Source organism: Streptomyces boluensis, from assembly GCF_009908195.1.
Lineage (GTDB): Bacteria > Actinomycetota > Actinomycetes > Streptomycetales > Streptomycetaceae > Streptomyces > Streptomyces boluensis.
Genome location: NZ_JAAAHS010000002.1, coordinates 1 through 56,668 on the forward strand (window position 1 = coordinate 1; position 56,668 = coordinate 56,668).

The window sequence follows — 56,668 nt, forward strand, 5'->3', positions numbered from 1 at the left end:
GCGCCGACCGCTGCCGCGCGGGCCAGCAACACCGCGGTCAGCGCGGCCAGTTCGTCCGCGTCGAGGTGCCCCCTCTCCACCCGTATCAGCTGCGCGTCCGGTGCGGCATTGCTCTGCTGGTCGGCGTCCATGTGAATCCTTCCCTGGCTGCGGTCGGTCACTGCGGCGGGTTGCCGTGCTTGCGGCGGGGCAGGTCGGCGTCCTTGGCGCGGAGCATGGCCAGGGAGCGGATCAGCGTCGACCGGGTGTCACGCGGGTCGATGACGTCGTCGACGAGGCCGCGTTCGGCGGCGTAGTACGGGTGGACCAGTTCGGTGCGGTACTCCTCGATCTTCTGCCGGCGCATCGCCTCCGGGTCGTCGGCGGCGGCGATCTCCCGGCGGAACACCACGTTGGCGGCGCCCTCGGCGCCCATCACGGCGATCTCGTTGCCGGGCCAGGCCAGCGCGATGTCGGCGCCGATGGAGCGGGAGTCCATCACGATGTAGGCGCCGCCGTACGCCTTGCGCAGCACCACCGAGATACGCGGCACCGTGGCGTTGCAGTACGCGTAAAGGAGCTTCGCGCCGCGCCGGATGATGCCCTCGTGCTCCTGGTCGACGCCCGGCAGGAAGCCCGGCACGTCGACGAGGGTGACCAGCGGAATGTTGAACGAGTCGCAGAACTGCACGAACCGCGCCCCCTTCTCACTCGCCTTGATGTCCAGGACGCCCGCCGTGGCGCTCGGCTGGTTGGCGACGACACCGACGGTCTGGCCGTCCAGGCGGGCCAGGGCGCAGACGATGTTGGGCGCCCAGGCGGCGTGCACCTCCATGAAGTCGCCGTCGTCGACGAGTTCACCGACCACGGCCCGGATGTCGTAACTGCGGTTGGCGTCCGCCGGGACCAGGTCGAGCAGCGTGTCGCCGGGCCGGTCGGCCGGGTCGTCGCTCATCGCGGCGGGCGCCAGCTCGCGGTTGTTCTGCGGCAGCATCGACAGCAGGTAGCGGACCTCGGCGATGCAGGTCTCCTCGTCGTCGTACGCGAAGTGCGCGACGCCGGAGGTCTCCGCGTGCACGTCGGCGCCGCCGAGCCCGTTCTGCGTGATCTCCTCGCCCGTCACCGCCTTCACCACGTCAGGACCGGTGATGAACATCTGCGAGGTCTCGCGGACCATGAACACGAAGTCCGTCAGGGCGGGCGAGTACGCCGCGCCACCCGCGCACGGGCCGAGCATCACCGAGATCTGCGGGATGACGCCGGACGCCTTCGTGTTGCGCTGGAAGATGCCGCCGTACCCCGCGAGCGCGCTGACGCCCTCCTGGATACGGGCGCCCGCGCCGTCGTTCAGGGAGACCAGCGGCGCACCCGCCGCGATGGCCATGTCCATGATCTTGTGGATCTTCGTCGCGTGCGCCTCACCCAGCGCGCCGCCGAATACGCGGAAGTCGTGCGCGTACACGAAGACCGTGCGGCCCTCGACGGTGCCCCAGCCGGTGATGACACCGTCGCCGTGCGGGCGTTTCTTCTCCAGGCCGAAGCCCGTCGCCCGGTGCCGGCGCAGCGGCTCGACCTCGCTGAAACTGCCTTTGTCCAGGAGGAGTTCGATGCGCTGATGGGCGGTCAGCTTGCCCTTGGCGTGCTGGCGTTCGGTGGCCTTCGGGTCGGGCCCGTTGCGGGCCAGCTCCTTCAGTGCGGACAGCGCGTCGAGGCGGTCGGTGGTGGCTCCGGCCCGGGATTCTGCGGTGAGCATGGCTTTGCGCACTCCTTCAGCAGCGGTCGGTGAGGTGGTTCGCGGATCACACGCCGGAGGCCGCGCCCAAAGCCGTGCCGTCGGCCGCGGGCAACGAGGTGCACAGCCGTTCCTTGACGGTGGCGATCAGCTCGTCGGCGTCCTCGGCGTACAGGGACTTGAGGGGCAGCCTGCGGGTGGTGCCGCACTGCTCGGTGTGGGACGGCACCGCCACGGCGGCGACGTGCCCGGGGTGGCCCGGCACGTTCCGTACGGTCCAGCCGGGCGGGCCCTCGGGCGCGCCGGGGCCGCGGTCCTCGCCCAGGTAGTCGGCGCCCAGATCACGGGTGAGGCCGGTGCCGATGCCCTTGAGGTAGGCCTCCTTGCGGGTCCACAACCGCCCGAAGGCGGCGGGACGTTCGTGCGGCGGCAGCCGGCCCAGCTCCGCCTGCTCCCTCGGGTGCAGGGCGGGCAGCGACATCTGCGTGGTCTCCGGCGACGGCAGCCGCTCCACGTCGACGCCCACGGTCGCGGCCGAGATCCCGATGATGGCGAGGCCGTGGCTGTGCGACAGGGAGAAGTTCAACGGCACCGGCGAGCCGGTGATGACGGGCCGGCCGTGCGGCCCGCCGCAGGAGCTGCACGGCGCCCGGGACAGCAGCAGCTCACCGGGCGCGACCCCCGTGTACGCGGCCAGGAGGCGGCGCAGCGCGATGTGCGCCGTCACGTACCGCAACCGGTCGAGGGGCCGTACGAAGGCGGCGGCGCGGGTCAGTTCGTCCTCGTCGAGCTCGGCCGTGGGCAGGGTCGTCGGGCCGTCGTCCCGGTCGGGGCCGTGCAGCGCCCACAGGTGCAGTCCGCCCTTCTCGACGGCGGCGGCGGGCGGGCGCGGGGCGGTTCTGGCACCGATCAGCGTGCCGGTGCTTGCTTCGGTCATCCGAGCAGGTGCGGCGACGGGCCGGGCCGGGCGGTACGGGACGGCTCTTTTCCGAGCAGCGCGGTACGGGGCGGCTCCTCGAGCAGGGCGGTACGGGTCGGCTCCTCCAGGCGGGCGGCGAGCGCCGTGGCCAGCTCGGTGACCGTGTCATGGGTGAGCAGCAGATCCACCGGTACGTCGACCCGCAGGGCGAGTCGCAGGGTGCGGGTGAGCCGTAGTGCCGTGAGCGAGTTGAGGCCCTGCGCGCGCAGCGAGCGCTCCGCGCTGACCCGGTGCGCCGGGGGCACGTCGAGGGCGCCGGTGAGGACCCGGCAGAGGTAGCCACTGATCAGACGGGCGCGTTCGTCGACGGCTTTGCCGCGCAACGCCGCGGGCGGCAAAGGGAGTTGAAGGGTGTCAGGCGCGGTGGACCCGGCCATGGTGATCTCCTTTCCGCGGGATACCTCCCAGTGTCGTGAGGTACCTGGAAACAGGTGATAACCGCCGACTCATGGACGGGTCGCCCGCGTACCGGGGGTGCTAACCGCCGGCTCATGGGCGGATCGCGCGCGCGCGGAGGTGGATTACCGGCCGGTGCCAGAAGCGGCCGGACCTGCAACGACCGGGCCGCAGAAGGGAGTTCCGTGGGGACGGGGGTGCCGTCGGTGCCGGGCCGGCGAGCAAGGAGAGGTGGCTGCCGGGCGGGCGAGGAGAGGGAAAGGATGAGGAGAGGAGAGAGAAGTGCCGGGCCGGGCGGGGAGTTCGATGCCGTACCGGGACGGGAAGTGCGTGCCCAGCGTCGTACGGGGCGGGTCCGGGCCGGTGTCGTCGTGGGGTTCCCGCCCGCTCCCCGTCGGGGGTGCTCGTCCGGGTGACGGGCACGGGGTGCGGATCGGCCGCTGTGCCGGGTGCGTTACCGGCGCTGCTCGCGGCAGACGGGACTGATGTCGTGCGGTGCTAGCGGTCGGGCCCGGTCAGGCGGCGGCCGCTGCGACCACCTTCCCGGCCTGTTCGGCGGCCCGGAAGCCGGACTCGATCGCGCCCTCGATGAACGCGCCGTTCCAGCCGCTCGCGACGTCCGCGCCGGCGAACAGCATCCGGCCGTGCGGCTGCTGGATGCCGGGCAGCTGACGAAGGAGCTGTCCCGGGCGGCGCAGGCCCCAACCGCCGCGGGAGTACGGGTCGTTGCCCCACTCCTGGGAGCGGTGGGCGACGACGGTCGCGCCGGGTATGTACTCACGGACCGCGTTCTGCACGGCCGTCTTGCTCGACGCGTCGAGGGACGGTCCCGCGAAGCCGACCATGAGGCGGCCGCCGCCGGGCAGTTCCTTCTGCGGTATCAGCATCACCAGCGGCGACGTCTCGGTGCCCTGGCCGTAGACCGCGTCGACGGTGCCGCTGAGGTGGATCCACACCTTGGTGCCCAGGCCGACGCCCACGCCCTCGGACGCCGCGTCGGTGTGCACCTTGGGCAGGCCCGGGTTGAACTGGATCGTCTTCCACATGTTGACCGGTACGGCGACGACGACCGCCTTGGCGGTGTGCACCTCGCCGCTCTTGGTCTTCACCTCGACGCCGCTGCCGGTCTCGGTGACCGATGCGACCGGCGAGCTGAGCTTCACGGTGGCGCCCGACTCGTCGAGCATCGCCTTGAGCAGGGCCGTCATGCCGGTGGTCGGCCGGTAGCCCATCTGGTTGTGCCACGCCTCGGTGGTCCAGCCGCCCAGCGCCCACCACTGGGCGAGCGCCGTCATGGCGCCGCGGGTGTTGTCGCCGCCGACGTACGCCGACGTGTATCCGGCGAGCCACTTCTTGTCCAGCGCGGTCAGCTCCAGCTGGGCGATCCGGTCGGCGAACGACAGCGGGTCGACCTTCTCCAGCAGGTCCTTGCGGAACAGCGGGTCGTTCGGCCGCTCGAAGTACTGCTCCGAGCCGGCGAAGAACTTCTTGAGCAGCTCGTTCATACGGGTGTTGGCCTCGGTGGGCGTCAGCGCCACGAAGCCGTTGTCGGCCGGCATGACGGAGCTGGTGTTGGCCAGCTCCGGCACGCTCTGCAGGCCGTAGCGCTGCATCTCCTTGGTGACGAGCGGCTGGTCGGGGCTGACCCAGCCGCCGCCGAGGTCGATCTGCTCGCCGGCGAACGTGTCGGTCCAGATGCGGCCGCCGATCCGGTCGCGGGCTTCGAGGACGGTCACGCTCAGGCCCTTGGCGCGCAGTTCACGCGCCGCGGTGCCACCGGCGTATCCGGCACCGATGACGATGACGTCCGACGCCGCCTTCCCGCTGGGAGCGGCCTGGCTCACATACGCGCCGACGCCGATCGCACCGGCGAGCGCGGACGCGCCGGACGCCTTGAGGATGAAGCGGCGTCCGAACCGCGGGGCCGCGTGCCGCCGCGTGCTGGACGTGCTGGAAGGGTGAGAAGTCATCCGAGCACCTTTTCCGTTGAGGACTGAAAATCACCGCCGAAAACAGAACCGCCGATCTGTTTTCGGCCAACGGAAAGTTAGTCGACTTGTTCGAACACCCGTCGCCCCAAAGGTAATTGGAGGGTCTGCCTCCGCCCTTTCCTCAGGAACGCCCACATGCTTCCGGGCCGGTGCCTGTCGAACGGCACCGGCCCGGAAGCGGAGTTGAGCTGTGTGTTTGTGGCGGAGGGATCAGGCGGGCTGCTCCTCCCGGGCGGGTCCGCCGGACTCGACGGCCACCGCTTCAGATGTTTCGTCGGAGGATTCCTCGGACGCCGGGGCCGCCGCCGCGTTGGTCGGGGCCACATGCCGGAGCATCGTGAGCGCGAGGACCGTCAGCGCGGTGACCAGGATTCCGCCGATGAGGGCGACGGTATTGAGCCCGGACGTGAACGCCTCCCGGGCGGGCGTGATGATCTGGCCGGCCAGCTCGCTCGGCAGCGACTCGGTCGCGTCGAGGGCACGGGCGAGGGTGTCGCGGCTGGCGTCGGCGACCGCGGCCGGGGTGTCGGCGGGGATGTCGTCGGCGACGCCGTTGCGGTACACGGTGGTGCCGAGGCTGCCGAGGGCGGCGATGCCGACGGCGAGACCGAAGTCGCTGCTGGTCTGCTGCAGCGCGGAGGCGGCACCGGCCTTCTCCGGGGGCGCCGAGCCGACGATGAGGGACACGCTCAGGCCCATCACCGGGCCGATGCCGGTGTAGATGAAGGCGAAGCCGATGACGACCTGGAGCACTCCGCCGTCGCCGGTGTGGGCCTGGGTGAGGGTGAAGTAGCCGATGGCGGAGAGGATCAGGCCGATGGCGGTGACGTTGCCGGGCCGGATGCGGCGGGCCGCGATCGGGGCCAGCATCGACGAGGCGATCAGCAGCCCGGCGGCGGGCAGCAGCCACAGACCGGCCTCAAGCGGCGACAGGCCGCCGACCATCTGCAGGTACTGGGTGACGAAGAGGTAGATGCCGCCCATGGCGACGGCGGCGAACAGCATCACGCCGAGGGCCACGCTGAAGGCACGGCTGCGGAACAGGCTCAGGTCCAGCATCGGGTCGTCCAGGCGCAGTTGACGGCGGCCGAAGACGACGGCGAACACCACACCGACGGCGAGGGCGACCAGCGAGGCGGCTTCCGGGCCGTGCTTGGCGATCTCCTTGACGCCGTAGATGGCGGGCAGGATCGCGGCCAGGGACAGCACGACGCTCGCCAGGTCGATCCGGCCGGCCTTCTCGTCCTTGTACTCGGGCAGCAGGATCGGACCGGTGATCAGCAGCAGCGCCATGACGGGCACGGCGAGCAGGAACACCGAACCCCACCAGAACGCCTCCAGCATGGCCCCGCCGACGACCGGGCCGAGCGCGATGCCGACCGAGAAGCTGGCGGCCCAGATGCCGATGGCGGTGCCGCGCTGCTTCGGGTCCTGGAACATGTTGCTGATCAGGGCGAGCGTGGACGGCATCAGGGTGGCGCCGGCGATGCCGAGCAGGGCGCGGGCGGCGATCAGCATCTCGGGGCTGTTCGCGTACGCGGCGACCACGGAGGCGACGCCGAACGCGAGTCCGCCGATGAGCAGCAGCTTGCGGCGGCCGATGCGGTCACCGAGGGTGCCGGCCGTGACCAGGAACCCGGCGATCATGAAGGCGTAGATGTCGATGATCCACAGCATCTGGGTGCTGCTGGGCGCCAGTGCCTGGCCGAGGTGCGGCACCGCGAGGTGCAGCAGCGTCACGTCCAGGGACAGCAGGATGCTGGGCAGGGCCAGCATGGCGAGCCCCGCCCACTCCCGCCGGCCGGCGCGCGCGTTGCCCGCCGCTCTGATCGAAGTCATTGGTCTGGCCTTTCGATGAGTCGTCCATGGGGCTGCCGCCCCGCTCGTACGCGGGGCGGGGCGGCAGTAACTGCTGTGCGGGGGAAGGGGGTTGCGGCGTCGCGGGTCAGTGGGCGCCGGTGAGGCCCTGCGCGAAGCCACCGTCGACGGGGAACTCGACGTTGGTGGTGAAGGTGGCGTCGGCGGCCAGGAACAGCGCGGCCGCGGCGACCTCCTCGACGGTGCCCATGCGCTTCAGCGGCGAGGTGTCGGCGCCCTGCTTCTCGAAGTCGCGGCGCTCCTCCTCGGTCATGCCGGCGACACCCATGGTGGGGGTCTTGATGTAGCCGGGGGCCACCGAGTTGACACGGATCTTGCGGGGCAGGAGCTCGGCCGCGAGCACGTGGGAGATCGCGCGCACCGCTTCCTTGGAGCCCGAGTAGGCGCTCAGGCCCGGGAAGATGAGGTCGTTGGCGACCGTGGTGAAGACGATCGCGCCGTTGTCGTTGAGCAGCGGCGAGAGGCTCTGCACCGTGAAGAAGGCGCCCTTGGTGTTGATGGCGAAGTGCCGGTCCCAGGACTCCTCGGTGGTCTCCTCGAGGGTCTGCACCTCGGCGATGCCGTGATTGACGAAGAGGTAGTCGACCCGGCCGAGCTTCTCCTGCGCGGTGTCGGCGAGGCCGCGGATGTCGGCCATGCTCGCCGCGTCGGAGCGCACCACATGGGCCTTGTCCGACTTCAGCTCGGTGCGGGCCTCCTCGATCTTCTTCTCGTTGCGGCCGGTGTAGAGGACCTCGGCGCCGCCGTCCAGGAGCGCCTTGACGATGGCCAGACCCATGCCGTGCGTACCGCCGGTGACAACGGCCTTCTTGCCTGCGAACTTGCTCATGACGAAACTCCTAGAGACAGCGTGCGAGGTACGTGGTGCGCCGGTTTCGCTCCGGCTCCTGCGCCGGTTTCGCTCCGGCCCCTGAAGAGTGCGCCCGGCCCCTTGCAGTCCTCTGTCGGTCCGCTTGCACGGCCTTGCGGCGCACTGACACACCAGGCAGTGACCGGTGTGGCCGTACCGTGAGCCCATGCGTTTCGGGGTACTGGGTCCGCTGGCCGTGTGGTCGGCGGAGGGTGAACTTGTCGCGGTGCCGGAGTCGAAGGTCCGCTCGCTGCTCGCGGCTCTGCTGACCTCTCCTGGGCAGGCGGTGTCGGCGGACCGTCTGGTGGACGAGTTGTGGGGCGGCGCGCCGCCCGGCAACCCCTCGGGCGCGCTGCAGACGCTGGTGTCGCGGCTGCGCCGGGTGCTCGCCCGCGCGGGCGGCCAGGACCTGGTGGTACGCCGGGCGCTCGGCTATGTCCTCGACGTACGGGACGAGGCGGTGGACGCCGGCCGGTTCGGGGCGCTCACCGCGCGGGCGCGGGGCATAGGGGACGCGCGGGAGCGGGCCGCGACGCTCGCGGACGCGCTGGCGCTGTGGCGCGGCCCCGCCTTCGCGGACTTCGCGGACGAGCCGTTCGCGCACGCGGCCGTCGCGCGCCTGGAGGAGCAGCGGCTGCTCGCCCTGGAGGAACAGGCCGAGGCGCGCCTGGAGTTGGGCGATCACAGCCCGCTGGCCGGGGAGCTGCGCGAGTGGACGGAGCGGCACCCGCTGCGGGAGCGGCTCCGCGCCGCCCGGATGCGGGCGCTGTACGGCGCGGGCCGGGCCAGTGAGGCCCTGGACAGCTTCCAGGAGCTGCGCCGCCGCCTGGACGAGGAGCTGGGCCTCGAACCGGCGCCCGAACTGGTCGCGCTGCAGCAGGAGATCCTCCAGCAGGACCCGGGCCTTCGGTCCGCCCCGGCGCAGCCCGTGGCCGCCGCGCGGCCGCGCACCAACCTGCCGACCCCGGTGACCGGTCTGATCGGCCGGGCGGACTCGGTGGACGAGGTGCGGGCCCTGGTGGAGGCGGGCCGCCTGGTGACGTTGACGGGGCCCGGTGGCGTCGGCAAGACCCGGCTCGCGGTGGAGGTGGCGACGCGGCTCTCCGAGTCGTACGAGGACGGGGTGTGGCTGGTGGAGCTGGCCGCGCAGGCCGTCGCCGCCGGGTCCGGGGGCGACGAGCTGGCCGAGGTGGTCGCCGCGACGCTCGGGGTGCGGGACGACACCGGTCCCGGACCGCTGCCGGGCGGCCGGCCGCGCACGCTGCTCGACCGGCTGACCGACGCGCTGCGCGGCCGCCGGCTGCTGCTCGTCCTGGACAACTGCGAGCACGTCATCGAGGCCGCGGCCCAGCTGGCGCAGGCCGTGCTGCGGGACGCGCCGGGCGTACGCATCCTCGCCACCAGCCAGGAACCCCTCGACCTCGCGGGTGAGCGGCTCTGGCCGGTGCCGCCGCTCGACCTGCCGGGCAGCGCGGCCGGTGCGGGCGAGCTGCGGCGGTCCAGCGCGGTGCAGCTGTTCCTCGACCGGGCGGCGGCGACCTCCCCGGACTTCGCGCTGACCGACGACAACGCACGGGCGGTGGCGTCGATCTGCCGTCGCCTGGACGGAATTCCGCTCGCCCTCGAACTGGCCTCGACCCGGGTGCGGGTCCTTGGTGTGGCCGAGCTGGCCGAGCGGCTCGGCGACCGGTTCCGGCTGCTCACCGGCGGGCACCGGGGCGCACCGGCGCGGCAGCAGACGCTGCGCGCGATGATCGACTGGAGCTGGGAACTGCTCACGTCGGCCGAGCAGTTGGTGCTGCGGCGGCTCGCGGTGCACGCGGACGGCTGCACCCTGCCCGCCGCCGAGGCGGTGTGCGCGGGCGACGGGGTGAAGCCCGCGGAGGTCCTGGACCTGCTGACGCGGCTTGTGGACCGCTCGCTCGTGCTCGTGTCGCACGAGGGCGACGGCCCCCGGTACCGGCTCCTGGAGTCGGTGGCGGCGTACTGCCAGGAGCGGCTGCGGGACAGCGAGTTCGACCGGGTGCGGCGCGCCCACGCCCGGCACTACGCGGACTTCGCGGAGCGCGCGGACTCGTTCCTGCGCGGCTCCGATCAGGAGCAGTGGCTGCGCCGGCTCGACGCGGAGACCGCCAATGTGCGCGGCGCCCTCGACAGTGCCGCCGCTGACGGCGACGGGGTGCTGATGCGGCGGCTCGTGCACGCGATGGTCTGGTACTGGTACTTGCGCGGCCGCCTGACCGAGGCCACCCGCTGGCTGGGCGTGGCCGTCGGCCTGCCGGGCCGCCCGGCACCGGACGACGCAGCCGCAGAGGACACGGCCGAGGATCTGTCGGGGACCGCCGCGTGGCGGACCGGGATGAGTCTGCTGACCGGCTCCCCGGAGGGCGACGCCCGGCACGGCCGGGACATCCTCGCGTCGTACGAGGACATCCGCGACCCGCACGAGCGGACCAGGGCGGGCTGGTTCCTCGGCCACGCCGTCACCCGGTTCGGGGACCGTGCGGTGGGCGAGGAGCTGATGGACCGGGTGCTCGCCGCTTCCCGTGCCCTGGACGACCGTTGGGGCATCGCGGCGGGCCTCAGCACCCGCGGCATGCAGACCTATGTGTGCGGCGACCTGACGGCGTCCCGGCAGCAGGGCCAGGAGAGCCTCGCGCTGTTCCGGCAGACCGGGGACCGGTGGGGGCAGTTGCAGGCGATGGGGGTGCTCGGCCGGCTGGCGGAGATCGAGGGCGATTACGCGGAGGCCGCGCGGCTGCACCAGGACGGGCTGCGCATCGCCGAGGACCTGGGGCTGTGGACGGACGCGTCGATGCGCTGGTCCGAGCTGGGCCGGATCGCGCTGCTGAACGGGGAGCACGCGCGGGCCGACGAGTTCCACGAACGCGGCCGCAAGTTGGCCGTGGAGCAGGGCGACAAGCCGGCCGAGGAGTTCGCCGAGCTCGGCCTCGCGCTCAGCGCCAGGCGGCAGGGCCGGCTCGACGTGGCGCAGCCGCTGCTGCGCCGCTGGCTGGAGTGGAACCGGCAGTTCGACGCGGAGTACGGGTCGGCGCTGATCCTCGCCGAGCTGGGCTTCGTCGCCGAACTGCGCGGGGACGCGGACGGGGCGCTCGCCCTGCACCGGGAGGGCCTGGCCGCGGCCCGGGACACCGGTGATCCGCGGGCGGTGGCGCTGGCCCTCGAGGGCATCGCGGGCGCGCGGGCGCTCGCCGGGCACTGCGCACACGCGGCCCGGCTGCTCGGCACGGCGACGGCGGCACGCGAGTCGGTGGGCGCGCCGCTGCCGCGCGGTGAGCGGGGCGATGTGGACCGGGTGAGCGCGGTGGCCCTGCGGGCGCTGGGCGAGGGGGAGTTCGCGGCGGAGTTCGCCTCCGGCGAGCGGGCGGATCCTCAGGCCGAGGCGAAGCTGCAGCTTGATACGGCCTGAGCTGCGCCGTCTTTCTTCCCCACCCCGCCCCTTCCCGAAAGTCCTCGCCGGACGGGCCTCCTCAATCGCCGGAGGGGCTATCTATTAGCCCCTCCGGCGATTGAGGAGCGGGGGTCCGGGGGCGGAGCCCCAGGATGGGAACGGTCAGGCCGCGGCCGGGATGATGCCCTGGGCGAGGCCGCCGTCGACGACGACCTCGGTGCCCGTCGTGAAGGTCGCTTCGAAGGCCAGGAACAGGGCCGCCGCAGCGATCTCCTCGATGGTGCCGTGCCGCTTCATCGGGCTGATCTCGTTCATCTCCTTCTCGTGGACGTCCTTGTCCGCGTCACTCATCGCCGGGTAGCCCATGGACGGCGTCTTGATCGGCCCCGGGCTCAGCGCGTTGACGCGGATGCCGTGCGGCATCAGCTCGGCGGCGAAGCCCTTGGCGAAGGTCCTGAGCGCGGCCTTGGCCCCGCCGTAGACCGTGATGCCGGGGTAGCCCATGTTGTCGGCGATGGACGTCGTGAAGAGCACGGCGCCGCCCTTGTTGATGAGCGGGGCCAGGCGCTGCACGGTGAAGAAGGCGCCCTTGGTGTTGATGTCGAAGATGCGGTCGTAGCCCTCCTCGGTGACCTGGTCGAACGGCACGAGTTCGGCGATGCCGACGTTGATGAACAGGAAGTCGATCCGGCCCAGCTTCTCCTCGACGACCCCGCCGAGCGCCCGCACGTCGTCCAGGTTCGCCGCGTCGGAGCGCACCACATGGGCTGCCTCGCCCGCGAGTTCGGCGCGAGCCGCCTCGATGTTGGCCTCGTTGCGGCCGGTGAGGACGACCTCGGCGCCCTCGGCGAGCAGCGCCTTGGCGACACCCAGGCCCATGCCGTGCGTGCCGCCCTGGATGACGGCCTTCTTCCCTGCGTACTTGCTCATGGCTGCTACTCCATACGTAGATACGAGGTGGACACGAGACGGCTCGGGCCGCTCAGACCCGCTCGAGCACGACGACCGGGATGACGCGTCGGGTTCGGGCCTCGTAGGTGTGGTAGACGGGGGCGAGGTCGGTCATCAGCTTCCACAGCCGGGACCGCTCCTCCCCTTCGGCGGTGCGGGCGCGCACCGGGAACTTCTCGGCGAGCACCTGGATCTCCACCTCGGGGTTCGCCACCACGTTCAAGTACCACTTGGGATGCGTGTGGGTGATGGCGGAGCCGGAGGCGACCAGGATGTACCGGTCCTCGTCCGCCCCGAAGAACAGGCCCGTGCGGTAGAGCTTTCCGCTCTTGCGTCCCCGGTAGGTGAGCACCAGGTTGGTGGCGCCGCCTTCCATGTAGCCGCTCTGGCCGTTCGTGGCGAGATAGCGGCGGACGTGTTCCGTCACGGACGGGTCGGGGCTGTCGGCCGGCTCCTCTTGAGCATCCCAAGCTGACATGTGCTGTGCTCCTTGCTCGATTTCTAGAAGGTGATCCCCGCCCGGTCCGCGGCACCGGAGGACCGCAGCACACGGAGCAGGAGACCGGGTTCCAAGAGCGATTCGCTGGAGTCCACGAGGCCGAAGACGCGCATGAACGCGTCCGCCACCTCGGGGTCGTGAATCGCGGCTTCCTGCACCAGGGCCATATAGGCCAGGAACAGTCGGGTCAGCGGGGGGCGTTCACCCTCGACACCGGGGAAGGCCAGGTCGCCGCCGACCATCAGGTCCCACGGCCCGTCCACGGCCTCGCGCGCCAGGTCCTTCAGGTACGCGAGCGGCTGGAGCGGCCCGTCGGCGGTGACGTGCCGGCGCAGGGTGAGGGCGGCGAGCGCCGCGACCGTCATGCCCTGCGCGTAGGCCGGGTTGAAGCTGCACACGCCGTCGCCGGTGACGAGCAGCCCGTCGGGGAAACGGTCGAGGTGTTCGTAGCGCCGGCGCTGGTTGGCGGGGAAGCGGTACGCGACCGGCGGGCCCTGCGGGTCGAGGTCCTGAACAGCCTTGTATATGTCGGGTACTTGGAGGGAGCGCAGGAACGCGTCGAAGCCCTCGGGGTCGGCGGGCGGATGGTCGCCGAGTATGCCGTACGCGGTGACGATGACCTGGTCGTCCTCCTGCCGTGCGGCGATCGCGCCGCGCGGGGCGGACGGTGAGGACACCACGCCGATGGAGATCTCGTTCTCCGCGTACGGGTTGTCGTGCTCGCGCAGGGTGTAGAGGCGGGAGGCGTAGCCGAGGCCGATCTTGCGGCGCTCCTCCTCGACCTTCGCGTAGCCGAGTTCCTCCAGCCACACCGGGGTGCGCGAGCCTCGGCCGGTGGCGTCGACGACGAGGTCGGCGGCGAGCACCTCGACCGCGCTGCCCTCGGCCTGCCGGGACACCCGGGCGCCGATGACGCGGCTGCGGTCCGCGGAGGCCTCCAGGCCCACGACGTCGTACTGCTCGAGGAACGACACCTCGGGCAGCGCCGACACCCGTTCGCGGACCTGCCGTTCGAGGAAGGGGCGGGTCACGGTCAGGGAGGTGAGTCCGGTGTGGACGTTCGCGATGCGGTGGCCGTTCAGGAACCAGCGGATGTCGCCGGCCATGTCGCCGACGATGCCTCCGGCGTCGACCACTTCCTGGGTGAAGCCGGGGAACAGCTCCTCGATGATCTGCTGGCCGCGCGCCTGCAGTCCGTGCACCTGGCGGCCCTGCGGCACGCCGCGGCGCGGTTCGTCCACCCCGGTCAGCGCGTCCCGGTCGACCACCAGGACCTCCGCGTACGCGTCCGCGAGGACCCGGGCCGCGAAAAGGCCCGCCATGCTGCCGCCGAGCACGACGGCCCGGCCTTTCTTCTCCGCTGGCTTTGCCTGCTGCATTGCTGCAACTCCCTTGAATCCTTGGGGAGAATCGTCACGAGCTGTCTTCTCGGCCAAGGTAGCGGGGCGCGACCATTTCCGACTCACTGCGCTCATAAAGCATTGCAGACTGCGTTCATCGGCCAGTAATCAGCGTCTCACCTGGGGCGATCGGCGTGAAAAGATTACCGAGCCATGACCGTCCGTCAATATGGGCTCCAGTAAGTTGGCCGCCGACTCGTACCCTTCTCAATTCTCTTTCCTTCTGCCATGGAGAGGCTCCCATGACCGCTGTTCGGGAATTTGACGCGATAGTCGTCGGCGCCGGGTTTGCCGGGGTCACCGCAGCCCGCGAACTCAGGGCCAGGGGCCTGCGTCCCGTGGTGATCGAGGCCCGCCACCGCATCGGCGGCCGTACGTGGACGGACACGTTCGACGGCCTGCCCATCGAGTACGGCGGCGGCTGGATCTCCCCCTTCGCGAAACTCGCGATGGCGGAACTCGACCGCTACGACATCCCGTTGCTCGAAGGCGTCCTGCCGATGCCGGAATGGGCCGTGTTCCCCGTCGAGGACGGCTCCCTCGAGTCGTTCGACGGAAATGTGGCGCTCGGCCGCCTCGGCGAATTGCTCACCACCATCTTCGAGGGCTCCGAGAAGCTCCTCCCCCGGCCGCACGAGCCGCTGTTCGCGGGCGAGCGCATCCGCGCCGTCGCCGGCCAGTCGCTGCGCGAGCGCCTCGACTCGCTGCACCTCGACACCCGCGACGACATGTGGATCAGCACCCTCGTCGGCGGTTTCGCGGGCGGCAGCAGCAAGGACGGCGCGTACGAGGCGCTCGCCCAGTGGTGGCAGGTGGCCGGCGGCAAGCTCGCCGACTGGATCACCATCGAGGGCCAGGCGCCCGCGTCCGGCATGTCGGCCCTCGTCCAGGAGATCCTCAACGACGCCGAGGCGGACCTGCATCTGAACTCGCCCGTCACCCGCGTCGACGACGACGGCTCGCTCGTCCGCGTCACCACCGCGTCCGGCCGCGAGTTCGCCGCCCCCGTCGCGGTGCTCGCCGTCCCCGCCAACGTGTGGCGGACCATCGACTTCCGGCCCGGCCTGCCGCCCGTGCACGCCGAGACCGCCGAGCGCGGCATCGGCGTACCGCACACCAGCCGGCTGTGGCTGCGGGTGCGCGGCGACTTCGGCCCGGTACATGTGCGTGACGTGGAGAACGGGCTGCTCACGCCGATGTTCACGCACGCCGTCCTCGACAACGGCGAGCAGCTGCTCACCGGCTACAGCCAGGACCCGTCGCTCGACGTGTCCCGCCCCGAGCAGGTCCGGGCGGCGCTCCAACGGCTGCTCCCGCAGGCCGAGTTGATCAGCTACCGGGCGCACGACTGGGGCCACGACCCGTACTCGCTGGGCGGCTGGACGCTGCGCAGGCCGGGTCAGCTGACGCAGCTGCCCGAGGTGCAGGAGCCGCACGGCCGGGTCGCGTTCGCCAACGACGGCATCGCGAGCGGCTGGAACGGCTTCGTGGACGGCGCGATCGAGAGCGGCTTCCGCGCGGCCGGGCAGGCTGCGGACATCGCCGGCAAGTAGCCGCCCGGCTCCCGCACGAGCGGCGGGAGTCTTCGACCACCCCTTGAGCGGCCGGCCCGGAATCCGTCCGGGCCGGCCGCCGCCATCGGATCAGAAAGGACCGAGCCCCGTGGTGACCCGAGTGGAGAAGTTCACCGATCTCGAGGACGAGTTCAACCAGTACATCCGCGACATCGTCTACTGTTCGCTGATCACGGTGGACAAGAAGGGGCGGCCCCGCGCGCGGGTGCTGCTGCCGATCTGGGAGCTCGTCGACGACCGCCCGGTCGGCTGGATCGCCGCCTACAAGACGCCGGTCAAGACGGCGCACATCACCAACAACCCGCATGTGACGTGCTCGTACTGGAATCCGCGGCAGAACGCGGTGTACGCGGACAGCGTGGCCGAGTGGGTCGAGGACCCGACGGTGAAGCGCGAGGTGTGGGACCTGTACCGCAAGGGCAGCCCCTCCGGCGTCGGCTACGACCCGCAGCACTACTGGAAGGGCGGCCCCACCGACCCCGAGTACGGGCTGCTGCGCATGGACCCGTTCCGGGTGCAGGTGCTGCGCGGGCGGGACATGCGCAGCCGCATGTGGCAGCCGGGGGACGGCAGTTGAGCCGCGGCCGTTGAGACCGGCGTCCCCGGGCGCGGGGTGACATACGGGGTGGTGGCCGGTGAACTCCCGGCCACCACCCCGTCGTCGTACCGGATCAGAGGAACGGGGTGTCCGGGTCGAGGCCGAGCAGCACCCGGCCCTGCACCTCGAGGTTGGTGCTCGGCAGCAGGATGGCGTGCAGCGCGAAGCCCTCGGCGTCCCGGAAGAACCGCTGGATCGGCACGCTGCGCTGGATCGCCGTGGCCCCCGAGGCGGTGTAGAGGATCTCCACGGCCTCCTTGGCGAGCTGCACGGCGTACGCGGTCTGGCCGCGCACGTCGGCCTTCTCCTCGAAGGTCGGCTGCTCGCCGGCGTCGGCGCGCTCCTGCAGCATCCGGATCACCTCGCCGAGCAGCGCCTCGGCGGCGGAGATCTTGTTGGCGGCGGTGGCCGTCTGGATCTGCGTCAGCGGGTGCTGCCGCTGGTCGTCCCAGGACGTGTAGGTGATGCCGCGGCCCGGGATGCGCTCCAGGAACAGCTCGTAGGCGCCGCGGGCGATGCCCAGGTAGGCGGCCGCGCACTCGGCCATGATGTACGTGAACAGGCCGTACGCCCGGCCCGGGGTCACCTCGGCGGTGCGGCCCGGGGTGGTGTTGAGGATCGCGTCCTCGTAGCTGACCACGCGGTGCTCGGGGACGAACACGTCCTTGGCGGTGCTGGTCGAACTGCCGGTGCCGGAGGCGGCCGAGGTGTGCCAGTCGTCGGCGATCGTGAGCTCGGACATCGGGACGATGGCGACGGCCTCGTCCTGGGTGCCGTCGGCCTTGTCGACCATGGCAGCCGTGATGTTCCAACTGGCGCCCCGGCAGCCCGAGTTGAACTTCCAGCTGCCGTTGAGGAGATAGCCGCCCTCGGTGGGCGTGAGGGTGCCGGTGGGTGTGAAGCCACCGGAGATGCGCACCGACGGGTCGGCGAAGATCTCCTTCTGCGCCTCGTCCGGGTAGAGCGCGGCGAGACCCGCCGAGGACACCCAGACCATGGCGAGCCAGCCGGTGGAACCGCAGCCGCGCCCGACCTCCCTGAGCACCTTCGCCTGGTCGGCGAGCGACAGGTCGAGGCCGCCGAAACGGGCCGGGGTCGCGATGCGGAACACCCCGGCCTGTTCCAGGAGATCGATGTTCTCCTGCGGTATCCAGCGCTGCCGTTCGGCCTCCTCACCATTCTTGCGGAGCGTGGGCACGGCGTCCCGCACTGCCTTCAGTACGGATTCCACCTGGCTGTCAGTCATCGTTTTCCTCTCACGGTCATCGATACGCGTCTCACGACCCCGGCCTCAAGCACGCCCTTGAGAACCTAATAGGCGGCGGCAAGGCGGAATCCAACTCGAAGTAATCCCAAGGCAATTGGGGACGATGCGGGTGTGCGTCCCGCAATTACCTGCGAATGAGTTGGCGGCACCGTTCCGTTCCCGTCTCTGTGCGAGCCTGACCGCATTCGCGCCGCGCACGGAAGCAATCCGTACAGAGAATGGGGAGACAATGACCGACTACTCGGGCAAGAAGGCCGTCATCACGGGCGGTACGCACGGCATGGGCCTGGCGATCGGCAAGGCCCTCCTCGCGGGCGGTGCCGATGTGCTCGTCACCGGCTACAACCCGAGGAACATCACGACGGCCGAGGTCGAACTGGGCCCGGCCGCGCACGTGGTGCGCTCGAACGCCGGCAGCCTCGACGACATCGAGCTGCTCGGCAAGACCGTCGAGGAGAAGCTCGGCCACATCGACCACCTGTTCATCAACGCCGGTACGGCGATCCTCGAACCCTTCGCGCAGGTCACCGAGGCCACCTTCGACCAGCAGTTCCACGTGAACACCAAGGGCGCGTTCTTCGTGGCGCAGCGTCTCGCCCCGCTGATCCGGGACGGCGGCTCGATCGTCTTCACCAGCTCGGTGGCCGACGAGGGCGGCACCCCGGGGATGAGCGTGTACTCGGGCTCGAAGGCGGCACTGTTCTCCTTCACCCAGGTCATCGCCTCCGAGCTGCTGCCCCGCAACATCCGGGTGAACGCGGTGAGCCCCGGCTTCATCGACACCCCGAGCATGGGCATCCCCGGCCTCAGCGACGAGGAGAAGGCGGGCTTCAGCGCCCTGGGCGACCAGCTCACCCCGATGCGCCGGCACGGCGGCGTCGACGAGGTCGCCCGCGCGGCCCTGTACCTGGCCGTGGACGCGACCTTCACGACGGGCACGAAGCTGCCCGTGGACGGCGGCCTCGGCCAGGGCGTCCAGTACCCGCAGCAGTAACGGCACCACCCCACACGTCGGCCCCGGCGGTTCTTCCGCCGGGGCCGAGGAGTGCGCGCATACGAGCCTTGGTCAGGTGCCGCGTCAGCCGCGCGGCGCTCCCTCCAGCGCGAGGGACAGCTGGGACTCCGTGAGGCGCTCGATGGAGGTGTCGGTGTCGGACGGCGCGTCAAGGGTGATCGTGGTGACGAACCGCTTGGAGCCGAGCCAGTACCGGTCCTGCACCGACACCTCGGGCCTGGCCCCGGTCACCGCGAGCAGCGGCAGCGGACGCCCGGTCCGCTCCATGTCCTCCAGGAACTCCTGGAGCACGTCGTCGCTGCGGTGCACCGCGTTGTTGATCAGTACGAGGGGGCGCCGCTGCGCGGCCTCCTCGATGAACTGGCGGCGGGCGGAGCGCCGTTCGCCCGAGTCGAGGTCCTGCAGCCGCTGCTCGGCGACCTCGGGCGCGGGGCCGAGCTGGCAGAGCAGCCAGTTGGCGTGCCCCTGGCCCTGCGCCAGCTCGCCGACGGCGGCCTCCAGCTTCTTCCAGGTCTCCGTGGGCGAGTCCTGCTCGGTGAGCCCGCAGTACGCGGCGACCACCCTGCGGTGCAGGACGTACGGGCCCTCCTCGGCCATGCGGGTGCCGTCGAAGCTCAGCACCAGCGGCGGGTTGGGGCCGCCACCGAGGCGGTCGCGCAGCTCGGTGAGCATCCGGCCGCGGGCCGCCTCGGAGGCGCCGAGGACGATCGCCTGGTGCGGCCGGCGCCAGCGCCTGGTGTGCTCCAACAGGCCGACAAGCAGGTCGAGTTCACCCCCGTTGCCGTCGCCGGCGGCGGCATTGCGGCCCGCCGTGGCGGCCGCGCTCCGCAGCCGCCAGCTCTCCTGCGCCCCGGCGACCCGCTGGTAGGCGAACTGGCCCTGGGTGGCGGCGTGGGTGTGCGCGCACACCTGGACCTCGCCGGCCGGCACCAGCGGCAGCAGGGCCTGGCACTCGTGCAGCAGGACACCGTTGACCGACCCCGGGTGCGCACCGCGCTCCGTCGGCAGCTGCACCAGCGCCTCTCCGGTCGCCACCGCCACCCGTACGTCGACGCCGGGCCCGCTCTCCCGCGGCCCCCGCTCCCGGGCCTCGGTGAACAGGTCGCGCAACGCCACGGCCGTACGGACGGCGCGCTCGGCGTGCTGGTCGCCGTACGGCTCGGCGGGGAAGAAGCCGAGGCTGACGCCGCCCATGGCGCCCGCGAACACGCCGCCGGACTCCTCGATCTCCTGCCGGACCCGGGCGGCCGCGGTGTCGAAGGCGGGCGCCACATCTGGGCCGTCGGCCTCCAGCGGGCTGCTCGGGGCGGTGCCGACGAGCAGGATCGAGGCCCGGCGCCGCTGCCACGCCGCAGGTTCGGGGTGCGCCGCGCTCCGCGGCCGGGCGACCGAGGAGGGTTCGGGCAGCTCGGCGAAGGGCGCGGCGGGGGTCCGGGTGAGGACGGCCGTACCGGACTCGCCCAGTTGCAGGGCAGGGTCGTGGGTCAGGATGGACTGCTGCAGCACCTGGAGTTCCCGGCTGGGCTCCAGGCCGAGGTCCTCGACGAGCGCGGCGCGCAGCCGCCGGTAGACACCGAGGGCGTCGGCCTGCCGGCCGCAGCGGTACAGGGCGCGCATCAGCTGGCCGCAGGAGCGTTCCCGCAGCGGCTCGTTGTCGACCATGACCTCGAGTTCGCTGAGCACGGTGTAGTGCTGGCCGCACGCCAACTGGGCCTCGAAGAAGTCCTCCTGCACCCCGAGCCGGGTGTCCTGGAGGGTGGTGAGCTCGGGCCACAGCACCCCGGCTTCCGCGAGGTCGGACAGGGCAGGGCCGCGCCACAGGCCCAGGGCGTCGCGCAGCAGCAGCGACGCCTCCTCGGGGGCGCCGGCGGCGAGCTTGGCGCGTCCTTCGCCGACCCAGCGCAGGAACTGGTGGTGGTCGATGAGGTCGCGGTCGACCTGGAGGGCGTACCCGGGCGACTGGGTGCGCAGGGTGGCCGGGGTCTGCGCCGCCTCGTCCACGTCGAGGGCGCGGCGCAGCCCCCAGATGGCGTTCTGCAGGATCTTCCGCGCCGTGGCGGGGGCGCCCTCGACGCTCCAGAGGGCTCTGAGTAACTGGCTCGTCGACACGACTTGGTTGGGATGCAACAGGAGGAACCCGAGCGCGGCGCGCTGCTTGACGCCTCCCAGGACGATCGGTCGGCCCTCGTGGGTGACCTCCAACGGGCCGAGCATCTTGAAACGCATGACTCTCCCTGGGCTGTTCTCGGACATGGGGCCGGGCCGCTGCCCCTCGGGGCCGGGCACGCCGACGGCCACCCGTCACGGGCCGTGGTGTGGTGGTACGGCTGCGGGACCGCGTGGGGGCTCAGGCCCCGCACGGTCTCCGTGCCGTTCGGTGGTCCGCGCCCACGATCGGGCGGGTGCGGACCGGGTCGTTCGGTCGGTCGGTGTCGTCAGCCGGCAAGTGCCGCCGACCACAGCGGGGTCACCGCGGAGCGGTATGACCCTCCGCCGGGACGGTGCGGTCCCCGGGGCGTGGAGTCGCCGGGCGATTCCAGGATGTCGGTCTGGATCCGCTGCAGTTCGGCGGAGGGTTCCAGGCCCAGTTCGTTGCGGAGAACGCGGTAGAGGTTCTGGTAGGCGTCCAGGGCGTCGCCCCGGCGCCCGGACCGGTGCAGCGCGACGATGAGCTGCCCGTGAAACCATTCGTGCAAGGGGTATTCGTCCACGATGGCGCGGAGGTCCGGGAGGAATTCCCGGTGCCGTCCCCACCGGTGCTCGATCTCCACGCGCAATTCCCAGGCCCTGATACGGAGTTCCTCAAGGAGTACGGCCTGCCCGGCGAGGACCGCGCCGACCGGCACGTCGCCGAGGAGCGGGCCGCGCCACAGGGACAGGGCCCGGGTGAGGTGCGCGGCGCCCGCCTCCAGGGCCCCCTCGGCGACCGCCGCCTCCGCCTGTCGTACGAGTCGCTCGAAGCGCCGGACGTCCACCGCGTCGACGTCGACGTCGAGTTGGTAGCCGGGCGACCGGGTGAGCAGGAGTTTGCGTTGCTCGGTGGCGAGGCCGGACTCGGTGAGGAGTTTGCGGGCGTGGTAGATGTGCGTCTGCAGCGTCCGCGGCGCGGCCGCCGGGGGGTTCTCTCCCCACAACTCCCGTATCAGGGTGCTCGCGGGGACCGTCTCACGCGGCTTGAGCGCCAGAACGGCGAGGAGTTGACAGAGCTTGACCGCCTTCAGCGCGATCTTCTGCTCGCCATCGCCACCGAACTCGAACGATCCGATGAGGCTGACCCGCACGACGCTGCTCCTGTTCTGGCGCGCAGGGCGCGCGTGCCGAGTACCGAGTACCGAACGGAATGCTTTGGCCACAGTAAGGAGCTGGTCGAGTTTCAGCCCCGGACGCCGACAGAGAGTGTCAAATTACCGGACAGTAGTTATGTAAAGTGGTCTGCATCACACGCCGGTCGCCAGTTTCCGTGACAGCCAGGGCAGTTCGATGCCGGACTCCTGGACCACGGCCACCAGGTGGGCCACCGATGCCAGCGTGATGTGGTGGTGCCAGCCGAGGAAGGAACGGCCGGCGAAGTCGCGCACCCCCACCCGCTCCGCGACACCGGTGAACTCCTGGACCGTGCGCGGCAGTCGGACCAGGCGCAGCAGCGGGCGCCACGCCTCGGCGCTCGCGTTCGTCAGCCACATCTCGCACTCCCCCTGACCTCCCGCCGGCCACTCGCCGAGCAGCAGCAGCCTGCGGCCGCGGGCGCCCGCGCCCTCCGGCGAGGCGAGCACCGGGATCGTCACGAGGGCGGTCGGCGTGCCCTCCGGCGAGGTGACCTGGCGCCGCAACCGGCTGGAGGAGTGGACGAGTTGGGCCGCGGTGTGCGCCGCGGCGCTGTACCGGGGCAGCAGCGCCCGGTCCACCCTGAGCTGCGCCTGGGCGTCCACCCGGACGAGGAAGGTGAGCCCGGCCGCGGCAAGCCGGCGCGCGAGCGTGACCGCGTCGACCCCCGCGACGTCCACGACGACGGGGCCGGTGAGTTCCGCGGTCAGGCCCGAGGCGCTCAGGGCCGCCTCGTACACCCCGTCGTCGAGGGTTTGCGGAACCATCTCGTCCGGCACGTTCGCGCGCCGCCGCAGTGAGGCGTCGGCCCAGCGGGGCGGCAGCAGGAGGTGCCAGTCGACGGGCACGGCGGCCGTGGCCGAGACCATCCAGGAGCCCAGCGCCTGCTGGGCGTTGACGACCTGGCCGAGGTGCGGGACGTACCGCTGGTCGACACCGATGGAGTGCGGCCCCACCTTGGGGATCGTGGTGGGCCTGATCACCCAGGCCTGCGGGTTCAGGGTGCGCCTCGTATACCCGGCGAGGGCCTGCCGGATCGGCAGCCACTCCCACGGCGAGGCGCTGATGAAGTGGTGCACGCTCTGCCGGGACGCCCCTCCATCAATCTGAGTTGCGACGTTCCGCAAGGTCTTGCGGCCGGGTGCGGCCAGCAGCGCTCCCACGTACTGCTCGGCCCAGATCCGCTGCTCGGCCCGTCTCAGCGCGGTGAACATCCGCGCCCCTACATCGGCGAGCAGCGCCTCAGAAATCTTCGGCGCCGCCGGTTTGCCCCCACGCTGCTCCACGTTCCCCCCGTGTTGTCCCCATTGTCGACGGCGACCCGCCGGGCCCGCGTTCCCTCGGGCCAGCACCCCTGCGTAAGCCAAAGAAAACAGCCATTCGGTCTTTTGCACAAGCTTGACCAGCAGAACAAGTCACCGTAAATCCCCCGTAGTTGGGATAAAAAATCGGCACTTCTGGAGGGAAGCGCCGATCGAAAGCAACTGAGATGGACGCGCCCGCGCCCACGCCCCGGGAAAACAGGACGACGTGTCAGTTATGTTGCGGGAACATGAACCGTCTCCGACGCCGCGCCGGGGATCGAGCGCGCCAACTGCTCGGCCCTGCGGGGTGAGGTGTCGAGGCGCGCGAGCACGCCGGCGGTCGCGACGTTGGGCAGCAGCAGCTGGTAGAGCGCCGAGATCTCCTCGACCAGTTCGGCGGACTCGGGCAGTGCCTCGGTGACCAGCTGCACGCCGGTCCAGGAGCCGACGGCCAGCTTCGCCACGGACCACGGGTCGGCGTGCGGCAGCAGCTCGCCGCGCCGCTTGGCCTCGGTGAGCAGATCGCGTCCCAGGTCGACCCAGTCCGGCCACCGGGTGCCGAGCACGTTGCGGGCCTTGGCGTCGATGGACAGCCGGATCGCGGCGCTCATCAGCGGTTCTCTGGGCAGCCGGTAGGCCAGGAGCATGCCGATGTCCACCCACTCCTGGAGCTTGAACTCCTGTTCCCTGACGCCCTCGCTGGTGAGTGCCTCGGCGAGCACGCCGCGGGCCATCTCCTCCTTGGAGGAGAAGTGGAAGTAGAGGGCACCTCGGGTCAGGCCGGTGCGCTCGACGAGCATCGAGATGGTCGCCGCTTCGTACCCCACCTCGTTGATGAGCCCCGCCATCGTCTCGAGGATGTTCCTGCGGGTACGCACCCCGCGCTCCTGCCGTGCCATCAGCACCCCCCGGAATGTCTTTGCCTGAGTTTGAACTCTCTTTGATCCGCGCTTGAAAAAGAACGGAGAGTCGGTATCTTAGCAGCGCGGTGCTACAGACAACTTCCAGCCGTATCAAGGGGGGGACCTTGACAAAGGTAGCCAGTGCTGTACGCGAAAATTCTCGCGACGGCCAACCAGCCTTAAGCATCGACAAGTTGAGCGAGTACACCCACCTCAAACACACCGATTCCCTTCTCATAAGGGACATGAGACGGAGCGGCCCGGACACCTTCACGTTCGCCGTCCGGTGGCCGGCGGTGCGGGGGGCCGGCCGATATGACCCGCGAATTCTGGCCCAGACGATCCGTCAGACCGGACTTTTCCTCGCGCATGCCGAGTACGGCGTACCGACGTCCCACCAAACTCTGCTGAACCGGCTGGATTTCACCGTCTCGCCGAACCTCTTCGACGGCTCCACCGAGCTGCTCGATGTCGAGGTTTCCCTCACAAAACCGAATGGCCGTTCTGCCAGCACGCTGATGATGGCGTTCCGGATCCACCGCGACGGCACCACCGTTGCCACAGCCGATGCCGACTTCGGCTGGATATCGCCCGGCGCCTACCGCCGTGTGCGCGGTGTGTACGCCACCGTCGACTGGGGCGACTGGTCCCTACCGGCGCCGGTGGCACCCGAGTTCGTCGGCCGGGCCGCACCCACCGATGTGGTCCTGTCCCCCGGTGACCGTCCGAACCACTGGCAGTTGCGCAACGACCCCGCCAACACCCTGCTTTTCGACCACCCCGTCGACCATGTGCCGGGTCTCGCCCTCCTGGAGGCCGCGGAACAGGCCGCCCACGCGGTCCTCTCCCCCACCCCGTTCGAGACCACCGAGATCCAGACCGCCTTCGAGCGGTACGTGGAGTTCGACCGGCCCTGCTGGATCGAGGCCGAGTTGCTCACCGAGCCCGACGCCGACCGGTTCGCCGTACTGGTGACCGGCACCCAGGGCGAAGGGCCCGCATTCCTGGTGAAGTTGAGCGGCCGCAGGCCCTGACCGCCGCCCGCCCGGGAAGGGGGTGCCGCCGAGACCGGCGGCACCCCCGTGCGCGTATCGACGTCGGGCACCCCCGTGTCACCGGCGGCGCCCCCTGCACCTCACTGGTTGACGAAACCCCCGTCCACGGGCATCACGGTGCCGGTCAGGAACGGGCAGCGGTCGCTGAGCAGCCAGGCCGCGGCCGCCGCGATCTCCTCGGGTTCGGCCGTACGGCCTTGTGGCGTCATGGAGTTGACCATGTCCTCGAGGCCGGGGTTGCGCCCGAACCAGTCGGCGGTGATCTCGCTGCGGGTGGTGCCGGGCGCCACGGCGTTCACGCGGATGCCCTGCTGCGCGTACTCGTCCGCCGCCGCCCTGGTGAAGCCGACCACCGCGTGCTTGGAGGCGGTGTAGGGGGCGGCCGTGGGGATCGCGACCAGGCCCGCGACGCTGCTGTTGTTGACGATGGTCCCGCCGCCGCCCGCCAGCATCGCCGCTATCTCGTGCCGCATGCAGTTCCAGACGCTGCGTACGTTGGTGTCCATGAGGGTGTCGTAGACGTCGTCGGTCATCAGGTGCATCGGGGTGCGGTCGCCGCCGACCCCGGCGTTGTTGAAGGCCGCGTCGAGCCGGCCGTACGTGTCCACCGCGAACTGCACCGCGCGCGCGGCCTGTTCGCCGTCGGTGACGTCGGCCACCACGTAGGACGCCTCGGCGCCCTGTGCCCGCAACTCCTCGACCAGGGCGGCCAGTCGGTCCTCGCGGCGGGCGGCGAGGACCACGCGCGCGCCCTCGCCGGTGAACACCTTCGCCGCCGCGGCACCGATGCCGCTGCTCGCGCCGGTGATGAGGGCGACCTTGCCAGAGAGAAGATCTTCAGCCATGGGCGAGAGTCTGGCAGCCACGGATCGCCCGACTCCCGCTGGGTACGGGCCGGTTCGGGCCTTCGGCCCGGTCCTCGGCACGCATCTCAGCCGCCCGGCCGCAGCACCGCGTCGGCCACGACCGGCCGGTGCGGGCGGAGCGGGTGACCGGTGAGGGCCGTCGTGCGGGTCACCGCGATGGCGGTGAGGAGGGTGTCGTGGCTCAGCAGCCAGCTGCCGTGGAACTCCCGCACCCGGCGGCCCCCGATCACCGGCCCCGGCACGAGCAGCCGGGCCACGAAGGTGCCCCGGTCCGGGTCCACCGTCACCTCGGCCTCCTCGAAGTCCAGCCAGCGCCCGGTCAGCGGGAACCACGTCTTGTACACGGACTCCTTGGCGCTGTAGACGAGCCGGTCCCAGCACACCTCCGGGCGCCGGGCGCGCAGCGCGGCCAGGTGCGTGCGCTCCGCCGCGAGGGTCACCAACTCCCGGGTGCCGTCGGAGGGAAGGGGCACATTGGGCTCGGCGTCGATGCCCACGGACACCACGTCGCCCGCGTGCGCCACGGCCGCCGCGCGGTAGTTCGCGCAGTGCGTCATGCTGCCGACCGTTCCCGCCGGCCACTGCGGTGCGCCCCGCTCGCCCGGCAGTATCGGGGCAGGTGCGACGTTCAGTGCGCCGAGCGCCCGCCGGGCACACGCCCGTACGGTGGCGAACTCGCGGCGGCGGCGGGCCACCGACCGTGACACCACCCTCGCCTCCGCGGGGTAGAGGGCCGCGGGGGCCCGGTCGTCGAATGCCTCGGCGACCGCCAGCGGCGGCGGCAGCAACAGGTCGATCATCGAAGTCCTCGGCGTCCCTGTGCGTCATCGGGTCCGGACCCGGCCGCGGCTGCCCCGTCGCGGGGCGGCGCCGTGCGTTCCGTGAGGATGCGTACCGGCCGGCCGGGGGTGCCGGGGCGCTGCCGCCACTCCCGCGGGTAGCCGAGCGACACCTCGCGGTGCGGTACGCCGTCCTTGTGGAGGAGCCGGGGGATGTGCAGGTGGCCGTACACGACCTCGGCGGCGCGGTAGCGGACGGGCCATCGGTCCGTGGCGCTGGTGCCGCACCACTGGGCGAACTCGGGGAAGCGCAGCACCTGGGTGGGTTCGCGGATCAGCGGGAAGTGGTTGACCAGGACGGTGTCCAGGTCGTCGGGGAGGGCCGCGAGGCGGGCCTCGGTGGCGGCGACCCGCGCCGCGCACCAGGCCTCCCGGCTGGGATACGGGTCGGGGTGCAGCAGGAACTCGTCGCTGCACACCACGCCCGCCTCCTCGGCGTACGCAAGGCTCTGTTCCTTGGTGTGCGCTGCGGGCACCCGGAACGTGTAGTCGTAGAGCACGAACAGCGGGGCCACCGCGACGGGTCCGCCCGCGCCGCGCCACACCGGGTACGGGTCCTCGGGGGTGTGCACGCCCAACTCCCGGCACAGGCGCACCAGATGGTCGTAGCGGTGGGCGCCGCGCAGGCGTACCGGGTCGTCGGGCGGGGTCCACAGTTCATGGTTGCCGGGCGCCCACACCACCTGGGCGAAGCGCTCGCGCAGCAGACCGAGGGCCCAGGTGATGTCCTCGACGAACTCGCCGACGTCACCGGCCACGATCAGCCAGTCGTCGGGGTGTTCCGGGCGCAGGTCCTCGACGATGCGCCGGTTGTCGGCGAAGCGGACGTGCAGATCGCTGACGGCGCGCAGCGCGGCGGACCGGGGCCGATCGTCGCGCACTGCGGCTGCTCCTCTTCCCGGCGGCACACACCGTGGTGGATGCCGGGCTGCGGTCCCGGCACCCACCATGGTGCGCGCCGCCGGTCAAACCCCGCACAAACGGCGCTCCAAGCAACCGTCCGCGCGCGTCGCCGCGTACGTTCGCGCCTGGCCCTAGGCCACGCCGCAGTCCGCTTCCGCGGGGGCGTCGCCGGGCAGCCGCAGGGCGTCCGTGCCGTTCTCGTCCAGCGGCCACACCGGTGTCACGGTGCCTTCCGGTACGAGGGTCCTGGCCACGTCCTCGCTGGCGAGCCGGGGCAGCAGCAGCCGCCAGAACCGGGTGACGGCCTGCCGTGAACACCACTCGGCGTCCCGCCGGGCCCGCACCTCGAAGCCGGCGACGACCGCGGTGATGGCGTACACGGCGTCCTCGACGCCGACCCCCGGTGCCAGGCTGCCCTGGTCCCTGGCCACGGTGAGCATCAGCTGCACCCAGTCCTGCCACTGCTCCCACAGGTCCCCATCACCCTGCCAGGTCGCATCGGTGCCCAGGCGGAAGCCGGCGCGCAGCACCGGGTCGTCCAGGAGGTACTGGGTGAGCGTGTGGGAGGTGTCGACCAGGTGCTGCAGCGGGGTGGGGTGGCGCAGCGGTATCCGCCCGGTGATGTGCAACAGGCTCTGCGCCGCGGCCAGTTCGACGGCCAGGCCGAGCGCCCGTTTGTTGCCGAAGTGGAAGTGCACGGCACCGGTGCTCATGCCGGCCCGGGAACTGATCGCGTTGATCGAGGAATCGGCGAAGCCGACATGGTCGAAGACCTCGGCGGCTGAGCGGATCAGCTCCTGGCGGGTCCGAAGGGCACGGTGCTGCTTGGCCATGTGGCGCTCCGATAGGGACGGCGAGCGGCGGGACGGGCGGATCGGGATCCCGTCACAGCGCGGCGGAGGGGACGGATCCGGCCGTAAAGGTCGCGTACGACCCGGCCGGTTCGGCTGCGTGTCTCCGGTCACGGGCCGGGCGCGGTCCGCGGTCACCGACCGTCAGGGCCGTGCCGGACTGCGGCTGCCGAGCGGTTTCGTATACCGGGCACTGTACGCACCCCGGCGGCTCAATCAGTGCGCTGTGCACGGACGTTGGCGCGATATCGTGCCCCATGCTCGCCATACGATTCGACCGCTTCGGCGGTCCCGAGGTCCTTGCTCCCGTGGAACTCCCGGCGCCCGAGGCGGGCCCGGACCAGGTGCTGATCACCGTCGAGGCAGCCGGGGTGAACTTCGCCGACACCCACCAGACCGACGGTTCCCTGCTGAGCGCGGACCGGCTGCCGTACGTGCCGGGCAGCGAGGTCGTGGGCCGCACCGCGGACGGCCGCCGGGTGCTCGCCCGGGTCTCCGGCGGGTACGCGGAGCAGGTCGTCGCCGACGCGTCCGGTGTGCTGGAGATCCCGGACGAGCTGGACGCGGGGCGGGCGCTCGCGCTGCTGATGCAGGGCCTGACGGCGTGGCACCTGCTGCGGTCGGCAGCCCGTCTGCAGCCCGGCGAGACGGTGGTGGTGCACTCGGCGGCGGGCGGTGTGGGCAGCCTCGCGGTGCAGCTGGCGAAGGAGTTCGGCGCGGGCCGGGTGCTCGCCCAGGCGTCCACCCCGGAGAAGGAGCAACTCGCCCTGGAACTGGGCGCGGACGGCGTCGCCTCGTACCCGCTGGAGCCGGGCGCCGCCAAGGCCGATGTGGTGCTCGACGCGGTGGGCGGCACGCTTTTCGACCAGGCGCTTGAGTCCCTCGCGTCGTTCGGGCGCCTGGTGAGTTACGGCAACGCCGCCCGCACCGGGTTCACTCCGGTCGACCCGGCGCGGCTGGGAAGGCTGAACGCCTCGGTCGTCGGGTTCTGGCTGCGGCCCACGCTGGCCCGGCCGGGCGCGGTCGAGGGGCCGTTGAAGGAGCTGTTCGACCTCACCCTGCGCGGCAGGCTCCGGCCGGTCGTGCACGCCGAGTCCTACCCGCTGGCCGAGGCGCGGCGCGCCCACGAGGACCTGCTGGCGCGGCGCACGGTGGGCAAGGTGCTGTTGCGGCCCTGAGGTTGCTGCGGGCGGGGGCGCGGCCTCTCCCAGAGCGAGGCAGGGCGGGGCGCGGCGCTCAAAGCCTGGTCAAGGCCGTTCGCCGGACCTGACACACTCCGCGCCGGTCCCTTGGGGGCGCCGTCGGACCCGCTCATGATCATGCGTAGCCGGGTCGGCGTACTTCCCCCGTCTGCCGACCCGGCTGTGCACTCGGGGAGACGTCCCCTAAGGCCGGTACGACGTCAGAGCACGGACGCAGCGGGGCGTCCGTGCTTCTGAGGGGGCGTCGGCAGAGCGGTCAGCCGAAGCTCCACGAAACGGATCCCTGGGCCGTCATGAGCGCGGCCAGGACCAGCAGGTCGGCGACGCCGAGCCCGAGGCCGAGCAGGGCGCGGCCGCGGCGTTCGGTGCCTCGCAGGAATGCCACGACGGCGAGCGCGATGGCGAGAGGGCCGAGCACGACGTTCATGACCAGGAGGCCGACGAGGCCCAGGATGAACGACGCCACCGCGGGGCCGTCACCGTGCCTGATCTCCTTGTCGGCCGCGGAACCCGGACCCTGGCCGGAGGGCTCCACCGTCCGCAGGGGTGGAAGGGTCTGGTCCGCGATCGGGGTCGACGGGCGGTGGAGCTGGCGCTCGGGGGACTGTACCGGCATGGTTCGCCTCCTTTGTCTCAGGCGGTTTTCTCAGGCGGTGTTTCGGTGACTGCCGCGTTCACGGATGGCAAAGTGCGTGAGCCAGCCGGCAATGGCGACAGCGGCAATGGCCGATATACCGAGCGGCAAATAGGTTATTGCTCCCAGGAATATGCCCAGAAGCGCGAATACTGCGGCCACGACGAACATGCTTCTCCTCTCGACAGAGCCGTAGCCATGCGGGCGCCATGGCCGTGACGGACGAGATTCAGTAAAGGGCTACCTGCCGAAGTCGTCGAACGTGACTGAACGTCAATTGAACATGCCGGCGCCGACCCGGCCGAACCACGCTCGCACCATTCGCCTGGGCTTTTGGCCACGCGTCCCGATCCCCCGAGAGCGGGCGCACTTTCCTGACGCATGCCGATTGCGCACGTTGGAAGAACTGAGAGTCGCCTAAGAGGCCTCGGGCACGTCCGCGGCCTCTCCGTACCTGTCCGGCGGGGAGGTCTCGCGTGCCGCGTGCCGTTCGGCGGTCCGCCTGTTGTAGTCGTCCAGCCGTCGCTGGGCGGTGACCGTCGCCTGCGTGAACCGTCTCGCGGGGTCGGCGCCCTGCTCCAGCACGTCCCTCATCGCTTGCACCAAGTCGGCGTGCACGCTGGAGAGTTCGCCGACCAGTGCGCCGGTCGCGGCCGGCGATCCGTCGGAGGCGCCGAGTTGCTTCGGCGCCTCCAGATGGTGCGGCTTCTCGGCGAACCAGCCCTCTGCTTCCAGTAGTTGGTGCGAGCCGTGGGTCACCGGGATGAAGCCGCTCGACTTGTGCCAGGCGGCGGCGCCGTCCGGATTGAGCAGGTACTGCAGGAACGCCAGTGCGCCGTCCTCCACTTCCGGCGAAAGACCGGCGGCCAGGAACAGGGAGTCGCCGCCCAGGACGTTGCCGCCGTACGGCACGGCGCCGTTGTGCGGCAGGCCGCAGGCGACGACGTCGATCCCCGCCTTCGCCGCGGCCGACACCACAGGCTGGGCCATCACCGAGGAGTTGTAGAGGAACGCCACCCGGCCCTCGGTGAAGGCCTTGAACGTTCCCATCCAGTCCTGGGCCGCTCCGGTGTGCAGGTACAGGCCGTCTTTGTGCAGCCGCTGCCACCACGTGGCCCAGGCCAGAAGTTCCTCGGAGGCCAGGTCCACCTTCTGGGCCCGGTCCGATCGGCCGTTGGCGTGGTCGACAAGCAGGCCGCTCTGGTGGCACACGGCATCCTGGAAGAACCAGCCGTCGACAGCCCACGTGATGGCGTGCGAAGGACCGCCGTCCGTGCGCATGACGGCCCGGCAAGCGGCCTCCAAACCCTCCCAGTCCTGCGGTACTTCGGTGATTCCGGCCGCCCGCAGCATCGTCATGTTCGCGTACAGCAGGCCCGTGGAAACGCTGAACGGCACCGATACCAGTTCGCCGTCGTAGCTGTAGTAGCGGCGTGCGGTGTCGATGAAGTCGTCGAGGATCACCGGCTCACCGAGGATCTCCCGGCGTCCGCCGACCGCCCGCTGCACCGGGGTGAACAGCGGCCCACCGGTCGCGGCGACCGCGTCGCGGGCGTGCTGGGTCTCGGTGAAGAAGACGTCGACGAGCGCCGGGACGCGGCCCTGCTCCAGGGTCCGGATGAAGTCCTCGCGGCCGGTCTCGCTCCAGTACCGGTACGTCGAGATGCGGATCTCGTAGTCGGGGTGGGCCGCGCCGAACTCCGCGGCCCGTCGGCGCACCGGGTCCAGGAACCCCTCGACCACCGGGTGGTCGGCGAGCAGTATGTCGACAACGATCCGGCCGTCGCCTCCCACCTCAGCCCTCCCGCTTCGCGGTGACGAACACGAACGTCCCCGGCCCGGACTCCTCGACCACGCTCAACCCGGCGGCGGCCAGCCAGGATTGGACCTCCTGCGGCTCGAACAGCAGGTAACCGTCAGGCCGGCCCGGGAAGATGTGCGCGCGCTGGAAGTAGCGGTACACCGGGTCGTCGGCCCAACGGAAGGTCATCAGGGTCAGGATGCCGCCCGGCTTCAGGCAGCGGCCGATCTCGGCGATCGCCTGGGCCGCGTCCGGCATCGCCTGCAGGGCGTTCCAGCAGTTGACGGCGGTCAGGCTGCTGTCGGCGACGGGCAGTTCAAGGGCACTGGCCCGGACCGCGGACACGTGTGGCAGCCGGCCGCGCAGCCAGTGGAGCATGGCGTCGTTGAGGTCCAGGGCGATGAGCCGGTCGGCGCCGACGGCGTCGGCGACCACCCAGGTCCAGCGACCGGCGCCGGCCGCGAGGTCCAGGACGGGGGCATCGGTGCGGGCGGTGGCGGCCGCGTGCAGCCGGTCGGCGATGTAGGCGTCCTCGATCGCCGGCGTGATGTCGCCGCCCCAGTTCTGGCCCATGATGCGCAGGTAGGCCGGGCGCAGGCCGGCCTCGTAGTGCTGGCCGACGGTGCTCATCACGGCGGCGTTCTGGAGCACATCGGCCTCGACGTCCTCGGCGTCGTCGCTCACGCCGGCGCCGGAGCGCTCCCGGCGGGAGAGGTCGAGGATGCCACCGGGGGCGACGGGGTAGAAGGTGTCGCAGGCCTCGCAGCGCGCACCCTTGTCCTGGAAGGTGAGGGCGCTCCGGCAGGAGGTGCAGCACAGCGCGGATCCGTGCCGGGCGAACGTGGTGCCGTCGGCGGGACCTGCCCCCTTGTGCGGGGCCGACCAGTACGGGTTCTGGTCGACGACCGGGGTGGGCATGCCGTTGGCCACCGACCACAGGGCCTTGGCGCCGGCCGTGGCCCACATCGTGCGGGTGTCGTCATGCCAGGTATGGGTGATCTGCTCCGGTGTCAGGTCCTTGATCCAGGACCGGTCGAAGTCCCGCTCCTGCTCGTCGATGTCCCAGTCGAACGGCGAGGGCCAGGCCCGGCCCAGGTCGGGGTCGAGGTGGTTCAGCCGGGTCAGCCCGCGGTCGAGGCGGGTCCGGTCGTCGGGGGCAAGGGGCACACCGCTGAACGCGGGCCATACGCGGGCGCGTTCGTCGGGGAAGTGCGAGAGCAGGTACGCCAGCGCCAGGGTGAGCGGTGTGACGGCGGTGGTGCCGCGGGCCTCGTCGAGGAAGGTGTCCAAGCCCTGGCGTACGGCGGTGGCGACCGGGCCGTCGAGCGCCGGGTACTCGGCCTCGACGAGCAGGCCGAGGCCGACCGCCAGGTAGCCGCGGTGCGCGGCGTCGGCGCCGTCCCAGGCGGCCAGCAGCTCGGGGACGGCTTCCCCCGCCGCGGCGGGATCGTTCAGCGATCCGTCGGTCCAGAACGTGCCGACCAGGCGGCTGAACGCCTCGGCCAGCGCTTCGGAGTCTGCTTCACGGAAGGCGGTCAGCGATCCGGCGGCGGTGGCCGGCGCGGCGTTCGGAGCCATGACGAATCCTCTCTTCGGCAGGTCCCCACGATGTCTGGCCCGACGGCGGCTGACATCTTCGGGAATGCCCAACTGGCCTGCGCTGCTCGGCATTCAGGGAGAAGGGTCCGCGCCGCGCCGCTGCTAGCGTCGGGCGGCAGGTGGACCGTGTGACGCCGGCGAGGTCCGCCTGTCCCCCTTCCACGGCCTTCCACGGCCCGGACGACCCGGACGGCCCGGACGACCCGGACGACCCGGTCGGCGGTGGCCCGGGTGGGCCTTCGCCCGGGGCGTCGGCCCACCCCCGAACTCGGGAGCGAGCATGAAGACTGCACTGCGGACCTGTCCCCTGTGTGAGACGTCCTGCGGGCTACGGCTGACCCTGGACGACGCCGGCTCCGTACTGCGGGTCGAGGGCGATCAGGACGACCCGTTCAGTAAGGGCTTCATCTGCCCGAAGGGGGCGGCGCTCGGCCAGCTCGACGAGGATCCGGACCGGCTGACGCGTCCGCTGGTCCGGGTCGACGGGGAGTTGCGGCCCGCCAGTTGGGAGGAGGCGTTCGCCGAGGTGCACCGTGGGCTCGGCGAGATCATGGCGGCGCACGGCCGCGACGCCGTGGCGCTGTACTTCGGCAACCCGACGTTCCACACCATGGCCGGATTCCTCTACCGGCAGCCGCTGACCCAGACCCTCGGCAGCCGCAACGTGTACTCGGCCGGCACCATCGACCAGATGCCCAAGCACGTCGCCAGCGGCCTGATGTTCGGTGATCCGATGGCCGTGGCCGTCCCGGATCTCGATCGCACCGACTACATGCTGATCCTCGGGGCGAACCCGGTGGAGTCCAACGGCTCGCTGTGCGTGGCGCCGAACTTCAAGGGCCGGCTGCGGGCTCTGCAGGAGCGCGGCGGCAAGGTCGTGGTCGTCGATCCGCGGCGCACCCGCACCGCCGAACTCGCCGACGAGCACCTGTTCATCCGCCCCGGGACGGATGCGTACCTGTTGTTCGGCATCGTGCACACACTCTTCGCCGAGGGACTGACCTCTCTGGACATGGAGGTCACCGGGCTCCCCGAACTCAGGTCCCTGGCAAGCGACTTCACGCCGGAAGTGGTGGAGCGGGCCTGCGGCGTACCGGCGGCGACGACGGTGCGGCTGGCGCGGGAGATCGCGGCGGCGCCGTCAGCGTCCGTCTACGCCCGGATCGGCACCTGCACCGCCGAGTTCGGCTCGACGGCGCAGTGGCTGGTCGACGTCATCAATGCCCTGACCGGGAACCTGGACCGGGCCGGTGGCGTCATGTTCGCCAAGACCGCGGGCCTGGAGATCTTCCGCAGCGGACAGCCGTTCGCCACCGGCGCGTGGCACAGCCGGGTACGCGGACTGCCGGAGGTCCTCGGCGAGATCCCGGTCGCCACGATGGCCGACGAGATCGAGACACCCGGGGAGGGGCAGGTCCGGGCCCTGCTCACGGTGGGGGGCAATCCGGCGCTGTCCGCGCCGGGCGCCCCGCGCCTGGCGCGGGCCCTGTCCGGCCTTGACTTCATGGTCTGCGTCGACCCCTACCTGAACGAGACGACCCGGCACGCGAACGTGATCCTGCCACCGCCGCGGATCCTGCAGAGCCCGCACTTCGACTTCCTGGTGCAGATCATCATGGTCCGCAACTACGCCCGCTTCTCCCCGCCGGTGCTGCCGCTGGGGCAGGACCAGCGCTCCGAGGCCTCGATCCTGGCCAAGCTGTTGCTGATCCTGAGCGGTCAGGGCCCCGACGTCGGCCCCGAGGTGGCTGAGGAGATGCTGCTCGGGCAGCTGCTCGCGGCCGCGCCGGGGCTGCGTGATGGCCTGGACGGTGCCGACGGGACCGAGAACATATTGGATGCGCTGCTGAAACTGGGGTCCTACGGTCTGTCGCTTGACGCGATGCGGCAGGCCCCGCACGGCCTGGACCTCGGTCCGCTCCAGCCGCGCCTTGAGGAGATCCTGTGCACCGCGTCGGGGAAGGTCGACCTGGCGCCGGCGGTGCTGGCCGCCGACGTGTCGCGCCTGCTGGACCGGCTGCGGGACCCGGCCCCGGAGATGGTGCTGATCGGACGCCGGCATCTGCGCTCCAACAACAGCTGGATGCACAACGTGCCCTCGCTGGTGGGCGGCAGCAACCGGTGCACGCTGCACGTCCATCCGCGGGACGTGGCCCGCTTCGGCCTCGGGGACCGGGCGCGGGTGAAGTCCGCGGCCGGGGAGGTCGAGGTGTCGGTGGAGGCCACCGAGACGGTCATGCCGGGGGTGGTGAGTCTGCCGCACGGCTGGGGTCACGAGGACAGCGGGCAGGCCGTGGCACGCAGCAACCCCGGTGTCAACGCCAACGCGCTCACCGACGAGTTGGTGGTGGACCCGGTGTCGGGGAACGCGGTGTTCAACGGGGTACCGGTGCAGGTGCTGCCGGTGTGAGGACAAGCACTGAGCGGCGCCGTGCGTGATGCACGGCGCCGCTCAGTGCTTGTCGGTGAGGATCAGTCCTGGTCGGCTTCGGCCGGGACGACGTTGACGTTCAGGTGGAAGATGTTGCTGGGGTCGTACTTGTGCTTCAGCGCCGCCAGCTGTCGATACACCTGCTTCGGGTACACCGCGTCGATGTCCGCCGGGAGGATGTCGCTCAGGAAGCCGCTGTAGGCACCGGACGTCGACGGGGCCAACGCGGACCAGAACGCTTCGTAGGCGGGCAGCAGCGGCTCGTTCCCCTCCGGGGAGCCGAGCAGCACGCCCATGATCATTGCCTGGGTGGAGCGGTGGGGGAACGCGGTCGCGTCCTGCGGCACCCGGTTCAGGGCGCCGCCGATGCTGCGGATCTCGACGTACAGGTTCTCGAGGTTGGCCTGTTCGGTGAGGATCGTCGTGACCAGGTCCCCGGTCAGGGCCGGGGTGAGGCGGTTGCGGACGCGCGGGCGCCAGCCCGGGGGGAGGTCGCCCGCGGGCTGGAGGGCCTCGCCGTAGGGCATAAGGCGGACCTGGTCCTCCACGACGGTGCCGAGTTTGCGGATCGGGTCGATGGCCGATTTGGCGTCCGCTTCGTCGTCGCCGGCGTAACAGACCACGATGGCCAGGGGCGGGGCGGCCTCGCCGAAGGTCGGCCAGCACATGGCGGTTGCGGTGAGCTCCTCGGGGGCGGAGTCCATGTGCGCCGCCCAGCCGCGCAGGACGGCGGCGGTCTCCTCGGGGGCGAAGGAGATCTGGCCGAAGAAGACCTGTGGGACCGGCTGTGCCACCACGGTGAAGGAGGTCACCACGCCGAAGTTGCCGCCACCGCCGCGGATCGCCCAGAAGAGGTCCGGGTTCTCCTCGGCGCTGGCCGACAGGATGCGGCCGTCGGCCGTCACGACCTCCGCGGCCACAAGGCTGTCCAGGGCCAAGCCGTGCTTACGGGCCAGCCAGCCGATGCCGCCGCCGACCAGCAGGCCGCCGACACCCACGCTGGTGGTGTCGCCGGAGGTGAAGGCCAAACCGTGCGGCTCCAACGCGGCGGCGACATCGGCCCACTGGGCGCCGGCGCCGAGGCGGACCAGACGCTCGGACTCGTCCACCACCTCGATGGAGTCGAGGTGCGCCAGGTTCAGGACCAGGCCGCCGACGTTGGTGCTGAAACCGGCGTTGCTGTGGCCACCGCTGCGGGTGGAGATCTCCAGATCGTGCTCGACCGCGAAGTTTATGCCGCGGGCCACGTCGTCGTTGCTGCGGACTCGGATGATCACGGCCGGGTGCCCGGTGTGGACGATCAGATCGGTGAGCTCGTCGTATCCCTCGTCGCCCGGCACGAAAACCTCGCCGGTGACTTCGGCCCGCAGGCGCTCGATGACCGCGGGGTCCAAGTCGCTGTTCATGGTGGTCTCTCTCCTCTTCCGTTGAGCCAGCACCCGTCGGCGCTGTCCTCTTCCTATACCTGTCAGTCGGCGCCGAAGCCCGGATCAGGACATGTGCCGCACGCCGGTTTCCGCGGCGGGACGGTCTGGAGGAGGTCATCTACGAGAAGGGGTCCCCATGGCCGGCATCCGCCACCGCGGCCGCCGGGACAGCGCGAGGGCCCGCCGGCGGCGGATGACCGCCGCCGGCCAGGCTCTGCCGGCGTCTCAGCGCTCCTCGGGCAGCTGGCACGCGCCGTGGTGTCAGGGCCGGTTGATCAGATTCTTGAGGTCCGGGAAGGACTCCAGGTCCGGGACCGTCCAGCCGTCCAGGTCGTACTCGGACATGCATTGCTCGGCGAACTTCTCGTAGTCGGCCAGCTGCCCGGAGGCCAGTTGACTGGCGTACAGCTCGACCCGGGTGTTCTCGTGGTTGCCCGAGTAGTTGCGCTCGTACAGCTCGTGCCGGCTGCCGAACTCGCTGCCGATGGAGTCCCACAGCAGCTTCATGAGCTTGGCCCGGTCCACTGCCGTGGCCCCGCCTGAGCCGCGGACATACTTGTCCAGGTACGGCCGCGTCTCCGGGTTGCGGAAGTCCTCGGCGCTGGAGGGAACGTAGATCAGCCCACTGGCCACGTCCTGCAGGATGATCTCCCGGATACGCGGGTAGCCGACCTGCATGAACCACCGGTAGGCCATCCCGTAGTCCCCGTTGGGCAGCACCGCTCCGTCCTTCCACGGCACCGGGTTGCGCGCGGCCGCGTCGGACAGCCCCCAGAACAGGTTCCGCCAGGCCAGCACCTCCCCCAGCCGGCTCTGCACGCCGCGGAAGTCCCGCGTGCCGGTGAGCTGCAGCGCCTTGGACAGCAGACCGGCCAGGAACTCCAGCTTCACCGCGAGCCGGATACAACCGTGGAAGGTGAACCGCTCGGGGAAGCCGGAGCGGGCGGTGAACATCTGCACCTTGCCCAGGTCCCCGTAGATGAAGACGTTCTCCCAGGGGATCAGCACCTTGTCCATCACGAGGATCGTGTCGTTCTCGTCCAGCCGTGAGGACAGCGGGTAGTCGAAGGGGCTGCCGGCCACGGCCGCGGTCGCGGTGTAGGAAGGCCGGCAGATCAGCTTCACGCCGGGAGCGTCCATCGGCACGGTGGCCACCAGCGCGAACTCACGTTTGCGGATCGGCAGGCCGTAGTGCGCGATGAAGTTGTAGTGAGCCAGCGCCGAGCCGGTGGCCACCACCTTGGCGCCGCTGACCACGAGCCCCGCGTCGGTCTCCTTCTCCACATGGATGAAGACGTCCTTGACCTCGTCCGGCGGCCGGTCCCGGTCCACCGGCGGATGCACGATGGCGTGGTTCCAGAACAGCACCTTCTCCTGCGACTCGCGGTACCAGCGCCGGGCGTTGTCGGCGTAGTCCCCGTAGAAGTCGGCGTTGGCGCCGAGGGTGCCGAGGAAGGAGGCCTTGTAGTCCGGACTGCGTCCCATCCAGCCGTAGTTCAGCCGGGCCCAGCCCGCGATCGCGCCCTGTGCGGCGACCAGATCCTCGGCGCTGCGCGGCGTGGTGAAGAAGCGGTGGGTGTACCCCTCGCCGCCGCCGTCGACCGGGCACGTCAGGACGTCGCGGTGGCGGTCGTCGTGCAGGGCGTCGTAGAGCCGGGCGGTCATGCGCACCGGGTTGTGGAACGCCGGGTGCGTCGTGACGTCCTTGACACGGTCGCCGTATACGTAGACCTCGCGAGCGTCGCGAAGGCTGTCCACGTACTCCTCGCCGGTCATTGGCCGAGTGGCCATTGCTGTCCTGCCTTCCTGTCGGTCCGCCGGGCCCGGGGCCGGCGGACGCCGGTGTCAAAGCAGTTCCACGCCACAGCGGGACTCTGATTCACAGCGAGCGGCTCCCGGTTACACAATGACGACCGCGTCCAGCAGCGGCATCTCCTGGAGTGCGGCTGTCACCGCCGTCCGCGTACCGGATCCGGGCATGCCGCCAACTCGCCTGTCTCGTCGACTTCTTGACAGGCCGTCAACAGAACTCCGCGTACCGCCGGGCAGCCACCTGGGGACCTGCTGTCCTCATCGGAGATGGACCGGCAGCTCACGTCGGCCGTTCATGATGAAGGTGCCCTGGCCGGCCAGTTCGTCCGGCTTCACCGCCAGCTCCAGCCGGGGGAAGCGCTTGAACAGCTCCTCCACCGCGATGCTCACTTCCATCCGGGTCAGCGCCGGGCCGACGCACCGGTGGACGCCGTGGCCGAACGCCACGTGCCGCTTGTCCGCGTGCCGGACGTCGAACTCCCCCGCGGCGTCGCCGTGCAGCTCCGGGTCGCGGCCGGTCGCGGCGTAACCGACCACCACCGGGTCGCCCCGGGAGATGGTCACGCCGGCGATCTTGACGTCCTCCGTCGCGAACCGGAACGGCAGGTGCGCGACCGGCGCGTCGGTGCGCAGCGTCTCCTCCACCACGTCGTCCCAGTCCACCTCGCCGCCCGCTGCCAGGGCGCGCTGGCCGGGCCTGGTGAGGAGCGCCAGCGCGGTGTTCGTGATGAGGTTCCTGGCCGGTTCGGTGCCGGTGTTGAGCATCAGCTGCGCCAGGCCGACCAGTTCGGCATCGGACCCGGCGCCCGCCCCGGACACCGGGCACCCGCTCGGCCCGGCCGCGACCAGATCGCTGATCAGGTCCTCCCCCGGTTCCCGGCGCTTCTTCGCGACCAGGGCCTCGATCTTGCTCCGCAGCGAGGCGAACTCCACGGCCGCCTTCTGCGGGTCCGTCTCGACGTACCCGGCGCGGTCCAGGATGCCGTCCGGGTCGCCGTCGGGCACGCCGAGCAGCTCGCCGATCACCCGCGACGCCACCGGGTGCGCGTACCGCACCTTGAGGTCGACGGGCTCGCCCGGCCGCTCGGCCGCATGGTCGGCCAGTTCGTCCAGCGCGCGCGTCACGATCCGCTCGACCCGCGGTCGCAGCATGGCGATCCGCCGCGGGCTGAACGCACCGGCGACAAGGCGGCGTTGGCGGGCGTGCGGCTCACCGTCCGCGGTGGACATGTTGTCCATCCGAGCCCAGACGATCAGCGGGAAGTCCGGGGCGAGGGTGCCCTCGACGTACGCCGGCCAGTGCTGCCGGGCGTTCTTGGCGAACCGCCGCTCGTCCGCCAGGACCTGCCGGGCGGCGTGGTAGCCGGTCACCGACCAGGCCTCGACTCCGCCGGGCAGCAGCACCCGGGTGACCGGCCCGCGGGCCCGGAGCCGGGCCGCCTCGCCGTGGGTGTCGGTCCCGGCCGGGTCGATGACGAAGAGCGCATCGTCGTCCACGTCTGCCTCCTGTGAGGACGGATAGGTACCGGTCATGGTGTCCGGTGGGCGCCGCCGCGGGCGTCTTCCACAGTGCGGACTCGGTTCTTGCTGAACGCGACCGATCGCCGTGACGCCGGTGCCGGTCCTTCTTCGGATGCGCGGGTCCCGGGCAGACGATCACCGTCCGCTCGTTGTCCCAACTGGCCGCTCCTGCATGACGGATTCGCGGCGACGGCCGCAAGCAGGAAGATGCCCGCCACTACCCCCACTGCGACCCTGGGGCAGGGCTTGGTGGATCTGGTCCCAGCGCGAGAGGAGAAGCCATGGAGAGCGCGACGACCACTGGCCAGACGCCGGAGACGGACGAGACCGCCGAGATGTTCGACGAGTCGTCCGACATGTCGAGTGTGTTCAACGACGGCCAGGTGCACCTGGCCTACTGGTACGACGACGAGGACGACGCTCCACTCATCGAGGCGACGCAGCGACTGACCCGCAAAGTGGCGGATTCGCTGCGGCTGCGCAAGGGCGATCGGGTCCTCGACGTCGGTTGCGGCCTCGGGGCCCCGGCCATCCAGCTCGCCACCGAGTACGGGGTGCAGGTCACCGGCGTCAATATCAGCACCGTCCAGGTGGCCGAGGCGCAGGCCCGGGTCCGGGCGGCCGGGATGGCCGACCAGGTCACGTTCCGGGTCGGCGACTACGGATCCGTGGACTTCCCGGAAGGCAGCTTCGACGCGATGGTGGCGATGGAGTCCCTCGTCTACGTCGATGACCTCGGGCATGCGCTCGGCAACCTGCACCGGGCGCTGCGCCCTGGCGGTCTGCTGTCCTTGACCGAGACCACCCGGGAAGGGCTCGGCGTCGAGGCTGCCGGCCAGTTCGCCTCCGACTTCGGGGCGAAGCGGATGCTGTCGGTGGCCGAGTGGGTGGACACGTTGCGCGAGGCCGGGTTCGAGCCGGTGGAGTCCCTGCATTGCGGGCCGCGGGTGTTCGGGATGGGCCCCAAATACCTGCAGGCCGTGGATACCCGGCGGGACGAGCTGGCCGGCCGGTTCGGCGAGGCCGCCGTCGACGAACTCCGGCGCACCCTTGAGACCTTCTTCGCACCGGGGGCGGACCAGATCGGCTACGCGGTCGTCACCGTCCAGAAGCCCCGGAACTGAACCGCCGGGACGCGGCTTAGCAGGTCACCCGGGCCGACACCGACGCCGAAGCCGAAGCCGAAGCCGACGCCGAAGCGACGACATTCCCGTCCGGCACCGTCCTGGCGCTCAGTTCCTCAGCTCCTCACGGCACGCCCGTGTCCGGTTGAATCTGCCGGTCGTGGGTGGGGGGCGCAATCACGAAGATGCGCGGCCCTCGAAGCGGTGATGAGAATCGAGGCGCGGCGGCGCGAACTGCTGCGGCCGGCAGGTCCGTTCGTGACGGATGTGCGCAGTACCCGGCCACCACGCCGGTCGCGAAGAACCGGACGATCGGCCCGGCCGGCATGCACAGCGTGCCGTCCGACAGCGACGACCAAGGCGTGGTCGGTATGGCCTGGTCGTCGCCGAACTCGAACGCGACGCGCTGATCAATGCCCTCCACAACGGCAGCGTCCGCCATTTCTGAGGAGAGATCCCACATGACCACGACTTCGGAACCCCAGCAGGCGACTGCGGCGCTCTCACTGCAGCAGCAGTTTCTCTGCATGTTCGCCCAAGGCTTCGAAACCGGGCCGTTCGGGCCGCACTACACGGAGGTCTTCGCGTGGCGGGTCCAAGGCCGCGTCGACGTACAGGCCATGCGTGTGGCGTTGGCCGATGTGGTCGAGCGGCATGAGGCGCTGCGCACCGTGGTGGACCTGGAGAACGGGGGCGCGCAGAGCGTACTGCCCGCCGTACAGCCGGAGTTGCAGCTGGTCGACCTGGACGAGTCGCCGGGCGCGGACCGGGACCGGCGCGCCGAGGAGCTCATGATCGAGGCGGAGACCCGGTCCTTCCCGGCCGACCAGGTCCCGTTGCTGCGGGCCGTTCTCGGCCGCTTCGACGAGCAGGACTCCGTTCTGGTTCTGTGCGCCCACCACAGCGCCGCCGACGTCTGGTCGATCCAGCTGATCCTGCAGGACCTGGCGGAGTGCTACGCGGCTCGCGCGGCCGGGAACGAGCCGCAGCTGCCCGAGGCGACCCAGTACCGGGACTACGTCGCCGCGCAGCAGGAGGAGGCCGGCGGGCCGGCGGTGGCCGCTTCACGGGAGTACTGGCGCGAGACGCTGCGCGGCGCCAAGATCCTGGTCGCGCCGGTGCACCCCACCGGGCAGTCCCCCGCGACGAGTTACCACCGGTTCACCACCGACGCGCAACTGACCGCGGAGGTGTCCCGGCTGGCCAAGGAGACACGCAGCTCGCCGTTCATGGTGCTGCTCGCCGCGTTCACCGTCTTCATGAACCGTCGTACCCAGGCGACCGACATCGTGGTGCCCACCTTCACGCCGGGCCGTGAGCACCGCTTCCAGTCCACGGTCGGGTCGTTCTTCAACTTCACCCCGCTGCGCGTGAATCTGGAGGGCTGCCGGACCTTCCGCGATGTCGTCGCCCGCTCCAGGAAGGCCTGCATCGGCGCCTTCTCGCATGAGCTGCCGCTGCTGCACATCCTCGCCGAGGCGCCCGAGCTGATGTCCTCGGCCGGCCCCGACGCGGTGCCGACCCTGTTCCAGGCCGTCCAGCCGCCCTATCTGATGCAGGGCAACCGGATCGGCGACCTCGAGTACACGGCGATCTGGCGGCGGGTCATCCCGCAGCCGCTCGGCTCCGACACTCCGGACGGCATGATCTGGTCGATGCACCTGAGCGACACCGAAGTGGTCGGCGGGCTCAGCTTCAGCCGCCACCTCTTCGAGCAGGCCGAGGTCAAGGATCAGGCAGCCGAATTCCTCCAGGTGATCGGCGAGTTGGTCGCCGACGCGGACACGGCGATCTGAGGGCCGGGGCCATGATCGACACCGAGTACGCCGCGCCGGGCGCGGCCATGCCGTCCGAGGCCGAGGTCACCCCGGCCGTGCTGATCGAGCGGGCCAAGGCCATGGTGCCCGACCTGGTGGCGCGCCAGCACGAGACCGAGCAGCGGACCTTTTACGCCGAGGACACCCATCGGGCGTTCCAGGACGCCGGCTTCTACCGCATAACGGTGCCCAAGCGGTACGGCGGCTACGAGTTCGGCTTCGACACGTTCCTGCAGGTCGCGATGATCCTGTGCCGTGCCTGCCCGTCCACGGGCTGGATGTTCTGCCTGGGGGCCGCGCACTCGCTGTTCGCCGGCAGCATGTTCACGGAGAAGGCGCAGGCCGAGATCTTCGACGGCGGCGACTTCATCGCACCGCTCGTCAACGCCCCGTACGGAACGGCCAGGCGCGCCGAGGACGGCGGCTGGATCCTGGACGGTGTGTGGAGGTACTGCTCCGGTGCGCCGTACGCGACCCACCTGATGGGCAATACCGTGATCGCCGGGGATGACGCGAACCCGCCGCGGCGGCTGCTGTTCATCGCGCCCCGCGATCAGTGGGAGAGGCTCGACGACTGGGGTGGCCAACTGGGCCTCAAGGGCAGCGGTTCGCACAGCATCCGGATCTCCGGCGGGCACATCCCCGATCACTTCGGCATCGAGGTCAACTTCGAGGAGATCTCGGTGACCGAGGGCACCCCGGGCCGCGAGCTGCACGCGCACCCGCAGTACGGGGGCGCGCCGGCGAGCTCGATGGCTCTGGAGGGCGCGCACATCGCAGTCGGCATGTGCCAGGGCGCGCTCGACGCGTACACGGAGCTGATGTTCTCCCGCACCACGATCATCCCGCCGTTCCTGCCCAGGGCGGAGGATCCCGACTATCAGCTCTGGTACGGGAAGGCCAGCAGCATGATCGACGCCGCCGAGACGTTGGCTCTCGCTGCGTCGCGGCGCTGGCACGAGCTGTCCGAGCTGCCGGTCGGGGCGTTCACCCCCGAGGAAGACGTGCGGATCGCGCTCACCTGCCGAGAGGCAACGGATCTGGCCTGGCGGGCAGTTGATGAGATTCTCCAGCCGACCGCCGGCAGCCCTGCCGTACGTGAAGGAACTCGCCTGGAACGGGTCTGGCGCGATCTCTCCACCGGGCGTACGCACGCCAGCTCCGCCGTGCTGCTCACTACCGTGGCCAACCGTGGGTATGCCCAGATGAGGCTGGCGAGCGCCCATCGGCCCGCACCGGACGCGTAGTCCCCGACCCGTGCCGGTGGGCGGCACGCATGACGATCAGGATGCCGACGACCCGAACACCAGCCCCGCGGACACGACCCGGGGCTGGTGTTCAACAGTGCCAACGCCTGCCGTTCCAGGTCGAGTTGATCGGGACGACGAGCCTGGGACGCGACCCGGTGGTGTGCACGCAGAAAGTGCCTTCCCGCTGTGGTGACAGAAGCCCTGGACAGGCCGCGTCATCCCAGCGCAGAAGGCACTTTCGGCTTTCCGTGCGGGCTAGGGAGTGTCTCCCTAGGAGTGGAATTCGCCCGCGTCGACGTTGAGACTCTGCCCGGTGATCGCCCTGGCCAGGTCCGAGGCCAGGTACAGCACCGCGTTGGCGACGTCGCCCGGGTCGGGCAGCCGGCGCAGGTCGAACGCGGCCGCGGTCTCGGCGTAGACATCCTCCAGCGTCACGCCCCGTTCAGCGGCCTGCATCGCGAACCAGCCCTTCAGCCCTTCGGTCCAGATGTAGTTCGGCACCACGGTGTTGACCCGGACGCCGCTCGGGCCCAGCTCGGTGGCCAGGCTGCCGGCCAGTGAGTGCAGTACGGATTTCGAAGCCTTGTAGGCGCCGAAGTTGGGGCGGGAGTGGTGCACCACCGCCGAGCTGACCATCACGACCGAGCCGGCGTGTCCGGTCAGGGTCGGCGCCAGGAGCTGGACCAGGCGCAGCGCGGCCAGGGCGTCCGTCTCCAGCGAGGCGCGCACGGCGTCCAGGTCCATCGTGGCCAGGTCGCCCATGGTCGGGGGTGCGAAAGCGTTACTGACGAAGACGTCCACCCGGCCGAAGGTGTCCAGGGCACGCTCGGTCAGCGCTCGGCAGGCGTCGGGGTCGAGGATGTCGGTGGGGACCGTCAGCGCCCGGCGGCCGTGGGACTCGACCTCGGCGGCCACCGACTTCAGGACCGTCTCGGTACGGGCCGCCAGGACCACGTCGGCTCCGGCCTCGGCGCCACGGACCGCGATCTCGCGGCCGAGGCCGGGACCGACGCCGGTCACCAGCATCACCTTGTCGGCGAGCATCTGTGCCTTCCTTCCTATTTGAGAACGCGATGGAATGCATGGGTCACGCCGGACGACAGCTCCACGCGCGTCGTCTCCAACGCGATCGCGGGATCCATGGGCTCTGCGAACAGCGGGCGGCCGCCACCGAGCAGCACGGGCACCACGTGCAGGCGCAGTTCGTCCAGTACACCGGCGGCCAGAGCAGCGGCGATCACCTGTCCGCCGCCCATCACCGCCACGTCCTTGCCCTGCGCTCCGGCCGCGGCGGCGGCCCGCCCGACTGCCTCCGCGACGCCGCCGGTGACGAACTCGAAGCGGGTGCCGCCGGACATCCGGCGCGGCGGCAGCGGCCGGTGCGTGACGACGAAGACCGGTGCGTGGAACGGCGGTTCGTCGCCCCACGCCTTCTCGCCGTGGTCGAACATACGGCGGCCGATCACGGCGGCGCCGGTGCGGGTGAAGTACTCGCCCATGATGTCGGCGCCGGCTCCCTGGTCGTCGCCGCCCTCGTGCCCGGCTCGGGCGCGCCAGGTGCCGAGTTCGAACAGCCATTGGTGGAGGCGTTCGCCGCCGATGCCCAGGGGGTGGCGGTCGGGGCTGTCGTCGGGGCCGGCGATGAAGCCGTCGAGGGAGACGGAGATGTCTGCGATCACCTGGGGCATGTCTCCGACGATGGCAGGGCACGAGGTCCTTGGCGTCTTCCTGCGTGCCGAGTCAGGGCACGATCACGGTCTCCGGCATCGCGTCGCCCCGGAACAGGCCGTCGGGGTCCACGCGCGCCCGGACCCGCTCGACCGCCCGGACATCGGCTTCGGACAGATGCCCGCGCGGCCGGTCCAGGCCCTTCACGAAGCCGGGCGCGGTCTGGCCCGTATCCCACGGGCCCAGGGCGGCGCGCACCTTGTCGCAGTGTTCGATGATCTCCGCCGGTGTGCCGCTGAGTTCCGGGACGCCGGCGCCCATGTAGGCCAGGCGCGCGTCCAGGCGGTTCAGCGCGCCGCCGGCCGGGGCAGCCTCGGCCAGGCGCCCGCCGAGCTGTCGCAGCTCGACGGCGATCAGGGGCGAGCCGGAGCCCGCGCCGGTCATCCGCAGGAGTTCGGCGATTCCTTCGCGGCCCGGCTCGGCGAGCAGCATGTGGTCGCCGATGAAGGTGCCGGGCTCGTCGGGGTCCATGTGGACGTCCGGGACCGCTTCGGGTCCGCACTCCTGCCAGGTGTCGAGTACCGGCTCGCCGATCTTGCGAAGCGGGTCGAGGAGGTCGCGCGCGGCGGCGGCCGCCAAGGCGACACCGGCGACGCACACCACCGGGCCGCCCTTGAGCATCGGTGGGATCTCCGGCAGGTCGGGCAGGTTCATCACGCGCAGGGAGGTGGAGACCTCGTCGGGCGCGTGCAGCGTCCAGTCGTACCAGGCGCCGACCACGGCCTCGGCGTGCTCCCACGACCAGAAGGCGGCGCCGGCGACGAGATCGGGCACCGGGAAGAGGTCGATCTCGACGGCGGTGACGACGCCGAAGCCGCCGCCTCCGCCGCGTATGGCCCAGAAGAGTTCGGGGTCCTCGGCGGCACTCACGCAGCGCACGTGTCCGTCCGCGGTGATGAGTTCGACGGAGCGGATGTGGTTGGCGGCCAGGCCGAGTTTGCGGCCGTAGAGACTCACGCCTCCGTGCAGCAGGTAGCCGATGGCGCCGACGGTGCCCGAGGTGCCGTGGGGCGCGGCGAGGCCGTGTGGTGCGGCGGCCTGTACGACGGCGCTCCAGGGCGTGCCCGCGGGGATGCGGGCCAGACGGCGGTCAGGGTCGATCTCGACGCCGCCGGACAGGATGGGACGGATCAGGAGGTCGCCGGTCATCGAGGTGGCCGCGCCGGCGGAGTGGCCTGTGGTGTGGACGCGAACGCCCTGGCCGCGCACCGACGCATAGCTGATCGCAGCCCGTACGTCGGCGACGCAGGTGGCGGTGAGCGCGGCGGCGGGGTGCGCTGGGCTCTTGAGGTTGAACACGCTGGTGGCAGCGGCGTAGTCGGGGTCGCCAGGGAAGGCGATGGACGCGGTGTCAAGCATGAACTCCCCTTGGTGGTCCGGGCGGTTCTGCTTCTCAGGGTGCTCGCCGGGCAGCCGCGCGAGCATCCGCCAGAGTGCTCAGTGACAGCAGCGCAGGCTCGAAGACGCTCGGCCCGGTCGCCTGGACCACGGTGAACGCCGCGGCCGGTGCGCGTCCGCTTTCGCGACGGCGCACCGGCTGCTTTCGGCTCACGACCACTTACATCAGCGGGTTCGCACCGCGTGGCCTGGTGGCGAGCTCCTGCTGTGTCTGCTCAAGCAGCAGGTGCGGGTCCTGCGTCTCGACCTGGCCGAGGCCGGGCGGGCAACGGTCCCAGCCGAGCAGCCGCTGCACCTCCTCCGGCAGGGTCAGGACCGTTTCCCGGGATACGGCGAGATACTGGTTCTCCTCCTGCCGCAGGTTGCCCAGGTCGAGCCCGACGGAGAGGCTGTACCGCGGCGAGTCCGTGGTGTTGGCTCCGCCGCCGTGGTAGACCCCGCCCGGCCAGAGCAGGGCGGAACCGGCGGGCATGACCGCGGGAACCGCCTCGGCGTAGGTGGGGGCCCGCTCGTCGTCCCAGTGGTGACTGCCGGGGATGACCAGGGTCGCGCCGTTGGCGCTGGTGAATTCGGTCATCGCCAGCATCAGTTGCAGCCGGCACTGCGGCCCCGGATGCCGCCACAGATGCATCGCGTCGTCGCGGTGCAACGGCTGCCGGCCCTGGCCCGGGTCGATTCTTATCGCCTGGGTGAAGCTGATCTGGATGCTCGGAGTCACCTCCATCCGGAGCTTGCCGATCCACATGTGCGTGGGCTGCTGCAGCAGGCGCCGGGCCGCGCCGAGGAACTGCGGTTGCAGGACCACGTTGGTCATCGGCTGCGGCGACCGCTGGAACAGGCTGGACAGCCGCTTGGTCTTCGTGCCGTCGTAGCCGCTCTCGCTGTAGCCGGCCGCCTCGAGGCCGAGTCCGAGGTCCGCCTGGAGCGCGGCGAGCGTCTCGGAATCGACGAAGTTCTCGACGATCACCGCTCCGTCGCGTTCCAGGATCTCGACGACTTCGTCGAGCGGGGTGGCAGGGTCGACGTGGGTCAGTTCGGCCATCCCACTCACCCCTCCGCGCTGGCCAGAATGCCCCGGGTGAGGGTCTCCAGGTCCGGGTCCTCGAACAGGTCGCCGACGTCGAGCGTGATGCCCAGTTGCTCCTCGACCTTCGCGACGATCCGCACGGCGGCGATGGACTGTCCGTTGAGCTCGACGAACGTGGCGCCGGGCCGATCGGAGCCCGGGCCCAGGACTTCGGCCCAGATGGCGGCGACCTGCTGGGCGATGTCCGCGGTGGTCGACGACTGCTGAGTGGTCATGTCACTGCTCCTCACTGCGTTTCAGAGGTACTGGGTGTTGAGGGCGGGCGTGCCCGCAGGCAACCCGCCCGTACGGGTCGGAAGTTCGTGTCTGGTGCATCGCGTGCAGGTTCAGCGCCCTCGGATCACCGCCCCGAGGCCGCGGCGGGCCCGGACCCGTTCCGGCACCTGCGGCCGCGGCAGACCCGATCCGCACAGCGATACGGTCCTGATCAGGGTCACGGGCTCTTGTCCGCATGACTCGTCAGGGCCGGGATCTGCTCGGCTGATCCGGTCGCCGGGACCCGGTCAGCGGATTTCTGGCCGGCTCGGGGGGCGTTGGCCACGGCCGGGGGCACGGCGGCCGGCCCGGCCGGGCCGCGCAGCGCGTTCAGCAGGACCCGGACGATCATGCCGGGGCGCATCAGCTGCTCCGGCCGGTCGAGCATCCCGGCGGCACGCATGTACCCGCGGGTCACCTCGGGGTCGCGGGTCGCCGCTACCTGGACCATCGCCAAGTAGCGCTGGCCTATGCGCAGTTTGAGGTCCCGCTTGCCCTCGACGCCGTCGAAGCCCAGGTCGACGGTGCGCGTCATCTCCCACGGCGGGTCGATGACGTCGCGCGCCAGGTCGCGGAAGTACTGCCGCGCGTCCGGCGTGGCGCCGGAGTGCAGGTGGCTGCGGAGGGTGAGGGCGGACAGCGCCGCGACCGTCATGCCCTGCGCGTAGACCGGGTTGAAGGAGGACACCGCGTCACCCATGACCAGCAGGCCGGCCGGGAACCGGCCCATCCGCTCGTACCGGCGGCGCTGTGTGGTGGGGAACTTGAAGGCGACCGGCTCGTCCAGCGGCTCGGCGTGCTTCAGCGCCTCGTGGACGTCCGGCACCGGCAGGCCCTTGACGAACTCGTACAGCCCCTCCTGGTCAGTCGGCGGGTGGTCGCCGAGGATGCCGTAGACCGTCATCAGGGTCGTGTCGCCCTCGGTCTTGGTGAAGATGACGCCGCGCGGGACCTCGGGCGAGGCGACAGCGATGATCGCGAGGTCGCCGTTGTACGGGTCGGCCTTCATCTTGTAGTTCTGAGTGACGTAGCCGAGGCCGATGTTGGTCCGCTCCTCCTCGACGCGCGGGTAGCCCATCTCCTCGAGCCACACCGGGGTGCGCGAGCCGCGCCCGGTCGCGTCGACCACCAGGTCGGCCGCGATCGTCTCGCCGGACGCGCCCTTCCTCTGCACCTTGACGCCCGTCACCTGCGCGTGGTCGGCGGTGGTGACCAGGCCCAGGATGTCGGAGCGTTCGACGAACCGGACGTTCGCCAGCTCGGCCGTGCGTTCGCGGATCCGGCGCTCCATCAGCGGCGCCGAGGCCGGCACCGCGATGTGGCCGATGTCGGCACGCTTGACCGGGCGGCCGCGGAAGGACCAGCGGACCGAGCCGGAGTAGTCGCCGACCGGGGTGCCGTCTGCGATGAGCTGGTCGGTGATGCCGGGGTAGAACTCTTCCATCACCACCCGGCCGCGCACGTGCATGGCGTTGATGTGCTTGCCCTGGGGACGTCCGCGGCGCGGTCCTTCGACGCCGGTGACCGTGTCCCGGTCGACGACCAGGACCTCGTCGTAGGCCTCGGAGAGCACACGGGCCGCGAACAGCCCGGCGATGCTGCCGCCCAGCACGACTGCGCGGGTCGGGTCGCCATCGGCCGCCGACCGGGGTGTTTCCTGGGGCATCTTGCCCACCTCCTGGGGATCGTGCTGGGGATGTTGGGAGTCTGCGGTTCCGGGGCTTCCGGGGTTCACGGTCGGCACCCGGTCGCCCCCGTCCAGCCCTTCCGCGCCCATGGACTTCACGATGTGGTCTGGAGACGGGGCCAGGCATCTCTTGGATTGCGGGCCATGTCGGTGAACTGAGCGCAGCGTGCCCGGAATCCTGATCACACAGCACTTACGAAGACGCCTGCCGGGGCCCGCAGGTCCGATGCTCTCGCTACTCGCGTGGATGACGCCGGGACAGAAGGCAGCGACGCCGTCGACGTCCGACGATCCGGAGCCGGTCACCGAACTCCCCGGCGGAGCGCCGGGATTCGACTCAGCCCGTGGTCGTGGGGGTCTTGACCTCACCGGTATCGACCGCGCGCACCGGCGGCCGGTCCGGCTGGTGCGACTGGTGCGGCCGGTGCGGCCGGGGGCTGGACCACCTCCGCATGACCGGCATCTCGACGAACCGGTAGAGCAGCCAGGCCAGGACGATGCTGACGGCCAGGCAGCCCAGCAGGAACAGCACCGCCACCGGTGTACTCAACGACGTCCGTTCGAAGGCGCCGTACCCCATCCACTGCCCCTTGAGCGCCGCCTGCGCCGAGTTCAGCACGTAGAGGTGGATCAGGAAGAACGCGTACGAGATCTCGCCCAGCCAGACCAGCGGACGACGGGCCAGCAGTGTTGCCCGGCCGGCGACGTCGTCGGCGGCGGCGGCCGCGACAAGCAGCCCGAGCGGGAACGCGTAGGGCGCGGCGAACGACCAGAGCGGGGGCAGCCACAGCGCCCCCACAGACACCGCGAGGACGCCGAGCGCGGCCGGACCCAGGCCGAGGCGGACCCACCGCCCGCTCAGGACGATGCGGGCGAAGAGGATGCCGACGACGAACTCGAGGCAGCGCACCAGCGGGAACTGGTAGGCGAACCACATCTGCGGCCAGGAGAACTGGTCGTACCCGGGGAACATCGGAGCGTCGGGCAGGAAGGCCTTCGACAGCAGCGGGACCGACAATGCCAACGCCGACACAGCGATGGCCCAGTACCAGAGCCGGTTGGCCCGGATCTTGTTGATGCCGAGAATCAGGAACGGGAACAGCAGGTAGAAGGCGAGCTCCGCCGACAGCGACCACGTGACGCCGTTGACCGCGAGGACGAGGTTGTTCACGTCCGGTACCCAGGCGTTCACCAGGAAGAGGTTGGCCGTGGCCGGCCCGACCGCGATCGCGGTACCTGATACGAGCAGCACGGCGACGCCGATGAGCCAGACCACGGCGTGATTCGGGAAGATCTTGAAGAACCGCCGGCGCCAGAACTTGCCCATCGTGTCGTTCGGCTTCACCACCCAGGTCAGTACGAACCCACTGAGCACGAAGAAGAACGAGACGCCGACCCCGCCGGCGCTGCTGGTGACGAAGTTGTACGCCGTCAGCACCGAGGTGTCGCTGAATATGCCCAAGTAGTGCGCGTGGAAGACGAAGACCAGGAACGCGGCGACGAACCGCAACGCGGTCAGGGACGGAAGTCTGCCCGGACTGGGGGCCGTTGCCTGTGTCATGTGTACCTGCCTCGTCGTCGAAAGGACCCGGAGAGAGCCACAACCGGTCTCGGAAGTGGATTGTCCGGGCTGCGCCACGGGCCGGCGTCTTCCAGAGTGCGGCATCCCCCTGACCGTTCGGCGGCGTGAACGCGTCGAGGGGGCCACGCGACCGAGCAGTGTCGCGTGGCCCCCTCTTCCGCTGTCCCGTACGGCCGGTTCAGACGAGATCCTTGAGCTTGCGGTCCGCCGTCCGGTTCAGCCACCACTGGACCAGGAACAGGTTGATGACCCAGCCCAGCCACGGCGCGGTGCCCACGACCTGACTGATGATGGTCTGGTTCGTCACCCCGAGGAGTTCCAGAACGTAGAAGAACACCCGGCCCCAGACGATGTTGATCGCGAAGGCGAAGCTGTAGAGCATCCACCGGCGGTGGGCGAGGTAGCGGCCCTGGACGGCCCGCCAGAAGCCCATGCCCGTGGTGATCACCCACAGGATGCCGCCCAGCGTGGTACCGATGCTCGGCGCGGGCGAGAGCGGCGTGATCAGGAACGAGAGCACCGCAGACGGAAGGACACCCACGAAGACGTACACGCGTCCGCTCCAGCGGTGCACCGCGGGGCGCTGCCTGCGCAACCACGGCCACAGTTGGAGGCACACGGTGAGCAGGGCGATCGAGCCGGTGCCTATGTGGGCGACCAGCATCGGATAGTGCGCCGGCGCATCCGCTCTGATCGGAATGAGCGACGCCTTGGGGTCGAGCCCCAGGTACGGCGGCAGGACGTAGCTCAGGAAGCCGAGGACGACCACGGCCAGCGGCACCACCCACGGGCGGCGCCACCAGGCGCGCGCGGGAGACCCGGCGGAGGCTGCCGCTCGCGCAGGCGCGGGTGGACCGGCGGCTGCCGGTGGTGTCTCCGGTTCGGCGACCTTCAGATGCTGTGCCACTGTCGTCCTCCTGAAGTCCTGATGCGAAGGGCCGGCCGGTCGGCCGACCCGGAACCTGTGTGGTCCGCGCGGGCCCGGAGCGGGGCCGAGGCAGTGCGCGTCGTAGTCGTCGTGCATGGCACCGGTGAGGCTGTCCTGGATCGGCTGGGTCGCCGGCCAGTGCCCCTCGTGCCGCCAACGACCTGCCTCCCGCGTCGAGTTGGTCCAGGGCCGCACGGTGGTGGGTTCTTCAGGAACCGGCTGTTCGACCGCGGTCAGAAGGTGATGACCGCGCGGAACCGCAGGTCGCCCTTGCCGGCCGCGGCGACCGCTTCGGCGATGTTCTCCTTGGGGAACGTCTCGATGCGCGGGGTGGCCTTGCCGTCCGCCACGAGTCGCAGCGCCTCCGCGAGCTGGTGCAGGCCGTTGTGGGTGGCGCCGATGATCTGCTGGCGCTTGGCCCACAGCGGGCTGCGCGCGTCGATGGTGAACGAGCCCTCGGGGTTGATGGTGGCCAGGACCATCCGTCCGTTGACCCGGAGCCCCTTGAGGGCGTCCGTGGCGGCCTCGTACGACGTGCCGGTGACCAGGATGACGTCGGCGCCGCCCGCCGCGAGCAGCTCCGCGCCGTCGCCGACCACCGTGTCGGCGCCCAGTTCGCGGGCCAGGTCGTGCTTGTCGGGGGAACGCGTGATGGCGACGGTGTCGAATCCGCAGGCCCGGGAGAACTGCACGGCGAGGTGGCCGAGTCCGCCGATGCCGAGCACCGCGACCCGTTCGTGCGGCTTCGGGTCGGCGGCGCGCAGCGCGCTCCACGCCGTGTAGCCCGCGCACAGCACCGGGGCGGCCTGCTCGTAGCTGAGCTGGTCGGGGAGCAGCACGGTCGATTCGGCCGTGACGGCCGCGTACTCGGCGTGGGTGCCCTGGGTGGTGATGCCCGTCATCGTGGGCCGGGCACAGTTCATACCGGACTGCCCGGTCAGCGGCAGGTTCAGCTTGCAGTAGTCGCACTCCCCGCAGGTGCCCTGCACCCAGGTCGCGCCGACGCGGTCACCGACCTTGCGGGTGGTGACGCCGGCGCCGACGGCTACGACGTCACCTGCCGCCTCGTGGCCGACGACGACATCGTCCCGCGCGGGGAAGGGGAACGAACCGTCGGTGAGCAACAGGTCGTTGTGGCAAAGCCCGGAGGCGCGGACCCTGACGAGGACCTGACCGGGGCCGGGCTGCGGCGTGGCGACGTCCCGCAGCTCCCAGCGCGCCCCGGCGTGCGGAACAACGGCTGCCTTCATGGTGGTTGCCTTTCTCGAGTCGAGCCGAACGGGCAGCTCAACGAAGCGGCTGAACTCCTCGATGCGCGCCGTGGGGGTCAGCGTGGTGGCCGCGCGGGCGCCGCTTCATCTCTGTGGTTGCTGTCCTTTCGGCCCCGGATCGGCGGGGTGCCGCAGGTCTGCCCAACTGCCTTCTGTGGCCCGCCTGTTGGCGTGCGGACAGGGCGCGACGGATTGAGCAATCTGGAAGAGGCCCGCGCCTTCGCCCGGTGCCAGGATCGCTACGGCGGCCCTTCCGTTGTCCGCGGCCGCGGAACACGGCACCCGCCGCCCGCCGCCGTCCGGTGCGTTTCCGGGTGGGGCCGACTCGCTGTGGCTGATGGCGTGGGGAACCGCTGACGGCCCTCACCCGGAGCACCGATTGGGGAACTGATGCTGAACAGACGACGCCTGCTGGGACTGGGGGGCGCCGTGGGGGCCGGGGCGCTGGTCTGGCCGCTGCGTGAGGCGACGGACTCCGTCGCGCGCGAGAATCCCGACCCGCACGCACACCACCAGGCTTCCTCCGGTGGATCGGACAAGGCCGCCAAGGCGACCGCGGCGAACCCGCCGCCCTTCACCCCCTTCGCGGAGCGCATGCCGCTGCCGGAGGTGCTGAAGCCGGTGTCGACGCAGGGCGACTTCGACGTCTACGAACTGCCCATGCTGGCCGCCACCAACGAGATATTCCCGGGCGTGAGCACCCCTGTGCTCACGTTCGGCGGCCAGTTCATCGGCCCCACCATCCACGCCAGGCAGGGCCGGGCGGCCAAGGTCACATACATCAACCGGCTCGACCGGGCGGCGACCGTGCACCTGCACGGCGGGCATGTGTCCTCGGCGAGCGACGGCTTCCCGATGGACCTCATCGAGCCCGGCCAGTCACGGGTGTTCGAGTACCCGAACCAGCAGCCGGGCGCGAGCCTCTGGTACCACGACCACACCCACCACATGGAGGCCGAGCACGTCTACCGGGGCCTGGCCGGGCTCTACCTGATCGAGGGCGACGACGAGAAGGAACTCGGCCTGCCCTCCGGGACGTACGACGTGCCGATCGTGGTCCGGGACGGCCGCTTCGACGAGAAGGGCGGCATGATCTTCGAGCCGAGCCCGGAGCCCACGATGCTCCACACCAACGGCCGGATCCAGCCGTACTTCCCCGTCGCCGCCCGCAAGTACCGGCTGCGTCTCCTCAACACCACGCTGCACCGCATCATCGAAGTGAGCCTCGGTGGGCAGGAGTTGGTGCAGATCGCCTCCGACGGCGGCCTCCTCGCCGAGCCGGTGTCCCGGACGAAGATCACGCTCACCCCGGGCGAGCGGGCCGAGGTCGTGGTGGACTTCTCCCGCCACGAGGCCGGCTCCCATGTGCTGCTCACCGACGCCCGGGAGAACGAGCCGATCGTCCGGTTCGACGTGACGGGCACGGCCACCGACGACAGCCGGGTGCCCGACAAGCTGCGCGCCCTGCCCGCGCTGCCGAAGGCCTCGAACGTCCGCAAGGTGAAGTTCTCCATGACCGCCGACGGCACGCAGTTCGCCATCAACGACA

Annotated in this window: 47 protein-coding genes (1 of these 47 cut by a window edge); 11 read left to right on the forward strand and 36 right to left on the reverse strand. The window is 70.9% G+C overall.

The genetic code is table 11. The annotated features are described in order from the left end of the window. The 7 genes from GUY60_RS39425 to GUY60_RS00450 form a co-directional block, all read right to left on the reverse strand. Window positions 1–131: acyl-CoA carboxylase epsilon subunit (locus tag GUY60_RS39425; protein ID WP_281368310.1), on the reverse strand; the 131-nt coding region annotated here is incomplete at its 3' end. Window positions 132–157: 26 nt separating this feature from the next. After that, window positions 158–1,732, reverse strand: a complete 1,575-nt coding sequence (locus GUY60_RS00425; protein ID WP_161692800.1) for an acyl-CoA carboxylase subunit beta — start codon at window positions 1,730–1,732, stop codon at window positions 158–160. 46 nt (window positions 1,733–1,778) lie between these two features. Further along, window positions 1,779–2,648 (reverse strand): 4'-phosphopantetheinyl transferase family protein, encoded by an 870-nt coding sequence (locus tag GUY60_RS00430; RefSeq protein ID WP_161692801.1) that lies wholly within the window; start codon window positions 2,646–2,648, stop codon window positions 1,779–1,781. Then, complete coding sequence (locus GUY60_RS00435; protein WP_161692802.1) at window positions 2,645–3,067, reverse strand: acyl carrier protein; 423 nt, start codon at window positions 3,065–3,067, stop codon at window positions 2,645–2,647. The genes GUY60_RS00430 and GUY60_RS00435 overlap by 4 nt, the downstream gene beginning before the upstream one ends. Before the next feature lie 534 nt (window positions 3,068–3,601). After that, complete coding sequence (locus tag GUY60_RS00440) at window positions 3,602–5,056, reverse strand: flavin monoamine oxidase family protein (protein WP_161692803.1); 1,455 nt, start codon at window positions 5,054–5,056, stop codon at window positions 3,602–3,604. 231 nt (window positions 5,057–5,287) lie between these two features. Further along, the gene (locus GUY60_RS00445; RefSeq protein WP_161692804.1) at window positions 5,288–6,916 is read right to left on the reverse strand and encodes an MFS transporter; all 1,629 of its coding nucleotides are present in this window, start codon (window positions 6,914–6,916) and stop codon (window positions 5,288–5,290) included. Window positions 6,917–7,022: 106 nt separating this feature from the next. Next, entirely contained in the window at window positions 7,023–7,784 is a 762-nt protein-coding gene (locus GUY60_RS00450) for an SDR family oxidoreductase (RefSeq protein WP_161692805.1), read from the reverse strand. Between the two features lie 187 nt (window positions 7,785–7,971). On the opposite strand from GUY60_RS00450, the gene GUY60_RS00455 reads away from it, so the two are divergent. Further along, window positions 7,972–11,235: an AfsR/SARP family transcriptional regulator gene (locus tag GUY60_RS00455; protein ID WP_161692806.1), complete on the forward strand. Its 3,264-nt coding sequence runs from the start codon at window positions 7,972–7,974 to the stop codon at window positions 11,233–11,235. Between the two features lie 144 nt (window positions 11,236–11,379). Here GUY60_RS00455 and GUY60_RS00460 read toward each other — a convergent pair whose 3' ends face one another. The 3 genes from GUY60_RS00460 to GUY60_RS00470 are packed head-to-tail and all read right to left on the reverse strand — an operon-like array spanning window position 11,380 to window position 14,046. Continuing rightward, window positions 11,380–12,147: an SDR family oxidoreductase gene (locus GUY60_RS00460; RefSeq protein ID WP_161692807.1), complete on the reverse strand. Its 768-nt coding sequence runs from the start codon at window positions 12,145–12,147 to the stop codon at window positions 11,380–11,382. Between the two features lie 52 nt (window positions 12,148–12,199). After that, window positions 12,200–12,646, reverse strand: coding sequence for a nitroreductase family deazaflavin-dependent oxidoreductase (locus GUY60_RS00465; protein ID WP_161692808.1), 447 nt, complete (start codon window positions 12,644–12,646; stop codon window positions 12,200–12,202). A 23-nt stretch (window positions 12,647–12,669) separates the two neighbouring features. Continuing rightward, window positions 12,670–14,046, reverse strand: a complete 1,377-nt coding sequence (locus GUY60_RS00470; RefSeq protein ID WP_161692809.1) for an FAD-dependent oxidoreductase — start codon at window positions 14,044–14,046, stop codon at window positions 12,670–12,672. A 263-nt stretch (window positions 14,047–14,309) separates the two neighbouring features. Here GUY60_RS00470 and GUY60_RS00475 point away from each other — a divergent pair, with 263 nt between their 5' ends. Together GUY60_RS00475 and GUY60_RS00480 are read left to right on the forward strand one after the other, a co-directional pair. Then, window positions 14,310–15,620 carry a flavin monoamine oxidase family protein gene (locus GUY60_RS00475; RefSeq protein ID WP_161692810.1) on the forward strand — a complete coding sequence of 437 codons (1,311 nt, stop codon included), beginning with the start codon at window positions 14,310–14,312 and terminating at the stop codon, window positions 15,618–15,620. Window positions 15,621–15,729: 109 nt separating this feature from the next. Further along, window positions 15,730–16,218, forward strand: a complete 489-nt coding sequence (locus GUY60_RS00480) for a pyridoxamine 5'-phosphate oxidase family protein (RefSeq protein ID WP_161692811.1) — start codon at window positions 15,730–15,732, stop codon at window positions 16,216–16,218. Between the two features lie 94 nt (window positions 16,219–16,312). On the opposite strand, the gene GUY60_RS00485 is transcribed toward GUY60_RS00480, so the two are convergent. Next, window positions 16,313–17,485: an acyl-CoA dehydrogenase family protein gene (locus tag GUY60_RS00485; protein WP_161692812.1), complete on the reverse strand. Its 1,173-nt coding sequence runs from the start codon at window positions 17,483–17,485 to the stop codon at window positions 16,313–16,315. A 250-nt stretch (window positions 17,486–17,735) separates the two neighbouring features. Between GUY60_RS00485 and GUY60_RS00490 the strand changes: the two genes are divergently transcribed. Then, entirely contained in the window at window positions 17,736–18,500 is a 765-nt protein-coding gene (locus GUY60_RS00490; RefSeq protein ID WP_161692813.1) for an SDR family oxidoreductase, read from the forward strand. Between the two features lie 84 nt (window positions 18,501–18,584). Here GUY60_RS00490 and GUY60_RS38670 read toward each other — a convergent pair whose 3' ends face one another. The 4 genes from GUY60_RS38670 to GUY60_RS00510 all read right to left on the reverse strand — a co-directional run bounded on the left by GUY60_RS38670 (window position 18,585) and on the right by GUY60_RS00510 (window position 24,048). After that, the gene (locus GUY60_RS38670) at window positions 18,585–20,747 is read right to left on the reverse strand and encodes a BTAD domain-containing putative transcriptional regulator (protein ID WP_246234092.1); all 2,163 of its coding nucleotides are present in this window, start codon (window positions 20,745–20,747) and stop codon (window positions 18,585–18,587) included. 209 nt (window positions 20,748–20,956) lie between these two features. Next, on the reverse strand, window positions 20,957–21,802 hold the full coding sequence (locus tag GUY60_RS00500) for an AfsR/SARP family transcriptional regulator (RefSeq protein ID WP_161692814.1): 846 nt from the start codon (window positions 21,800–21,802) through the stop codon (window positions 20,957–20,959). A gap of 156 nt (window positions 21,803–21,958) precedes the next feature. After that, on the reverse strand, window positions 21,959–23,131 hold the full coding sequence (locus GUY60_RS00505) for an IS701 family transposase (protein WP_312866134.1): 1,173 nt from the start codon (window positions 23,129–23,131) through the stop codon (window positions 21,959–21,961). Between the two features lie 251 nt (window positions 23,132–23,382). Then, window positions 23,383–24,048: a ScbR family autoregulator-binding transcription factor gene (locus GUY60_RS00510; RefSeq protein ID WP_161692815.1), complete on the reverse strand. Its 666-nt coding sequence runs from the start codon at window positions 24,046–24,048 to the stop codon at window positions 23,383–23,385. Between the two features lie 89 nt (window positions 24,049–24,137). Between GUY60_RS00510 and GUY60_RS00515 the strand changes: the two genes are divergently transcribed. Further along, the gene (locus tag GUY60_RS00515; RefSeq protein ID WP_312866135.1) at window positions 24,138–25,085 is read left to right on the forward strand and encodes a ScbA/BarX family gamma-butyrolactone biosynthesis protein; all 948 of its coding nucleotides are present in this window, start codon (window positions 24,138–24,140) and stop codon (window positions 25,083–25,085) included. 101 nt (window positions 25,086–25,186) lie between these two features. On the opposite strand, the gene GUY60_RS00520 is transcribed toward GUY60_RS00515, so the two are convergent. From GUY60_RS00520 to GUY60_RS00535, 4 genes are all read right to left on the reverse strand, one after another. After that, window positions 25,187–25,951: an SDR family NAD(P)-dependent oxidoreductase gene (locus GUY60_RS00520; protein ID WP_161692817.1), complete on the reverse strand. Its 765-nt coding sequence runs from the start codon at window positions 25,949–25,951 to the stop codon at window positions 25,187–25,189. A gap of 86 nt (window positions 25,952–26,037) precedes the next feature. Next, window positions 26,038–26,772: a 4'-phosphopantetheinyl transferase family protein gene (locus tag GUY60_RS00525; protein WP_161692818.1), complete on the reverse strand. Its 735-nt coding sequence runs from the start codon at window positions 26,770–26,772 to the stop codon at window positions 26,038–26,040. Next, window positions 26,769–27,761, reverse strand: a complete 993-nt coding sequence (locus tag GUY60_RS00530) for a metallophosphoesterase family protein (protein WP_161692819.1) — start codon at window positions 27,759–27,761, stop codon at window positions 26,769–26,771. Before GUY60_RS00530 ends, GUY60_RS00525 begins: the two co-directional genes overlap by 4 nt. A gap of 84 nt (window positions 27,762–27,845) precedes the next feature. Continuing rightward, window positions 27,846–28,547, reverse strand: coding sequence for a ScbR family autoregulator-binding transcription factor (locus tag GUY60_RS00535; protein WP_161692820.1), 702 nt, complete (start codon window positions 28,545–28,547; stop codon window positions 27,846–27,848). A gap of 275 nt (window positions 28,548–28,822) precedes the next feature. Here GUY60_RS00535 and GUY60_RS00540 point away from each other — a divergent pair, with 275 nt between their 5' ends. Continuing rightward, the gene (locus GUY60_RS00540; protein WP_161692821.1) at window positions 28,823–29,743 is read left to right on the forward strand and encodes a quinone oxidoreductase family protein; all 921 of its coding nucleotides are present in this window, start codon (window positions 28,823–28,825) and stop codon (window positions 29,741–29,743) included. A gap of 280 nt (window positions 29,744–30,023) precedes the next feature. Here GUY60_RS00540 and GUY60_RS00545 read toward each other — a convergent pair whose 3' ends face one another. From GUY60_RS00545 to GUY60_RS00555, 4 genes are all read right to left on the reverse strand, one after another. After that, window positions 30,024–30,383: a DUF4190 domain-containing protein gene (locus tag GUY60_RS00545; protein ID WP_376771139.1), complete on the reverse strand. Its 360-nt coding sequence runs from the start codon at window positions 30,381–30,383 to the stop codon at window positions 30,024–30,026. A 30-nt stretch (window positions 30,384–30,413) separates the two neighbouring features. Next, on the reverse strand, window positions 30,414–30,572 hold the full coding sequence (locus GUY60_RS38140; RefSeq protein WP_187369898.1) for a hypothetical protein: 159 nt from the start codon (window positions 30,570–30,572) through the stop codon (window positions 30,414–30,416). 246 nt (window positions 30,573–30,818) lie between these two features. Further along, window positions 30,819–32,195, reverse strand: a complete 1,377-nt coding sequence (locus GUY60_RS00550) for an extracellular solute-binding protein (RefSeq protein WP_161692822.1) — start codon at window positions 32,193–32,195, stop codon at window positions 30,819–30,821. Window position 32,196: 1 nt separating this feature from the next. Further along, window positions 32,197–33,780, reverse strand: a complete 1,584-nt coding sequence (locus tag GUY60_RS00555; protein WP_161692823.1) for a methyltransferase domain-containing protein — start codon at window positions 33,778–33,780, stop codon at window positions 32,197–32,199. A 301-nt stretch (window positions 33,781–34,081) separates the two neighbouring features. Between GUY60_RS00555 and GUY60_RS00560 the strand changes: the two genes are divergently transcribed. Next, window positions 34,082–36,211 carry a molybdopterin oxidoreductase family protein gene (locus GUY60_RS00560; RefSeq protein WP_161692824.1) on the forward strand — a complete coding sequence of 710 codons (2,130 nt, stop codon included), beginning with the start codon at window positions 34,082–34,084 and terminating at the stop codon, window positions 36,209–36,211. Between the two features lie 62 nt (window positions 36,212–36,273). On the opposite strand, the gene GUY60_RS00565 is transcribed toward GUY60_RS00560, so the two are convergent. The 3 genes from GUY60_RS00565 to GUY60_RS39635 form a co-directional block, all read right to left on the reverse strand. Beyond that, window positions 36,274–37,638 (reverse strand): FAD-binding oxidoreductase, encoded by a 1,365-nt coding sequence (locus GUY60_RS00565; RefSeq protein WP_161692825.1) that lies wholly within the window; start codon window positions 37,636–37,638, stop codon window positions 36,274–36,276. 282 nt (window positions 37,639–37,920) lie between these two features. Continuing rightward, the gene (locus tag GUY60_RS00570) at window positions 37,921–39,450 is read right to left on the reverse strand and encodes a 4-hydroxyphenylacetate 3-hydroxylase family protein (RefSeq protein WP_161692826.1); all 1,530 of its coding nucleotides are present in this window, start codon (window positions 39,448–39,450) and stop codon (window positions 37,921–37,923) included. Between the two features lie 279 nt (window positions 39,451–39,729). Next, window positions 39,730–40,968 carry a cytochrome P450 family protein gene (locus tag GUY60_RS39635; RefSeq protein ID WP_161692827.1) on the reverse strand — a complete coding sequence of 413 codons (1,239 nt, stop codon included), beginning with the start codon at window positions 40,966–40,968 and terminating at the stop codon, window positions 39,730–39,732. Between the two features lie 305 nt (window positions 40,969–41,273). Between GUY60_RS39635 and GUY60_RS00580 the strand changes: the two genes are divergently transcribed. Then, window positions 41,274–42,116, forward strand: a complete 843-nt coding sequence (locus GUY60_RS00580; protein ID WP_161692828.1) for an SAM-dependent methyltransferase — start codon at window positions 41,274–41,276, stop codon at window positions 42,114–42,116. A 124-nt stretch (window positions 42,117–42,240) separates the two neighbouring features. Here the strand turns inward: GUY60_RS00580 and GUY60_RS00585 are convergent, their stop codons facing one another. Further along, entirely contained in the window at window positions 42,241–42,579 is a 339-nt protein-coding gene (locus GUY60_RS00585; protein ID WP_161692829.1) for a hypothetical protein, read from the reverse strand. Between GUY60_RS00585 and GUY60_RS00590 the strand changes: the two genes are divergently transcribed. Then, on the forward strand, window positions 42,578–43,912 hold the full coding sequence (locus GUY60_RS00590; RefSeq protein ID WP_161692830.1) for a condensation domain-containing protein: 1,335 nt from the start codon (window positions 42,578–42,580) through the stop codon (window positions 43,910–43,912). The two genes, GUY60_RS00585 and GUY60_RS00590, sit on opposite strands and share 2 nt — an antisense overlap. 11 nt (window positions 43,913–43,923) lie before the next feature. Further along, complete coding sequence (locus GUY60_RS00595) at window positions 43,924–45,180, forward strand: acyl-CoA dehydrogenase family protein (RefSeq protein ID WP_161692831.1); 1,257 nt, start codon at window positions 43,924–43,926, stop codon at window positions 45,178–45,180. Between the two features lie 273 nt (window positions 45,181–45,453). Here GUY60_RS00595 and GUY60_RS00600 read toward each other — a convergent pair whose 3' ends face one another. The 9 genes from GUY60_RS00600 to GUY60_RS00640 form a co-directional block, all read right to left on the reverse strand. Continuing rightward, window positions 45,454–46,227, reverse strand: coding sequence for an SDR family oxidoreductase (locus GUY60_RS00600; RefSeq protein ID WP_161692832.1), 774 nt, complete (start codon window positions 46,225–46,227; stop codon window positions 45,454–45,456). A gap of 14 nt (window positions 46,228–46,241) precedes the next feature. Beyond that, entirely contained in the window at window positions 46,242–46,871 is a 630-nt protein-coding gene (locus GUY60_RS00605) for a dihydrofolate reductase family protein (protein WP_161692833.1), read from the reverse strand. Between the two features lie 52 nt (window positions 46,872–46,923). After that, entirely contained in the window at window positions 46,924–48,270 is a 1,347-nt protein-coding gene (locus tag GUY60_RS00610; RefSeq protein WP_161692834.1) for an FAD-binding oxidoreductase, read from the reverse strand. A gap of 199 nt (window positions 48,271–48,469) precedes the next feature. Further along, complete coding sequence (locus GUY60_RS00615) at window positions 48,470–49,351, reverse strand: phytanoyl-CoA dioxygenase family protein (protein ID WP_161692835.1); 882 nt, start codon at window positions 49,349–49,351, stop codon at window positions 48,470–48,472. 5 nt (window positions 49,352–49,356) lie between these two features. Then, window positions 49,357–49,611, reverse strand: coding sequence for a phosphopantetheine-binding protein (locus GUY60_RS00620; RefSeq protein ID WP_161692836.1), 255 nt, complete (start codon window positions 49,609–49,611; stop codon window positions 49,357–49,359). A 218-nt stretch (window positions 49,612–49,829) separates the two neighbouring features. Then, window positions 49,830–51,317 (reverse strand): FAD-dependent oxidoreductase, encoded by a 1,488-nt coding sequence (locus GUY60_RS00625; protein ID WP_161692837.1) that lies wholly within the window; start codon window positions 51,315–51,317, stop codon window positions 49,830–49,832. A gap of 358 nt (window positions 51,318–51,675) precedes the next feature. Next, on the reverse strand, window positions 51,676–52,899 hold the full coding sequence (locus tag GUY60_RS00630; protein WP_161692838.1) for an acyltransferase family protein: 1,224 nt from the start codon (window positions 52,897–52,899) through the stop codon (window positions 51,676–51,678). Window positions 52,900–53,098: 199 nt separating this feature from the next. Beyond that, window positions 53,099–53,827, reverse strand: coding sequence for a DUF2306 domain-containing protein (locus tag GUY60_RS00635; RefSeq protein ID WP_312866138.1), 729 nt, complete (start codon window positions 53,825–53,827; stop codon window positions 53,099–53,101). Between the two features lie 254 nt (window positions 53,828–54,081). After that, window positions 54,082–55,098 carry an alcohol dehydrogenase catalytic domain-containing protein gene (locus GUY60_RS00640; protein WP_161692839.1) on the reverse strand — a complete coding sequence of 339 codons (1,017 nt, stop codon included), beginning with the start codon at window positions 55,096–55,098 and terminating at the stop codon, window positions 54,082–54,084. 411 nt (window positions 55,099–55,509) lie between these two features. Here GUY60_RS00640 and GUY60_RS00645 point away from each other — a divergent pair, with 411 nt between their 5' ends. Then, a protein-coding gene (locus GUY60_RS00645) for a multicopper oxidase family protein (protein WP_161692840.1) crosses the window boundary here: on the forward strand, window positions 55,510–56,668 show its 5' portion. 332 nt of this gene lie beyond the right edge of the window; only the first 1,159 of its 1,491 coding nucleotides appear in the window; its start codon is at window positions 55,510–55,512; its stop codon lies beyond the right edge, outside the window.

What these genes read in the sequence shown, in the direction of transcription:
- GUY60_RS00430 (WP_161692801.1), bottom strand. Translation starts at nt 2,648, where the DNA reads ATGACCGAAGCAAGCACCGGCACGCTGATCGGTGCCAGAACCGCCCCG.
- GUY60_RS00535 (WP_161692820.1), bottom strand. Translation starts at nt 28,547, where the DNA reads ATGGCCAAGCAGCACCGTGCCCTTCGGACCCGCCAGGAGCTGATCCGC.
- GUY60_RS00465 (WP_161692808.1), bottom strand. Translation starts at nt 12,646, where the DNA reads ATGTCAGCTTGGGATGCTCAAGAGGAGCCGGCCGACAGCCCCGACCCG.
- GUY60_RS00455 (WP_161692806.1), top strand. Translation starts at nt 7,972, where the DNA reads ATGCGTTTCGGGGTACTGGGTCCGCTGGCCGTGTGGTCGGCGGAGGGT.
- GUY60_RS00565 (WP_161692825.1), bottom strand. Translation starts at nt 37,638, where the DNA reads ATGAACAGCGACTTGGACCCCGCGGTCATCGAGCGCCTGCGGGCCGAA.
- GUY60_RS00540 (WP_161692821.1), top strand. Translation starts at nt 28,823, where the DNA reads ATGCTCGCCATACGATTCGACCGCTTCGGCGGTCCCGAGGTCCTTGCT.
- GUY60_RS00530 (WP_161692819.1), bottom strand. Translation starts at nt 27,761, where the DNA reads ATGGTGGGTGCCGGGACCGCAGCCCGGCATCCACCACGGTGTGTGCCG.
- GUY60_RS00605 (WP_161692833.1), bottom strand. Translation starts at nt 46,871, where the DNA reads ATGCCCCAGGTGATCGCAGACATCTCCGTCTCCCTCGACGGCTTCATC.
- GUY60_RS00560 (WP_161692824.1), top strand. Translation starts at nt 34,082, where the DNA reads ATGAAGACTGCACTGCGGACCTGTCCCCTGTGTGAGACGTCCTGCGGG.
- GUY60_RS00485 (WP_161692812.1), bottom strand. Translation starts at nt 17,485, where the DNA reads ATGACTGACAGCCAGGTGGAATCCGTACTGAAGGCAGTGCGGGACGCC.
- GUY60_RS38140 (WP_187369898.1), bottom strand. Translation starts at nt 30,572, where the DNA reads ATGTTCGTCGTGGCCGCAGTATTCGCGCTTCTGGGCATATTCCTGGGA.
- GUY60_RS00525 (WP_161692818.1), bottom strand. Translation starts at nt 26,772, where the DNA reads ATGATCGACCTGTTGCTGCCGCCGCCGCTGGCGGTCGCCGAGGCATTC.
- GUY60_RS00440 (WP_161692803.1), bottom strand. Translation starts at nt 5,056, where the DNA reads ATGACTTCTCACCCTTCCAGCACGTCCAGCACGCGGCGGCACGCGGCC.
- GUY60_RS00615 (WP_161692835.1), bottom strand. Translation starts at nt 49,351, where the DNA reads ATGGCCGAACTGACCCACGTCGACCCTGCCACCCCGCTCGACGAAGTC.
- GUY60_RS38670 (WP_246234092.1), bottom strand. Translation starts at nt 20,747, where the DNA reads ATGCGTTTCAAGATGCTCGGCCCGTTGGAGGTCACCCACGAGGGCCGA.
- GUY60_RS00490 (WP_161692813.1), top strand. Translation starts at nt 17,736, where the DNA reads ATGACCGACTACTCGGGCAAGAAGGCCGTCATCACGGGCGGTACGCAC.
- GUY60_RS00595 (WP_161692831.1), top strand. Translation starts at nt 43,924, where the DNA reads ATGATCGACACCGAGTACGCCGCGCCGGGCGCGGCCATGCCGTCCGAG.
- GUY60_RS00510 (WP_161692815.1), bottom strand. Translation starts at nt 24,048, where the DNA reads ATGGCACGGCAGGAGCGCGGGGTGCGTACCCGCAGGAACATCCTCGAG.
- GUY60_RS00470 (WP_161692809.1), bottom strand. Translation starts at nt 14,046, where the DNA reads ATGCAGCAGGCAAAGCCAGCGGAGAAGAAAGGCCGGGCCGTCGTGCTC.
- GUY60_RS00460 (WP_161692807.1), bottom strand. Translation starts at nt 12,147, where the DNA reads ATGAGCAAGTACGCAGGGAAGAAGGCCGTCATCCAGGGCGGCACGCAC.
- GUY60_RS00545 (WP_376771139.1), bottom strand. Translation starts at nt 30,383, where the DNA reads ATGCCGGTACAGTCCCCCGAGCGCCAGCTCCACCGCCCGTCGACCCCG.
- GUY60_RS00445 (WP_161692804.1), bottom strand. Translation starts at nt 6,916, where the DNA reads ATGACTTCGATCAGAGCGGCGGGCAACGCGCGCGCCGGCCGGCGGGAG.
- GUY60_RS00580 (WP_161692828.1), top strand. Translation starts at nt 41,274, where the DNA reads ATGGAGAGCGCGACGACCACTGGCCAGACGCCGGAGACGGACGAGACC.
- GUY60_RS00555 (WP_161692823.1), bottom strand. Translation starts at nt 33,780, where the DNA reads ATGGCTCCGAACGCCGCGCCGGCCACCGCCGCCGGATCGCTGACCGCC.
- GUY60_RS00610 (WP_161692834.1), bottom strand. Translation starts at nt 48,270, where the DNA reads ATGCTTGACACCGCGTCCATCGCCTTCCCTGGCGACCCCGACTACGCC.
- GUY60_RS00590 (WP_161692830.1), top strand. Translation starts at nt 42,578, where the DNA reads ATGACCACGACTTCGGAACCCCAGCAGGCGACTGCGGCGCTCTCACTG.
- GUY60_RS00450 (WP_161692805.1), bottom strand. Translation starts at nt 7,784, where the DNA reads ATGAGCAAGTTCGCAGGCAAGAAGGCCGTTGTCACCGGCGGTACGCAC.
- GUY60_RS00475 (WP_161692810.1), top strand. Translation starts at nt 14,310, where the DNA reads ATGACCGCTGTTCGGGAATTTGACGCGATAGTCGTCGGCGCCGGGTTT.
- GUY60_RS00570 (WP_161692826.1), bottom strand. Translation starts at nt 39,450, where the DNA reads ATGGCCACTCGGCCAATGACCGGCGAGGAGTACGTGGACAGCCTTCGC.
- GUY60_RS00640 (WP_161692839.1), bottom strand. Translation starts at nt 55,098, where the DNA reads ATGAAGGCAGCCGTTGTTCCGCACGCCGGGGCGCGCTGGGAGCTGCGG.
- GUY60_RS00630 (WP_161692838.1), bottom strand. Translation starts at nt 52,899, where the DNA reads ATGACACAGGCAACGGCCCCCAGTCCGGGCAGACTTCCGTCCCTGACC.
- GUY60_RS00520 (WP_161692817.1), bottom strand. Translation starts at nt 25,951, where the DNA reads ATGGCTGAAGATCTTCTCTCTGGCAAGGTCGCCCTCATCACCGGCGCG.
- GUY60_RS00425 (WP_161692800.1), bottom strand. Translation starts at nt 1,732, where the DNA reads ATGCTCACCGCAGAATCCCGGGCCGGAGCCACCACCGACCGCCTCGAC.
- GUY60_RS00625 (WP_161692837.1), bottom strand. Translation starts at nt 51,317, where the DNA reads ATGCCCCAGGAAACACCCCGGTCGGCGGCCGATGGCGACCCGACCCGC.
- GUY60_RS00620 (WP_161692836.1), bottom strand. Translation starts at nt 49,611, where the DNA reads ATGACCACTCAGCAGTCGTCGACCACCGCGGACATCGCCCAGCAGGTC.
- GUY60_RS00585 (WP_161692829.1), bottom strand. Translation starts at nt 42,579, where the DNA reads ATGTGGGATCTCTCCTCAGAAATGGCGGACGCTGCCGTTGTGGAGGGC.
- GUY60_RS00435 (WP_161692802.1), bottom strand. Translation starts at nt 3,067, where the DNA reads ATGGCCGGGTCCACCGCGCCTGACACCCTTCAACTCCCTTTGCCGCCC.
- GUY60_RS00600 (WP_161692832.1), bottom strand. Translation starts at nt 46,227, where the DNA reads ATGCTCGCCGACAAGGTGATGCTGGTGACCGGCGTCGGTCCCGGCCTC.